Source organism: Herbaspirillum sp. C7C8, assembly GCF_022627875.1.
Lineage (GTDB): Bacteria > Pseudomonadota > Gammaproteobacteria > Burkholderiales > Burkholderiaceae_D > Herbaspirillum.
Genome location: NZ_JABXGG010000005.1, coordinates 1 through 57671 on the forward strand (window position 1 = coordinate 1; position 57671 = coordinate 57671).

Annotated in this window: 51 protein-coding genes and 2 tRNA genes (1 of these 53 running past the window's edge); 41 read left to right on the forward strand and 12 right to left on the reverse strand. The window is 59.1% G+C overall.

From position 1 onward, the window contains the following. The first annotated feature begins 176 nt into the window (after window positions 1-176). The 12 genes from HWE01_RS07905 (at window position 177) to HWE01_RS07960 (ending at window position 11410) form a co-directional block, all read left to right on the forward strand. A tRNA-Val gene (locus HWE01_RS07905) sits at window positions 177-253 on the forward strand. A gap of 318 nt (window positions 254-571) precedes the next feature. Continuing rightward, window positions 572-979: a response regulator gene (locus HWE01_RS07910; protein WP_008328027.1), complete on the forward strand. Its 408-nt coding sequence runs from the start codon at window positions 572-574 to the stop codon at window positions 977-979. Window positions 980-1444: 465 nt separating this feature from the next. Continuing rightward, a complete protein-coding gene (thrS, locus tag HWE01_RS07915) occupies window positions 1445-3352 on the forward strand; it encodes a threonine--tRNA ligase (RefSeq protein WP_241821490.1) in 1908 nt (635 codons plus the stop codon). 73 nt (window positions 3353-3425) lie between these two features. Beyond that, window positions 3426-3947, forward strand: a complete 522-nt coding sequence (infC, locus tag HWE01_RS07920; RefSeq protein WP_075258054.1) for a translation initiation factor IF-3 — start codon at window positions 3426-3428, stop codon at window positions 3945-3947. A gap of 259 nt (window positions 3948-4206) precedes the next feature. After that, entirely contained in the window at window positions 4207-4404 is a 198-nt protein-coding gene (rpmI, locus tag HWE01_RS07925; protein ID WP_006712688.1) for a 50S ribosomal protein L35, read from the forward strand. 25 nt (window positions 4405-4429) lie between these two features. Further along, window positions 4430-4792 carry a 50S ribosomal protein L20 gene (gene rplT, locus HWE01_RS07930; protein ID WP_006712690.1) on the forward strand — a complete coding sequence of 121 codons (363 nt, stop codon included), beginning with the start codon at window positions 4430-4432 and terminating at the stop codon, window positions 4790-4792. Window positions 4793-5001: 209 nt separating this feature from the next. Beyond that, complete coding sequence (gene pheS, locus HWE01_RS07935; RefSeq protein ID WP_008328031.1) at window positions 5002-6030, forward strand: phenylalanine--tRNA ligase subunit alpha; 1029 nt, start codon at window positions 5002-5004, stop codon at window positions 6028-6030. Between the two features lie 71 nt (window positions 6031-6101). Further along, on the forward strand, window positions 6102-8528 hold the full coding sequence (gene pheT, locus HWE01_RS07940; protein ID WP_241821491.1) for a phenylalanine--tRNA ligase subunit beta: 2427 nt from the start codon (window positions 6102-6104) through the stop codon (window positions 8526-8528). A gap of 64 nt (window positions 8529-8592) precedes the next feature. Further along, window positions 8593-9006, forward strand: a complete 414-nt coding sequence (locus HWE01_RS07945; protein ID WP_026051953.1) for an integration host factor subunit alpha — start codon at window positions 8593-8595, stop codon at window positions 9004-9006. 3 nt (window positions 9007-9009) lie between these two features. Further along, on the forward strand, window positions 9010-9411 hold the full coding sequence (locus tag HWE01_RS07950; RefSeq protein ID WP_241821492.1) for a MerR family transcriptional regulator: 402 nt from the start codon (window positions 9010-9012) through the stop codon (window positions 9409-9411). A gap of 171 nt (window positions 9412-9582) precedes the next feature. Then, window positions 9583-10107: a GNAT family N-acetyltransferase gene (locus HWE01_RS07955; RefSeq protein WP_241821493.1), complete on the forward strand. Its 525-nt coding sequence runs from the start codon at window positions 9583-9585 to the stop codon at window positions 10105-10107. Between the two features lie 220 nt (window positions 10108-10327). Further along, window positions 10328-11410: a choice-of-anchor A family protein gene (locus HWE01_RS07960; protein WP_008328042.1), complete on the forward strand. Its 1083-nt coding sequence runs from the start codon at window positions 10328-10330 to the stop codon at window positions 11408-11410. Between the two features lie 83 nt (window positions 11411-11493). Here HWE01_RS07960 and HWE01_RS07965 read toward each other — a convergent pair whose 3' ends face one another. Then, window positions 11494-12096, reverse strand: a complete 603-nt coding sequence (locus HWE01_RS07965) for a phosphatase PAP2 family protein (RefSeq protein ID WP_241821494.1) — start codon at window positions 12094-12096, stop codon at window positions 11494-11496. Window positions 12097-12506: 410 nt separating this feature from the next. Here HWE01_RS07965 and epsL point away from each other — a divergent pair, with 410 nt between their 5' ends. The 8 genes from epsL (at window position 12507) to HWE01_RS08005 (ending at window position 22637) form a co-directional block, all read left to right on the forward strand. Beyond that, window positions 12507-13745 carry an XrtB/PEP-CTERM-associated polysaccharide biosynthesis outer membrane protein EpsL gene (epsL, locus tag HWE01_RS07970; RefSeq protein ID WP_241821495.1) on the forward strand — a complete coding sequence of 413 codons (1239 nt, stop codon included), beginning with the start codon at window positions 12507-12509 and terminating at the stop codon, window positions 13743-13745. 10 nt (window positions 13746-13755) lie between these two features. After that, the gene (locus HWE01_RS07975; protein WP_241821496.1) at window positions 13756-15165 is read left to right on the forward strand and encodes an undecaprenyl-phosphate glucose phosphotransferase; all 1410 of its coding nucleotides are present in this window, start codon (window positions 13756-13758) and stop codon (window positions 15163-15165) included. 87 nt (window positions 15166-15252) lie between these two features. Beyond that, a complete protein-coding gene (locus HWE01_RS07980; protein WP_241821497.1) occupies window positions 15253-16200 on the forward strand; it encodes an EpsD family peptidyl-prolyl cis-trans isomerase in 948 nt (315 codons plus the stop codon). Between the two features lie 69 nt (window positions 16201-16269). Beyond that, window positions 16270-17061 (forward strand): polysaccharide export protein EpsE, encoded by a 792-nt coding sequence (gene epsE / locus HWE01_RS07985; protein ID WP_241821498.1) that lies wholly within the window; start codon window positions 16270-16272, stop codon window positions 17059-17061. A 77-nt stretch (window positions 17062-17138) separates the two neighbouring features. Then, a complete protein-coding gene (gene epsF / locus HWE01_RS07990; RefSeq protein WP_241821499.1) occupies window positions 17139-18533 on the forward strand; it encodes a chain length determinant protein EpsF in 1395 nt (464 codons plus the stop codon). 48 nt (window positions 18534-18581) lie between these two features. Next, window positions 18582-19460: a chain length determinant protein tyrosine kinase EpsG gene (epsG, locus tag HWE01_RS07995; RefSeq protein ID WP_241821500.1), complete on the forward strand. Its 879-nt coding sequence runs from the start codon at window positions 18582-18584 to the stop codon at window positions 19458-19460. A gap of 26 nt (window positions 19461-19486) precedes the next feature. Further along, window positions 19487-21136 carry an exosortase B gene (gene xrtB / locus HWE01_RS08000; RefSeq protein ID WP_241821501.1) on the forward strand — a complete coding sequence of 550 codons (1650 nt, stop codon included), beginning with the start codon at window positions 19487-19489 and terminating at the stop codon, window positions 21134-21136. Window positions 21137-21218: 82 nt separating this feature from the next. Further along, window positions 21219-22637: an O-antigen ligase family protein gene (locus HWE01_RS08005; protein WP_241821502.1), complete on the forward strand. Its 1419-nt coding sequence runs from the start codon at window positions 21219-21221 to the stop codon at window positions 22635-22637. Between the two features lie 43 nt (window positions 22638-22680). On the opposite strand, the gene HWE01_RS08010 is transcribed toward HWE01_RS08005, so the two are convergent. Then, a complete protein-coding gene (locus HWE01_RS08010; RefSeq protein WP_241821503.1) occupies window positions 22681-24201 on the reverse strand; it encodes an Atrophin-1 multi-domain protein in 1521 nt (506 codons plus the stop codon). A gap of 309 nt (window positions 24202-24510) precedes the next feature. Here HWE01_RS08010 and HWE01_RS08015 point away from each other — a divergent pair, with 309 nt between their 5' ends. The 4 genes from HWE01_RS08015 (at window position 24511) to HWE01_RS08030 (ending at window position 29558) form a co-directional block, all read left to right on the forward strand. Further along, entirely contained in the window at window positions 24511-25701 is a 1191-nt protein-coding gene (locus HWE01_RS08015; protein WP_241821588.1) for a glycosyltransferase family 2 protein, read from the forward strand. Window positions 25702-25744: 43 nt separating this feature from the next. Further along, window positions 25745-26869, forward strand: coding sequence for a WecB/TagA/CpsF family glycosyltransferase (locus HWE01_RS08020; RefSeq protein ID WP_249791637.1), 1125 nt, complete (start codon window positions 25745-25747; stop codon window positions 26867-26869). A 125-nt stretch (window positions 26870-26994) separates the two neighbouring features. Further along, window positions 26995-28116, forward strand: a complete 1122-nt coding sequence (locus HWE01_RS08025) for a nucleotidyltransferase family protein (protein WP_241821589.1) — start codon at window positions 26995-26997, stop codon at window positions 28114-28116. A gap of 14 nt (window positions 28117-28130) precedes the next feature. After that, the gene (locus HWE01_RS08030; RefSeq protein WP_241821505.1) at window positions 28131-29558 is read left to right on the forward strand and encodes a mannose-1-phosphate guanylyltransferase/mannose-6-phosphate isomerase; all 1428 of its coding nucleotides are present in this window, start codon (window positions 28131-28133) and stop codon (window positions 29556-29558) included. 74 nt (window positions 29559-29632) lie between these two features. On the opposite strand, the gene HWE01_RS08035 is transcribed toward HWE01_RS08030, so the two are convergent. The 6 genes from HWE01_RS08035 to HWE01_RS08060 form a co-directional block, all read right to left on the reverse strand. Beyond that, a complete protein-coding gene (locus HWE01_RS08035; RefSeq protein WP_241821506.1) occupies window positions 29633-31003 on the reverse strand; it encodes a capsular polysaccharide export protein, LipB/KpsS family in 1371 nt (456 codons plus the stop codon). A 25-nt stretch (window positions 31004-31028) separates the two neighbouring features. Next, a complete protein-coding gene (locus HWE01_RS08040; RefSeq protein ID WP_241821507.1) occupies window positions 31029-32459 on the reverse strand; it encodes a lipopolysaccharide biosynthesis protein in 1431 nt (476 codons plus the stop codon). Between the two features lie 109 nt (window positions 32460-32568). After that, complete coding sequence (gene kdsA, locus HWE01_RS08045; RefSeq protein WP_008328078.1) at window positions 32569-33408, reverse strand: 3-deoxy-8-phosphooctulonate synthase; 840 nt, start codon at window positions 33406-33408, stop codon at window positions 32569-32571. Window positions 33409-33498: 90 nt separating this feature from the next. After that, the gene (locus tag HWE01_RS08050) at window positions 33499-34446 is read right to left on the reverse strand and encodes a KpsF/GutQ family sugar-phosphate isomerase (RefSeq protein ID WP_241821508.1); all 948 of its coding nucleotides are present in this window, start codon (window positions 34444-34446) and stop codon (window positions 33499-33501) included. Between the two features lie 27 nt (window positions 34447-34473). Continuing rightward, window positions 34474-35754, reverse strand: a complete 1281-nt coding sequence (kdsB, locus tag HWE01_RS08055) for a 3-deoxy-manno-octulosonate cytidylyltransferase (protein WP_241821509.1) — start codon at window positions 35752-35754, stop codon at window positions 34474-34476. An 8-nt stretch (window positions 35755-35762) separates the two neighbouring features. Then, window positions 35763-35996 carry a hypothetical protein gene (locus tag HWE01_RS08060; RefSeq protein ID WP_241821510.1) on the reverse strand — a complete coding sequence of 78 codons (234 nt, stop codon included), beginning with the start codon at window positions 35994-35996 and terminating at the stop codon, window positions 35763-35765. Window positions 35997-36202: 206 nt separating this feature from the next. Here HWE01_RS08060 and HWE01_RS08065 point away from each other — a divergent pair, with 206 nt between their 5' ends. Further along, entirely contained in the window at window positions 36203-36352 is a 150-nt protein-coding gene (locus tag HWE01_RS08065) for a hypothetical protein (RefSeq protein WP_241821511.1), read from the forward strand. Between the two features lie 139 nt (window positions 36353-36491). Further along, window positions 36492-37022 (forward strand): serine O-acetyltransferase, encoded by a 531-nt coding sequence (locus HWE01_RS08070; RefSeq protein WP_241821512.1) that lies wholly within the window; start codon window positions 36492-36494, stop codon window positions 37020-37022. Between the two features lie 171 nt (window positions 37023-37193). Here the strand turns inward: HWE01_RS08070 and HWE01_RS08075 are convergent, their stop codons facing one another. Then, window positions 37194-37739 (reverse strand): FxDxF family PEP-CTERM protein, encoded by a 546-nt coding sequence (locus HWE01_RS08075; RefSeq protein WP_008328086.1) that lies wholly within the window; start codon window positions 37737-37739, stop codon window positions 37194-37196. A gap of 719 nt (window positions 37740-38458) precedes the next feature. After that, window positions 38459-39613, reverse strand: a complete 1155-nt coding sequence (locus tag HWE01_RS08080) for a glycerate kinase (protein ID WP_241821590.1) — start codon at window positions 39611-39613, stop codon at window positions 38459-38461. 1141 nt (window positions 39614-40754) lie between these two features. Between HWE01_RS08080 and HWE01_RS08085 the strand changes: the two genes are divergently transcribed. From HWE01_RS08085 to HWE01_RS08115, 7 genes are all read left to right on the forward strand, one after another. Beyond that, on the forward strand, window positions 40755-41204 hold the full coding sequence (locus tag HWE01_RS08085; RefSeq protein WP_241821513.1) for a hypothetical protein: 450 nt from the start codon (window positions 40755-40757) through the stop codon (window positions 41202-41204). A gap of 130 nt (window positions 41205-41334) precedes the next feature. Next, window positions 41335-41411: transfer RNA gene (locus HWE01_RS08090), tRNA-Pro, on the forward strand. Between the two features lie 586 nt (window positions 41412-41997). Next, entirely contained in the window at window positions 41998-43017 is a 1020-nt protein-coding gene (locus HWE01_RS08095; RefSeq protein WP_241821514.1) for an NAD-dependent epimerase/dehydratase family protein, read from the forward strand. A gap of 64 nt (window positions 43018-43081) precedes the next feature. Continuing rightward, window positions 43082-44299 (forward strand): glycosyltransferase, encoded by a 1218-nt coding sequence (locus HWE01_RS08100; protein ID WP_241821515.1) that lies wholly within the window; start codon window positions 43082-43084, stop codon window positions 44297-44299. Beyond that, window positions 44271-45959 carry an FAD-dependent oxidoreductase gene (locus tag HWE01_RS08105; RefSeq protein ID WP_241821516.1) on the forward strand — a complete coding sequence of 563 codons (1689 nt, stop codon included), beginning with the start codon at window positions 44271-44273 and terminating at the stop codon, window positions 45957-45959. Before HWE01_RS08100 ends, HWE01_RS08105 begins: the two co-directional genes overlap by 29 nt. 5 nt (window positions 45960-45964) lie before the next feature. Further along, window positions 45965-47836, forward strand: coding sequence for an acyltransferase family protein (locus HWE01_RS08110; protein ID WP_241821517.1), 1872 nt, complete (start codon window positions 45965-45967; stop codon window positions 47834-47836). Between the two features lie 158 nt (window positions 47837-47994). Next, window positions 47995-48237, forward strand: a complete 243-nt coding sequence (locus tag HWE01_RS08115) for a hypothetical protein (protein WP_034350226.1) — start codon at window positions 47995-47997, stop codon at window positions 48235-48237. An 89-nt stretch (window positions 48238-48326) separates the two neighbouring features. Here the strand turns inward: HWE01_RS08115 and dmeF are convergent, their stop codons facing one another. Continuing rightward, the gene (dmeF, locus tag HWE01_RS08120) at window positions 48327-49298 is read right to left on the reverse strand and encodes a CDF family Co(II)/Ni(II) efflux transporter DmeF (protein WP_241821518.1); all 972 of its coding nucleotides are present in this window, start codon (window positions 49296-49298) and stop codon (window positions 48327-48329) included. Window positions 49299-49314: 16 nt separating this feature from the next. Further along, window positions 49315-49590: a metal/formaldehyde-sensitive transcriptional repressor gene (locus tag HWE01_RS08125; RefSeq protein ID WP_241821519.1), complete on the reverse strand. Its 276-nt coding sequence runs from the start codon at window positions 49588-49590 to the stop codon at window positions 49315-49317. 247 nt (window positions 49591-49837) lie between these two features. Between HWE01_RS08125 and HWE01_RS08130 the strand changes: the two genes are divergently transcribed. The 8 genes from HWE01_RS08130 to flhA all read left to right on the forward strand — a co-directional run. Continuing rightward, window positions 49838-51526: a methyl-accepting chemotaxis protein gene (locus HWE01_RS08130; protein WP_241821520.1), complete on the forward strand. Its 1689-nt coding sequence runs from the start codon at window positions 49838-49840 to the stop codon at window positions 51524-51526. 193 nt (window positions 51527-51719) lie between these two features. Next, window positions 51720-52592 carry a CheR family methyltransferase gene (locus tag HWE01_RS08135; protein WP_008328105.1) on the forward strand — a complete coding sequence of 291 codons (873 nt, stop codon included), beginning with the start codon at window positions 51720-51722 and terminating at the stop codon, window positions 52590-52592. Next, window positions 52589-53194: a chemoreceptor glutamine deamidase CheD gene (gene cheD, locus HWE01_RS08140; protein ID WP_008328106.1), complete on the forward strand. Its 606-nt coding sequence runs from the start codon at window positions 52589-52591 to the stop codon at window positions 53192-53194. The genes HWE01_RS08135 and cheD overlap by 4 nt, the downstream gene beginning before the upstream one ends. A 69-nt stretch (window positions 53195-53263) precedes the next feature. Next, window positions 53264-54340 carry a protein-glutamate methylesterase/protein-glutamine glutaminase gene (locus HWE01_RS08145; protein ID WP_034350229.1) on the forward strand — a complete coding sequence of 359 codons (1077 nt, stop codon included), beginning with the start codon at window positions 53264-53266 and terminating at the stop codon, window positions 54338-54340. Window positions 54341-54515: 175 nt separating this feature from the next. Further along, entirely contained in the window at window positions 54516-54911 is a 396-nt protein-coding gene (cheY, locus tag HWE01_RS08150) for a chemotaxis response regulator CheY (protein WP_006712751.1), read from the forward strand. Next, window positions 54904-55563, forward strand: coding sequence for a protein phosphatase CheZ (cheZ, locus tag HWE01_RS08155; protein WP_008328120.1), 660 nt, complete (start codon window positions 54904-54906; stop codon window positions 55561-55563). Before cheY ends, cheZ begins: the two co-directional genes overlap by 8 nt. A 360-nt stretch (window positions 55564-55923) precedes the next feature. Beyond that, window positions 55924-57099 carry a flagellar biosynthesis protein FlhB gene (gene flhB, locus HWE01_RS08160; RefSeq protein ID WP_008328122.1) on the forward strand — a complete coding sequence of 392 codons (1176 nt, stop codon included), beginning with the start codon at window positions 55924-55926 and terminating at the stop codon, window positions 57097-57099. Window positions 57100-57101: 2 nt separating this feature from the next. Next, on the forward strand, window positions 57102-57671 hold the start of the coding sequence (flhA, locus tag HWE01_RS08165) for a flagellar biosynthesis protein FlhA (protein ID WP_008328124.1). It continues 1539 nt past the right edge of the window; the window shows 570 of its 2109 coding nt (coding positions 1-570); it begins with the start codon at window positions 57102-57104; its stop codon lies beyond the right edge, outside the window.

A 57671-nucleotide genomic window follows, 5' to 3' on the forward strand; every position in this document is an offset into this window, starting at 1 on the left:
GCGTAGCTCAGCTGGTTAGAGCACTACCTTGACATGGTAGGGGTCGTTGGTTCGAGTCCAATCGTGCCTACCAATTCTTCCGGTTCCGTTAGGGATGGTGGGGTTGGGCGAAGCAAAGAAAAGGAGGCGCGTTCTCGGCTTCCTTTTTTGTTTTATCAAGTTCTGTAATCTTCGATAGGCGCGTAGCTCAGCTGGTTAGAGCACTACCTTGACATGGTAGGGGTCGTTGGTTCGAGTCCAATCGTGCCTACCAATTCGTTTGCTTCCTCATGGAGCAAGAGGGTTGGGTGAAGCAAACCGCAGAAATTCACAAAAGGAAGCGCATTGGCGGCTTCCTTTTTGTTTTTCTGCGCCGGCTTTTTCATTGTTTCATTTCTTCCCGTTCCTTCCGTCGCTCTTGCCGCCGCCCCATGGCGTTGCTGCGGGTCAAATGCCGCCGCAAAAATGCGCCCTGACTGAAGCAATGGGGCAGATGTTTCGCGGAAGCATCTCAAAATGCTTTACACTTGCGTCGAATTTTTTCGGCAGCAACATCTCCAATCCTCATTTTTACGGTTCAGCGAATTTTCCTATGGCAGCAGATGATCAGTATTTCCTCGTGGTTGACGACTTTTCGACGATGCGTCGCATTGTCAGTGGCCTGCTGAAGGAGCTTGAGTACACCAAGATGGTGGAAGCCGATGATGGCTCTTCGGCACTGAAAATCCTGGAGGCGGGCGCCTTGCCGGTGACCTTCGTGCTGACCGACTGGAACATGCCGGGTATGGATGGCTTGACCCTGCTCAAGAAGATCCGCGCCACGCCCTCGCTGGCGCATCTGCCGGTGTTGATGATCACGGCCGAGGCCAAGAAGGAAAACATCGTCGTGGCCGCGCAGTCGGGTGCTGATGGCTATATCGTCAAGCCCTTTACGGCCGCTACCCTGAAGGAAAAGATCGAGAAGATCCTGGCACGGCGTGCCTCGATGGCAAATGCCTGAGGAGCGGGCGAGTCCGCTTGCTTGAGCTTGGCTGCGGCATGCCCGGATGCCGTTTCGGTTTTTGGCGTTGGACTTCATCTCGATGTTGCTCGAAGTGAAAAAGCTTGCTGATCATCGCTGTTTGCGCCTGGCACGTTGGCCTGACAGCGCCGCGTGGTCCGGGATGCAGGATGATGCTGTACGGGGCGCCTGCCGATGTTCGGGCAAAGTTTGCTATAATGCGGGCCTTCGGTCTGGTCTGTCCTTGCTGGCAGCGATCCCGAGACTGCATACCCCTCATCTGTAAGAGCGAGAAAGGCAAACCGGTTATGACACCGCGAACTACCACCGAGGTTTTCACGCGACGCTAGTCGGGTTCTTTTTCGTCCTTTGAAAAAGCGCGGCTGGTCCGCGTTTTTTTTCGTCCGTCTTTTCGACATTACCCTCAACAGGCAAGGCAGCAAGGCTGCCGACATGGAGTGCACAATGGTTTCAGTTCGTCTTCCCGATGGTTCGCAACGCCAGTTCGACAACCCGGTCACCGTGGCGCAGGTTGCCGCCAACATCGGCACCGGCCTGGCCAAGGCCGCACTGGCTGGCCGCGTCGATGGCAAGCTGGTCGATACTTCCTACCTGATCGACAAGGATGCTGACCTCGCCATCATCACCGACAAGGATCCGGACGGCCTGGAAGTGATTCGCCACTCCACCGCCCACTTGCTGGCCTACGCGGTCAAAGAGTTGTTCCCCGAAGCCCAGGTCACCATCGGTCCGGTCATCGACAACGGTTTTTATTACGACTTCTCGTACAAGCGCCCCTTCACCCCCGAAGACCTGCAAGCCATCGAGAAGAAGATGGCCGAGCTGGCCAAGAAGGATGAGCCGGTCACCCGCAAGGTGCTGCCGCGTGATGAGGCCGTGGCGTACTTCAAGTCCATCGGCGAAGACTACAAGGCCGAGATCATCGCCTCCATTCCGCAGAACGAGGACGTCTCGCTCTACACTGAAGGAAACTTCACCGACCTCTGCCGTGGCCCGCACGTGCCCTCGACCGGCAAGCTGAAGGTGTTCAAGCTGATGAAGCTGGCTGGCGCCTACTGGCGTGGCGATTCCAACAACGAGATGCTGCAGCGTGTCTACGGCACTGCCTGGGCCAGGAAGGAAGACCAGGAAGCCTACCTGCACATGCTGGAAGAGGCCGAAAAGCGTGACCACCGCAAGCTGGGTCGCGCCCTGGACTTGTTCCACTTCCAGGACGAGGCGCCGGGTCTGATCTTCTGGCATCCCAAGGGCTGGACCATCTGGCAGCAAGTGGAGCAGTACATGCGCCGCGTCTATCAGGACAACGGTTATCAGGAAGTGAAGGCGCCGCAGATCCTGGATCGCTCGCTGTGGGAAAAGACCGGCCACTGGGAAAACTATCGTGAAAACATGTTCACGACCGAATCGGAAAGCCGCGCCTATGCGTTGAAGCCCATGAACTGCCCCGGCCACATCCAGATCTTCAATTCCGGCCTGCACAGCTACCGCGACCTGCCGCTGCGCTACGGCGAATTCGGCCAGTGCCACCGCAACGAGCCCTCCGGTGCGCTGCACGGAATGATGCGCGTGCGCGGCTTTACCCAGGATGATGGCCACATCTTCTGTACCGAAGACCAGATCCAGGAAGAAGTCGCCGCCTTCAACCGCGTGGTGCGTGAAGTCTATGACTGCTTCGGCTTCAAGGACGTGGCCGTGAAGCTGGCCCTGCGTCCGGAAAAACGCATCGGTGCCGAGGAAGTCTGGGACAAGGCCGAGAATGCCCTGCGCGAAGCCATCCGCGCCTCCGGTTCGGAATGGGAAGAGCTGCCGGGCGAGGGCGCCTTCTATGGCCCGAAGATCGAATACCACCTGAAGGATTCCATCGGCCGTTCCTGGCAGTGCGGCACCATGCAGGTGGACTTCTCCATGCCGGCGCGCCTGGGCGCGGAATATGTCACGGAAGACAACAACCGCAAGGTGCCCGTGATGTTGCACCGGGCCATCGTCGGCTCGCTGGAGCGCTTCATCGCCATCCTGATCGAAAACCACGCCGGCGCGATGCCGCTTTGGTTGGCGCCAACGCAAGTTGTCATCCTGAATATTTCCGACGCACAGGCGGATTATGTGCAGAACGTTGCACAAACGCTGAAAAAACAAGGGTTTAGGGTCGAGACCGATTTGCGCAACGAGAAGATTACCTATAAAATACGGCAGCATTCCATTCAGAAGCCGCCCTATATCCTGGTTGTCGGCGATAAAGAACGGGATGCCAACACTGTGGCCGTGCGTGCGCGGGGCAATGTCGATCTGGGCGTCATGTCCATCGACACCTTGGTGGAACGCCTCAAGGATGAGGTGGCTGCCAAAGCCTGAGACGGGGAAGCCTAAGGCTTCCTCCCAGCGCAAGAGCACGGCTTAATTCATTGGATTTTAAAAGGAAACTGCAATAGCTACTGACAAGTCGCATCGCCTCAACCGCGAGATCACTGCGCCAGAAGTGCGCCTTTCGGGTGTTGAAAACGAGCCTCTGGGCATCGTCAGCCTGGCTGAAGCCCTTCGTCTTTCCGAAGAAGCGGAAGTGGACCTGGTCGAAATTGCGCCCACTGCGCAGCCTCCGGTTTGCCGTCTGATGGACTACGGCAAGTTCAAGTACCAGGAGCAGAAGAAGGCGCACGAGGCCAAGCTCAAGCAGAAGGTCATCCAGGTCAAGGAAGTCAAGTTCCGCCCGGGTACCGATGATGGCGATTACAACATCAAGCTGCGTAACCTGACCAAGTTCCTGGAAGAGGGTGACAAGACCAAGATCACGTTGCGTTTCCGCGGTCGTGAAATGGCTCACCAGGAAATCGGCATGCGCGTGCTGGAGCGCCTGAAGGCTGATCTGGAGCCGTATGGCCAGGTCGAGCAGTTTCCCAAGATGGAAGGTCGCCAGATGATCATGGTGCTGGCGCCCAAGAAAAAGAAATAAATCGTTTATATCTTTTTCGGTTTTCCTGGTTTCAAGCAGTTAGCCGTATCGGGACGACATCTCCTCGGTGTCGTCCATGCCGCAGTCATTGCGGCAGCGTAGGGCCGACAAAGGATTTGCCGGGTGCAGGCGACTGTGCCAGGCAAAAGCAGCGGGTTCACCCGCTGTCAAATAAGTGAGAGCAGGCATCCAAGAGCAGCGAGCGTGCTGCCACCTGCAATCATCAAAAAATGGAGCTGTCCGAAAGGACAGAGTTGCTATGCCTAAGATGAAATCGAAGAGCAGCGCGAAGAAGCGTTTTCGCGTCCGCCCGGGCGGTACCGTCAAGCGCGGTCAAGCCTTCAAGCGTCACATCCTGACCAAGAAGACCACCAAGAACAAGCGTCAACTGCGCGGTACCGAGGGCGTCCATGAGACGAACCTGAATTCCGTTCGCGCGATGCTGCCGTTCGCTTAACCTCACCATACACTAAGGAGCTACTATGCCTAGAGTCAAACGTGGGGTAACAGCACGTGCCCGCCACAAGAAAGTCCTCGCACTCGCCAAGGGTTACCGCGGCCGTCGTAAAAACGTCTACCGTATTGCCAAGCAAGCAGTCATGCGCGCTGGCCAGTACGCGTACCGTGACCGTCGTAACAAGAAGCGCGTGTTCCGCGCCCTGTGGATCGCCCGTATCAACGCCGCTGCGCGTTCGCACGGCGTGACCTACAGCGTGTTCATGAACGGCCTGAAGAAGGCTGCGATCGAACTGGATCGTAAGGTCCTGGCCGATATGGCTGTCACCGACAAGGCTGCTTTCGCTGCCATCGTCAACCAGGTGAAGGCCAACATCGCTGCCGCCTAAATCGACAGCGTGTTTGCGGTAGCCGGCCGCAACATCGGACGCAAGTCAGACGAGCAGCCGGCGCTGCAAAATCCTGCGGGGCAGAGGTGATACACCGATGCCCCGTATGTTTTTGATCCACGGTTTCGTGGATTTTTTTGGTTCACCTTCCGTGAATCCCTTCTTTTCGACTTCGTCGTCGGATTTTCGATTGGAGCGAGACTTACCGCATGAATCCCCTAGACCAACTCCTGGGCCAACTGGTCACGCAGGCGCAGGCTGATTTCGCCGCCGCGCCCGACGCCGCCGCACTGGAAAACGCCAAGGCCAAGTACCTCGGCAAGACCGGTCAGATCACCGAGCAGATGAAGGGACTGGGCAAGCTGGCGCCGGAAGAGCGCAAGGTACAAGGGGCGATCATCAACGTCGCCAAGGAACAGATCGAAACCGCGCTGACCGCCCGTCGCGATGCTTTGGCCCACGCCCAGATGCAGGCGCGCCTGAATGCGGAAGCCATCGATGTCACCTTGCCGGGCCGTGGCCGTGGCGTGGGCGGCATCCATCCCGTGATGCGCTCGTGGCAGCGCGTCGAGGAAATCTTCCGCTCCATCGGCTTTGATGTCGCCGACGGTCCCGAGATCGAGACCGACTGGACCAATTTCACTGCATTGAACAGCCCCGAGAACCACCCGGCGCGCTCCATGCAGGACACCTTCTACATCGAAGGCAACGACACCCAGGGCAAGCCCCTGCTGCTGCGTACCCACACCAGTCCGATGCAGGTGCGCTACGCCCGCATGAACAAGCCGCCCATCAAGGTCATCGCCCCGGGCCGCACCTATCGCGTCGACAGCGATGCCACCCACTCGCCGATGTTCCATCAGGTCGAAGGCCTGTGGATCGCCGAGGACATCAGCTTCGCCGACCTGAAGGGCGTGTACCTCAACTTCGTCAAGGCCTTCTTCGAGACCGACGATCTGCAGGTGCGCTTCCGTCCCTCGTATTTCCCCTTCACCGAACCTTCGGCCGAGATCGATATCGCCTTCGGTAGCGGTCCGCTCAAGGGCCGCTGGCTGGAAGTCTCCGGCGCCGGCCAGGTGCATCCGACCGTGGTGCGCAACATGGGGCTGGACCCCGAGCAGTACATCGGTTTCGCCTTCGGCTCGGGCCTGGAGCGCCTGACCATGCTGCGCTATGGCATCAATGACCTGCGCCTGTTCTACGAAGGCGACCTGCGCTTCCTGAAGCAATTCAATTAATTCGATCACGCGGGGCGCCGCGCCGTCGCGGCGCGCCTCTGGCTCATCGCCGATAGCTGAAAGTCTGAATCATGCAATTCTCTGAAAACTGGCTGCGTACCATGGTCAATCCGACCATGACCTCGGATGAACTGTCGCACCTGCTGACCATGTCCGGCCTGGAAGTCGAGGAAGTCGAACCGGTCGCGCCTCCCTTCACCAACGTGGTCGTGGGTGAGGTGCTGGAAGTGACCAAGCATCCGGATGCGGACCGCCTGAACGTCTGCCGCGTGAATGTTCATACCGGCACCATCCTCAACATCGTCTGCGGCGCGCCCAATGTGCGCGCGGGCCTGAAGGTGCCTTGCGCCATGGTCGGTGCGGTGCTGCCGCCGGGGGCCGATGGCAAGCCTTTCGAGATCAAGGTCGGCAAGCTGCGCGGTGTGGAATCGCAGGGCATGCTGTGCTCGGCACGCGAACTGAAGCTGTCGGAAGATCACGGCGGCCTGCTGGAACTGCCCGATGATGCACCGGTAGGCCAGAATTTCCGCGACTACCTGCAATTGAATGACCTGAAGTTCACCATCAAGCTCACCCCCAACAAGGCGGATTGCCTGTCGGTGCTGGGCGTGGCGCGTGAAGTCTCGGCACTGACCGGTACACCCCTGAAGGCGCCGGCCTATCAGACCGCTGTCGTCAATCTGGACGAGAAACTGCCGGTACGCATTTCCGCGCCCGAGCTGTGCGGCCGTTTTGCCGGCCGCGTCATCCGTGGCCTTAACGCCAAGGCCGCCACCCCGCAATGGATGAAGCAGCGCCTGGAGCGCAGCGGCCAGCGCTCGATCTCGGCCTTGGTGGACATCTCCAATTACGTGATGCTGGAGCTGGGCCGTCCCTCGCACGTGTTCGACCTCGACAAGATCCATGGTGGCCTCGACGTGCGCTGGGGCCGCAAGGGTGAATCGCTGAAGCTCCTCAACGGCAATACCGTGGAAGTCGATGAATGGGTCGGCGTGATCTCCGACGACAAGGAAATCGAATCGCTGGCCGGCATCATGGGCGGTGACGCGACTGCAGTCTCGCTGGAGACCACCAACATCTACCTGGAAGCCGCTTTCTGGTTCCCGCAGGCGATCCAGGGGCGTGCGCGCCGCTACAACTTCTCGACCGATGCCGCGCATCGTTTCGAACGTGGTGTGGACTTCGCCACCGTGGTCGATCACATCGAACGCATCACCGCGCTGCTGCTGGAAATCTGCGGCACGCCCGAGACCCGTGTCGGTCCCGTGGACGACCAGATCGTCAACCTGCCCAAGCGCGAACCGGTCTCGCTGCGCACAGCCCGTGCAGCCAAGGTGATTGGTGTGGAGATCACCGACGAGATGGTGTCGGACATCTTCAAGCGTCTCGGCCTGTCCTTCGACTATCAGCCTGGCCTGTTCTCGGTGACCCCTCCGTCTTATCGCTTCGACATCGAGATCGAGGAAGACCTGATCGAGGAAGTTGCGCGCGTCTACGGTTTCGAAAACATCCCGGCGCTGCCCCCGGTGGCCGCCAATGCCATGCGCATCGCGCCCGAGAACACTCGTTCGCTGTTCGCCATCCGCCGCCTGCTGGCTGATCAGGACTACCAGGAAGTGGTCAACTTCAGCTTCGTGGAGAGCGCCTGGGAAGCCGACTTCGCTGGCAATGCCGATCCCATCAAGCTGTTGAACCCCATCGCCAGCCAGATGAGCGTGATGCGCTCCTCGCTGATCGCCGGCCTGGTGGCCAATGCCCGCTACAACGTCAACCGCAAGGCGGCGCGCATTCGCGTCTTCGAGGTGGGTGCCGTGTTCAGCAAGAACGCTGCCATCGCCGATGGCCCGCTGGCCGTGGCCGGTTTCGAACAACCCAAGCGCATCGCCGCGCTGGCCTACGGCCCGGTGGCCGAAGAACAGTGGGGCCAGACCACCCGCAATGTCGATTACTTCGACGTCAAGGCCGATCTGGAAGCCCTGTTCGCCCCGCGGGCGCTGCGTTTTGTCAAGGCCGAACATCCGGCCCTGCATCCGGGACGCACTGCGCACGTACTGCTGGGCGAGAAGATCGTCGGCGTGATTGGTGAACTGCATCCCAAGTGGCAGCAGAAGTACGACCTGCCGCTGGCTCCCGTGGTCTTCGAGGTGGACGCCGAGGCATTGCAGCAGCGTGACCTGCCGTCCTACATGGAAATCTCCAAGTTCCCGGCAGTCAGCCGTGATATCGCGCTGGTGGTGAAGCAGTCGGTCGGCGCCCAGCAATTGCTGGACGTTTTCGCGGCTGAAAAGCAGGCCAATCCGGACTGCACCATCTTGCAAGCCCTTGTTTTATTTGATGAATATCAAGGCAAGGGATTGGAAGCGGACGAAAAAAGCCTTGCGTTCCGCTGCACCTTGCAAGATACTCAAAACACCCTTCAGGATGACAAGGTTGACCTTGCGGTGAATGCACTGGTGGCCGCTGCGAGCGCCAAGCTCGGCGCCAGACTGCGTGCCTGATGTGATGTCCGAGAGCGAAAATAATTACAGACCGGAATCGGTTGAGGCCCAGTCATTCATCGCCATGAACAACGTGAATTCGAACGAATTTCAATCCGTGCTGGACGCCGACCTGCATCGTGCCGTACTGGAATCCCAGGCACGTTCGCAGGCCGACAAGAACCTGCCGACGCTGACCAAGGCCGAGCTGGCCGAACTTTTGTTCGAGCAGGTCGGTCTGAACAAGCGCGAAGCCAAGGACATGGTAGAAACCTTCTTCGACGAGATTCGCAACGCGCTCGAACGTGGCGAGGCCGTCAAGCTGTCCGGCTTCGGTAACTTCCAGCTGCGCGACAAGCCGCAACGGCCTGGTCGCAATCCCAAGACTGGCGAGGAGATCCCGATCACCGCGCGGCGCGTCGTGACCTTCCATGCCAGCCAGAAATTGAAGGAAATGGTGGAACTCTCCAGCGGCAGCCCCGTTGAAATGTCCGTCTAATTTATGAACGATCGTGTCAACAAACCGGCGGCCATCGTCTTGCCGCCCATCCCGGCCAAGCGTTATTTCACCATCGGTGAGGTCAGTGAACTGTGTGGCGTGAAGCCGCATGTGCTGCGCTACTGGGAGCAGGAATTCACCCAGCTCAAACCGGTCAAGCGACGCGGTAACCGGCGCTATTACCAGCACCACGAAGTCCTGCTGATCCGCCGCATCCGCGAGCTGCTGTATGAGCAGGGTTTCACCATCAGCGGTGCCCGCAACAAGCTCGATGGCACGCATGAAGCTGAACAACCGCAGGAGCCGCAGAGTCCCCTCATCAGCCTGGATGAGGCGGCCATCGATGCACTGCGTGCGGAGTTGCAGGCGGTACTGGAAACCCTGAAGCCGGGGGCGACCGCCTGATCGACATGCACGGATAGTTGCCGGGCCGGGGTCGCTGGATCTCACCGGGCTCACCAAGGCTGCCAGTCTGGCATCGATCCCGCTGTTTCATTATCTACGCGCCACACGCTGGCCCTCATGGGTCGCCGTGTGGCGTTTTCATTTCAGAGTCCCATCGGCAAGGAGAACTCCATGAGTCATTACCAATGGCGCCCCATGCGCGCGACTGATCTGCCTCGCGTGATGGCGATTGCCGCCGATGTTCACGTCGGCTACTTCGAAGCAGAAGAAGTTTTTGCGGAACGGCTGGCCCTGTTTGCGCCCGGCTGTCTGATTGCCGTGCGTAGCGCCCTGGCGGGCGAGGGCGAGGAAGTCATCGGCTATGCCTTCATGCACCCTGGCCGTCATGGCGTTCCTCCCGCGCTCAACACCCTGTTGCAAGCCCTGGATCCGGCCGCTGATTGTCTGCATCTGCACGACGTTGCGCTGCTGCCCTCTGCGCGCGGCTCGGGCTTGGGGCGTGCGCTGGTGGAACAATTGCAGCAACTGTGCAGACGGGCAGGATTGCCCAGGGCTACCCTGGTCGCGGTGCATGCCTCCAGCACCTATTGGCAGTCGGCCGGATTTGTCGAGGACACTCAGGCGCTGCTGCACGGGCAGGACAGCCTGGCGAGCTATGGCGGGGATGCACGCTACATGTCCAGGCGACTGCCGTGATCGCAACGCGCGTGGGCAGAAGCTTGATTATTATCAATGTGGCAAAAAAATGACGTTCGTGAATTGACGAGATTTTTACTTGATCAATCGACAACTGTTAGCATAAAATTAATAAAAACTTTACAACAATTTGTGTCGATTTGCGTCTGTTGGCGCCATCAATTCACTGCTGCCCCCTGACCCGACGTACAGGCGGCATCCGTTATAGGGGTAACTTTCCATGTCACGTCTTTCGAAGTCGGTCCTGGCTGGTTTTGCGGTCCTGCCTTTCCTGTCGCTCGGTGTCAGCGCTGCCGCTCAGGCGGCGACGGTGTCGCTCACCGGTGCCGAGGCGCTGCAGCAGTTCAATCTGGTGGTGCTGGGCGACGCCAGCTCCAACTCCCACGTGGATGGTCGGGCCTGGATCGGAGGATCGCTCACGGGCGGGGATTACGTGCAGCATGTCGGCAGTACGCCGGCCTCGAGCTATGCCGGCCTGACCGTGATGGGCAGTGCGAGCAACGTGCATGTGAACGGACTGGGTTCCTATATCGGTGGCTCCTTCACCAATTCGACCGTCAACAGCGGATCGAGCTATATCGTCGGTGCGGTGAGCAACAGCAATCTCAATGGATCGGCCTATGTGACGGGCAGCACCAGCGGGACCAACTTCAACGGTGGCCGCCCCTCCACGCCCAGCACGCTGATGCAGACCAACGCGGATGCCGCGACGTCGACCAATTTCGGCAGCACGCTCGGTACCTTGTCCAATACGCTCAAGAGTGCCGTCGCCAACAGCACGGTGTCGATCACCGGCAACAAGGCCACCTTCACGGCTGTGGCCAACAGCAGCGGGGTAGCGGTATTCAATCTGGATAACACCACCAGCGCCTCGGTGTTTTCGGCGGGCGAGTTTTCTTTTGCCGCCAACGGTGCCAGCACCATCATCATCAATTCCAGCGTCAGTTCTGCGGTCATCGGTGCCAACTTCCTGGGCGGACAGGCACAGTCGCTGGGCAGCTCCATCCTCTGGAACTTCTACAACGCGACCAGCCTGACCATCAACAACCAGTTTGGCGGCTCCATTCTCGCGACCCACGCCAGCCTGACCAACAACCAGAACATCGAAGGCGGCGTCTTCGTCAACAGCCTCACCCAGAATGGCGAACTGCACCTGCAGTCCTTCACCGGCAACCTCTCTGCCGTGGCTCCCGTGCCCGAGCCAGAAGAGTATCTATTGATGGTGGCCGGCCTGATCGTGGTGGTGGGAGTAGCCGCGTTGCGCCGTCGTCGCCTTGCTGCGCCGGCCATGCTGGCCGCTTGAGCCAGGGAGCGCTCGCGCGGGCGTGACCGAGAATGCCGTTCAGCGCCGCTGAACGGCATTTTTCATGGAAGCGGGAAAGGGAATCAGAGCGCCTCATGGCGCATGTAGACCTCGGCGCGGCCGGAGAGCTGCTTGGCCAGTTCCTGCAGGAAGCTCTGGGTCGGCGCCGGCTTGTTGAAGCCGGTCATCATCAGGGCCGCCGCCAGGCCCAAGGGCAACAGCAGATGACGCAAGGGTGGCGCCGACTGCCGTAGTGACAGGCCAAAGGCCCAGGCTGCGCCGGCGCCGACCAGCAGGCCAAGCAGGACTTCGGATTCGGAGTGGACCTTGATCATCAGACGTGACAGTCCCACCGAGGTGACCAGGAGCGCGGTCAGTGTCAGTACCAGGGCGCGACGCAGGCCAGTGGTGTCCTGGGTGAGCAGCAGGGCAATCGACAGATAAAGAGCGCTGGAAGAGGCGGTATGGCCGCTCAAGCCGGTGAAGTTGAGCATCGGCAAGCTGATATCCCAGCCCATGAAAAGCAGCTTGCTGATGACCACGATCATCATCGCGGTGCCGAAAGCGAGCAGCCAGGCGAACATCTGACGCCACATGCGGTTGACCCCCAGCCAGAGTGTCAGGATGCAGGCACCCGGAATGGTCATGGTGCTGTCGCCGAGGAAGGTGAGGGTGTGCCAGTTCATTGAATCAGATGAAAGAGGAGAGAGGGGCGCAAGAGATCCCGGCAGGCCATATTAGCGGCTCGGGAGGCGGGGAGAAAGCGCTGTGACTCTTGTCGCAAGATAAACGTTCAGTTTTTGTTGCAACGCGATATAAATAGTATATGTGATTTTGCGATTTTGTTGCCAAATTACAAATTTGCCGTTTGTCCTACAAGGCCATGCTCGCTTGTCTGATTGCCGCGAATTCAGGGGCGCGTATCCTTGTCGCATTCTTTTCTGGGTGGCAATGTTGTACATATTTTTTTGCCTAAATTTCAAAAATGCTGCATGATTACTAGTAAATTTTCGTGTGTTGCGGTGCAGCAATACAGACGCCAAACATTGCCATTGTTTCAAAAGTAAAACTAAAAAAGAAAGGGCTCTGATTCGTGATGCCACGGCAGTTTCGCAATAGCAGCAAGCGCAAGGCCCGGGTGCGAATGTGCGCTCTGATGGTGTCGGCAGCTTGCCCTCTTGCATACGCGGCAGACCCCGGTCAGGTGGTTGTTCCGTATGTGCAGTATTCGTATTTGCATGACGATAATTTGTTGCGGCTGAGTAGTCCGGAAGCTGCGCAGGCGACGTTGGGTACATCGCGTTTGTCCGATAACGTGCAAAGCAAGGTGGGTGGCGTTCGTATTGATCGCATGATCAGTCGTCAACGCATCACGCTTGATGCCAGTGTGACCAAGAATACGTTTGATTTTTTCAAACAGTTCGACAACGATGCGCGAGATTTGAAGACTGACTGGGCTTGGGTGGCAGGAGAGCGCTTCTCCGGCAACGTGGGCTATGTCTATTCGCGATCGTTGACGCCGTTTCAAAACCTCCGAGTATTTGAGCCCAACATCCGAATCATGGATACAAAGTATGCGAGTGCTGCGTGGCAACTGCATCCAGATTGGACCGTCAGAGGCATCCTGTCGAAGTTTGGGTTGTCGTATGGGCTCCCTGCTCAGCAAGTCAACAACTTTACTCAAAACGTCGCTGAGCTCGGTGTGGATTACACGGCACGCACCGGAAGCATCGCTGGGGTGCAGGTGCGCAGAACGACTGGGCATTACCCTTTCGATACGCTGATCGGTTCCACGTCTTTGAACAATTCCTTCACTCAGGAAGATTACAAGGCAAAGATTGTCTGGCTCTACAGTGAAAAAACCAAGCTGCAATTCCTGGGTGGACTCACCCAGCGCGAACGGAATTCTGCCGCAAGCGGCAGCGGCTATCGCGGTTTTAATGCGCGCCTGATTGCGGACTGGGCCCCGACGGCGAAGACCGGTTTCAAGGCCAACTTGTGGCGGGAGATCGGCGGCGTCAGTGATATTGATGCGAACTTTTCGCTGACTACTGGCGCCAGTTTGGCGGCCGTCTATTTGCCCAGCGCCAAGCTGCGCGTGGATGGCTTGGTGGATTATGAGCGCCGCAACTACAACGGGGCCTCTATCGTTACAGGCGTTACGCCCTCGAACCGTCGCGACAATTATGAGAAAGCCAGCGTAAGTCTGACCTACTCCCCCACGAATTCGCTGTCGCTGGTGCTCGCGGTATACCGCGAAAATCTACAGTCCAATATCACTAGCTTCAGTTACCTTTCCAACGGCATCTCCCTGACTTCGCGCTATGAGTTCTGAGGCCCCAAAAATGAGTGACCTGCATGATGGCCTGCCGTTGGTCAACGTCAAGCCCCATACCATGACGATGGTGTTCAAGCGCTTCGTCGAGCCGGCGTTGATTGTCGCCTATCTATGGGTGTTGGTGCGGGTGAACGGACATCCCTTCAATGGTGATTACTGGGTACTCGCCATCATGGCGTTTTTCCTTTCGTCCTATTTCTTTACGGAACTGCACCAGCGGCGTCTGCGCCGCAATCCCAAAGGTCCTTCGGTATTTGCACCAGTCATGGATTGGGTGGCAGTAGCTGCCGTCTTGGTGCTGGTGGCCTACATCTGCGAGTTCTATCAGCATCTGGCGTTGCGTGCCATCTTCTTCTGGGTCGTCACGACGCCGCTAGGCCTGATGATTTCGCAGCACCTGCAATCACGGGTAATGCGTGACCTGCATACCAAGGGTGAAGTGCGCAAGGCCATCATCATCGGTGTCAACCCGGCCGCATTGAAACTGGCCGATCGCATGGAGAAGTATCCCTCCCTGATGATCAAGCTGATGGGGTTCTTCGATGACCGCGAGCTCAATCGTCAACCGCCTGGCACCTACACGCCCTTGCACGGCAAGATGTCGGAAGTGGCGGCCTACGTGCGTGAGAACAACATCAACATGGTCTACATCAGCATGCCGATCTCCGCGCAGCCTCGCGTGCTGCAGATGATCGACGAGTTGCAGGACACCACTGCCTCGATCTACTTCATCCCGGACATCTACATCTTCAATCTGATCCAGGCTCGCTTTGATTACGTTGGCGGCATGGCCGTGATGGCCATCTGCGAGACGCCCTTTACCGGGACCAACAATGTCGTCAAGCGCGTCAGTGACCTGATTCTGGCGTCCTGCATCCTCCTGATGTTGCTGCCGGTGATGATGGTCATTGCCATCTGCGTCAAGCTGACCTCTCCTGGTCCGATCATCTTCAAGCAGCGCCGCTACGGTCTGGATGGCGAAGAGATCGTGGTCTACAAATTTCGCTCGATGACTGTCATGGAAGACGGTGGCAAGGTCACTCAGGCTACCAAGGGCGATATGCGGCTGACCAAGATCGGTGGTTTCCTGCGATCCAGTTCCCTGGATGAATTGCCACAGTTCTTCAATGTGCTGCAGGGACGCATGAGCATCGTCGGCCCGCGTCCGCACGCGGTGGCTCACAACGAGCTCTATCGCAAGCAGATCAAGGGTTACATGCTGCGCCACAAGGTCAAGCCGGGCATTACTGGTTGGGCGCAGGTCAATGGTCTGCGTGGCGAGACCGAGACCCTCGACAAGATGAAAGCCCGTATCGAATTCGACCTGGAATATCTGCGCCGCTGGTCGCTGGTCTTTGATCTGTGGATCATCTTCCAGACCGTGCGCATGGTGATCAAGCGCGACAACGCTTACTGACGGTTCTGCCCTGCTCCAGGGTAAAGACCACGCGAACCAGCCATTGCCGCTGGCAACAAGGGACACAGAAAAAGAAAGCTTGCACAAATGAAAATCGGGAAGGAAGCAGTTCGGCGGCATCATCCAATGGCAACAAAGGCGCTCGTATCGGCCATGCTGCTGCTGACGCTGGTGGCGTGTGGCGAGAAGAAGTCGGCCTCCTCCAGCCAGGTGGTGGCCAATGTGGACGGGCAGGAAATTACCATTCACCAGGTCAACAACGAACTGGCGAAGACAGGTGGCAGCCAAGTCACCAAGCAGTTGCTCGAGGGCCTGGTGGCACGACAATTGCTGGTCAATGCTGCCAAAAAGGACAAGCTGGATACCGATCCGGCAGTGCTGGCCGATATGGAGCGAGCACGTAACCTGGTACTGGCGCAGAGCTATGTGGCGAGCAAGGTGAAGGCGCCCACTCGGCCGCTGGATCAGGATGTGGAGGATCTGTATCGCAAGAATCCGGACTGGTTTGCCCAGCGCAAGCAATACGAGTTTGCGCAGTTGATCATTGCTGGTTCCAACCTGACGCCCGAGTTGAACCGTTTGATGGATCAGCCTGGCAAGCGGCTTGAGGACATCGCGTCCTGGCTGGATTCACACCATATTCAGTATGCAAGGCAGCAAGTCGTCAAAACGTCGGCTGATCTGCCGCCACAGATGAATGCCAGCCTCAAGACCATGGAGCGAGGCACCTTGTTTGTAGTGATCGAGGGGCAGACCGCGATTCTTACCTCGCTGCAGGACGTCAAGAGTGCGCCGCTCTCGCTGGCGGTGGCAACACCGCAGATTCAGCAATATCTGGTCGCGCAGAGACAAAACCAGGCTTCGGAGCAACTGGTCGAGCGACTCAGAAAGGACGCCAAGGTCGAGTATTCGGAACAGGCCAAATCGTTCAAGGATCTGAGCGTGGTGCCTGCTGCAGCCACCGGTACCGCCACTACAGATAAGGATGGCGTGAAGAATGATGCGATTTCCCGCGGGGTAGCGGGTTTCAAGTAAGGAAATTTTGATCAACATCCGGGCGCGTATGCCTGAATCAAGAACCTGATGTACTGCGGAGTAATGACAATGACGAGAAAAGTGGTGTTCCTGTTGGTCGGCCTCATGCTTGCGAGCTGGAGCCTGTTTGCCCAGGCTGACGATATTCTTCTGGGTGCTGGTGACGTGATCCGCGTCAAGGTCTATGGCAGCGAAGACCTGACACTGGAAACCCGCATCAGTGAAGCAGGCGTGATCAGTTATCCGCTGGTCGGCGAGGTCAAGATCGGCGGATTATCAACGGCGCAGGCTGAAAGCAAGATTGCTGGTTTGCTCAAGAAGGGGGGCTACCTGGTCAATCCTCAGGTCAATATTCTCGTGACCGTGCCGCAAAGCCAGATGGTGTCGGTACTGGGGCAGGTCAACAAGCCAGGTCGCTATTCGCTGGACGGCAAGCGCAACGTGGCCGATGTCATTGCGCTGGCGGGGGGAGTCACGCCTGACGGTGGTGACACGCTGACGATCGTGCATAACGACGGCAACAAGGTGACCAAGCAGTTGGTCGACATCTACACGATCACTCACAACGGTGACACCACTGCATTGCCGGAGGTCAGGGCCAATGATGTCGTCTACGTCGAACGTGCTTTACGCTTTTATATCTATGGCGAAGTGCAGCGTCCTGGCATGTACAAGCTGGAGCGCGGGACTACCGTCCTGCAAGCACTGTCTGTGGGCGGTGGTCTGACGCAGCGTGGCACGGAGCGAGGCCTCATGGTCAAGCGGCGCGATCCGGACGGTAACTTGCAAGAGATTCCTGTCAAGAAGGATGACCTGCTGCAGGCTGACGACATTGTGTACGTCAAGGAAAGCTGGTTCTGAGATCGTTGCTCAGACCGTACCGCACCACGTGTTTATCCGTTTAGCAATTGATGACGCCAACCAGGAGGCGTAGTCCCATGAACCTATCTCAATTTATTCTGATTCTTCAGGCACATCGCAAGGTGATCCTGCTCATTCTTTCGATCACGGTCGTGGTGGCGCTGGCAGTAAGCCTTGTGCTTCCCAAGCAGTACAAGGCTACCTCCTCGGTAGTGCTCAATTACAAGGCATCAGATCCTGTGACAGGCTTGGTGGTGGCGCCACAAGCCCTGCCTGGTTTCATGCCGACCCAGGTGGCTATCATCAACAGTCCCTCCGTTGCGCTGGGCGTGGTGGATAGTCTGAAGCTGGTTGATCAGCAGGAAGTCAAGGATGCTTATGCCGAGGACGACCATGGGGATCTGGATATACGCAACTGGCTGGCCGGTCTGCTTCTAAAGAAAATGGATGCTGTGGCCTCCAAAGAAAGCAGTGTGATCGACATCACTTTCAAGGCGACCGACCCCCAATTTGCTGCCTTGGTCGCCAATGCGTTCGCTACCTCATATCAGCGCGTGAGCATGCAGCTCAAGCTGGATCCGACACGCAAGGCATCCTCCTATTTCAATGACCAGGTCAAAGTTTTGCGTGATGCCTACGAGCAGGCACAAGTAAAGCTGTCGAAGTATCAGGAAGAGCACGGCATCACCAATATCGACAATCGCACCGATGTCGAGACCAATCGTCTCAATGACCTTTCTACGCAATTGGTGATGGCTCAGGCGGCAATGTCGGAGGCCCAGTCGCGCCGCCGCCAGGCCACCATCGGCGGCGGCACGGAGTCGCCAGATGTCAACGCGAATCCGCTCGTACAAACCCTGAAAACAAATCTGGCGGCATCGGAGGCTCGCTTCGAACAGGTGTCCAAGCGCCTCGGTGTGAACCATCCGGATTACTTGGCTGCGAAGGCCGAGCGAGACGGTCTGCGCGCCCAACTGAGCGCAGCAACGGCCTCGATTTCTTCTTCGGTCGGCACCAATGCGACCATTCTGGCCAAGCGAGAAGCTGAGATTCGTGCCGAGTTTGAAGCCCAGAAGCGCAAGGTACTTGAGATGAACCGTACCCGGGATGAACTGGCAGTGCTCAGCCGCGAACTGGATAGTGCGCAGCGTGCGTATGAGTTGACGTCGCAGCGTTTTGCTCAGACCAACCTGGAAGGTCAGTCCAACCAGTCTGATATTTCGCTGTTGTCGGCTGCGGTACCACCTGCCCAGCCGTCGAGCCCTCGTATCGTTGTCAATCTCATTCTTGCAATTTTTGTTGGCGGGATCTTGGGCGTGATGGCTGCCGTCGGCCTTGAAATGGTCAATCGCCGCGTCCGATCCGAGCATGACCTGGTTGATGAACTGGGCTTGCCGGTGTTGGGGGTCATCACTCGTCCGCTCGCCGGTCAGCGCCGCCGCTTCTGGTTCAGCCGCACCAAGCCGGTCTGATTCCTTGTCTATCACCTTGCCAATAAAAATACGATTTCCGGGAATATCATGACTACAGCAACCTTGACTCTCACTGAAGGTACGGCGCTGCCGAATCGATCAATCGGTGCCATTCTCGTTGACAGCGGCAAGCTCTCTCCCGAGAACGCAGAGCGTATCGTCCGTTTGCAACGCGAGCGTGGGCTGCGCTTCGGTGATGCTGCGATCCAGTTGGGATTGTTGACCCAGTCCGATATCGAGCAGGCCCTGTCGCGGCAGTTCGACTATCCGTATTTGCTCAAGGGAGAGAGCAAAGTCAGCGAGAAAGTCGTCGCTGCTTACAATCCCTTCAGCAAGCAGGTTGAAGCCTTGCGAGCGTTGCGCAGTCAGTTGATGGTGCGCTGGTTCGATGTCGATGGAAAACACAAGTCCTTGTCCATTGTCAGCCCGGAGAGTGGGGAAGGGCGTAGCTTCATCGCTTCCAATCTTGCGGTCGTATTTTCTCAGTTGGGGGAACGCACTCTGCTGATCGATGCCGACATGCGCAACCCCCGTCAGCATGAGCTGTTCGGACTGGATAATCGAAATGGTCTTTCTGGCGTAATCGCTGCTCGCTGCTCGGCAGCAGATGCGCTGCAACGCGTTCCTGATCTGCTGGATCTGTCGGTTCTACCAGCTGGCCCGACGCCGCCCAACCCGCAGGAACTGCTTGGTCGCCCCAATTTCACGCAGTTGTTGGCCGATCTGGCACAAGAGTACGACATTATTCTGGTGGATACGCCTTCAGGCAGCCAATACGCCGATGGCAACATGATCTCGGCGCGTACCGGCGCCAGTCTGGTGGTCGTTCGTACCAACGTGACTCATATCTCGGCAGTGCGTACGCTGACTGAAAAGCTAACCAGTGCTCATGTGGCCGTGGTGGGCAGTGTAATCAACGAATTCTGATGGTCACCGGTTTCTGAAAGTTGAGCATGACTGCTGAAACGATACGGCCGACGATGCCTGAGCGGCGTTTTTCCGGCTTGCCCTGGCTGGTCGTGGCCGCAGGCCTGGCAGCGATGTACATTCCCAGCTTCATTGATCTGTTTCATGGGGTGTGGGGCACCGAGCGCAATGCACACGGTCCCATCGTCCTGGTGGTTGCCTGCTGCTACATGTTCGTGCGCGTCAGACAATTACGCGAGGATGGTCTCATCGAACGCAAGCCATCGCCCATTTTAGGTAGCTTGTTCCTGTTGATGGGGTTGCTGTGCTTTGTGCTGGGCCGATCGCAGACGGTCCTGTTCATGGAAGCGGGATCGCTCATCCCGATCTTGGTGGGCATCGTGCTGCTTCAATTCGGACGCCGTACCTGTCGTCGACTTTGGTTCGCCTTCTTCTTCATGCTCTTTATGGTGCCACTACCGGCTTCGGTAGTAGACCTCTTGACCCAGCCCTTGAAGATAGGCGTGTCCTATGCGTCCGAACTGATTTTGCGGCATCTTGGCTATCCGATCGCACGCAGTGGCGTGATCCTCTACATCGGACCGTATCAGTTACTGGTAGCTGATGCCTGTGCCGGCCTGAATTCCCTGTTCACGCTGGAAGCATTGGGTTTGCTCTATATGAATCTGGTACGTCACCAGTCGCTGTTTCGCAATCTGATACTGGCAGTGCTGATCGTTCCGATTTCGTTCACCGCCAATACCGTGAGAGTGATGGCGCTCGCACTCATCACCTTCTATCTGGGCGATGCTGCCGGGCAGGGCTTCCTGCATGGTTTTGCGGGCATGCTGCTGTTCATGGTCGCACTCGCGCTGATCATTGCGCTCGACGGGCTGTTGCGCTGGATGGCAGTTCGCTATGCCAAATGGCGCGGCGTAGCTGTGCCCGAAGCTTTGCCTCGGCAGCGCTTGGCCTCATCTTCCGTACAAGATGGCACCAACTTCAGCATGAAGCTGCCCTTGGCAGCATTCATCGCGCTGCTGATGGTAGTTTCAGTGGGCTTGGTACAGCTGCTTGTTCCGCATGAAGTTAATGTGGTCAAGAGCGGGAAGTTCAGCGAAATCATTCCGACCCGGTTCGGAGATTGGCATGAGGTACCTTCACCTTTCCTTCAGGTCAACGTCAATGTTGAGGATGGCACCGACCGTAGTTCTGATCAGCCCTATGACGACGTGCTCGGTCGAACCTACGTAAATAGCCAGGGCCAGATGGTAATGCTTGCGCTGGCTTATGCCAGCGAACAGACACAAGACGTAAAGATTCACTTGCCGGAGGTCTGCTACGTTGCTCAAGGTTTTAATCTCAAGGATCAGAAGCGCATCGAACTGCAGATGCCCGAGGTCAAGTACGCAGTCAATGGTTCACAGTTCGTCGCCAGCCATCAGAGTCGGCGGGAAGCGGTCACCTATTGGGTTCGCATAGGCGATGGATTCCCCAGCGGTGGGTTGGCCGCTCGCCTGAAAATATTCGAGGACGGCATGGCAGGACGAGTATCGGATGGCATCCTGGTACGTGCTTCCAGTTTGTTACGGGAAAATGAAAAGCAGTCAGATGCTTTCTCCTTGCAACATCGTTTCCTCGAAGATCTGCAGACAGCGGTACGGGTGAAGAGCCCCGGTTTGCTGGTGCCAGCATGAAGGGTTGCGAAGCGACGGCGTATTGCGCGGCGGGTAAGTGCTTGCACGCATCAAGGTTAGGTGGCATGCCGAGGACAACGATATGAGAAAAATTAATCTGGATTCATCGCAAATGCTGGTCCTCGGTGCGGCAGTGCTGGTAGCGCTACTGGTCGGCATGATCTTGCCCGTCGTGGCTGGACTGCTTGGCGACAGCTATGCTCGTCTGGCCGCTTTACCCGTGTTGTTCCTGCTGGGTGGAATTTTCATTTTCAACAAGCGTTTGCTGCTTTTGATGGTGTTGCTCCTGCGCGCCTCTGGCGACATCGTTTTGGAGGCTACTCGGGTAGGCGCCACTGGCGCTTCGACCGGCCTGGGCGGGGCGATCAATGCGTTGGTCATCTTGATCGCGCTGTTGTTTTTCATCGAAAGACCAAGCCTGTTGCCGCGCAAGGCCGCCTTGGTCTGGCTGCTTCTCATTGCAGTTGAGGCGGCCGGCGTCGTAGTGACGCCTGTTCCTGGTTTCGGGCTGAAGATGGCGCTTGCCTTCTGCTCCTATTTCGCGGTTTTCGTGTGTGCGTTCTACACGGTGCGAACCCAGGACGATTTCAAATTTCTGGTCCGCATCATCATCGGCTCGTCAGTCATTCCCGTAATCTACGGCCTGATCAGTGTCGCGCTCAAAGGCGCCGGCGGCATCAGCACCTTCCGAGTGCAAAGCACTTTTACTCACCCGAACATCTTCGCCTTCTACCTGACCCTGGTGATTTCGCTGGCGCTGTACGTTCTCAAGAGCGCAACCTTCAGACTGAGCACACTGCAGCGCATCAGCTTTACAGGTTACCTTGGCTTGTTGTTCCTGATGCTGCTGTTGACCCAGACTCGAAGTGCATGGCTGGCCTGCTTCCTGTTGTTCGTCCTCTATGGCGCGATGTTTCAGCGGCGCTATCTTGTCTATATCCTGGTGTTATGTTGCCTGGCCATGTTGGTGCCCAGCGTTCAGCAACGCATCCTGGATCTGGACGCGGGCAACAGCATGGCCAATTATGCCAAGTTGAACTCATTTGCCTGGCGCGTCCTCTTGTGGGATTCCGCCCTGAAATGGATGTCAGTCAGTCGATACCTTACGGGTTATGGTGTGGAGGCATTCGGCTTCTATGCGCCGCTTTTCTTCCCCATGGCCGGTAACGTGGAATGGAGTGCTCATAACGTTTATGTGCAGTTGTTCTTCGATGTCGGTCTGGTGGGGGTGCTGGTGTATTTGGCCGTTTTCTACCAATGCTTGCGCGCTCTTTTGAAATACTACAAGCGCGACCGGCTTGCGGGAGGCATCCTCATCTGCGCCCTGGTGCAGTATCTGGTGGTTTCAGCGTCGGACAACATGTTGGGCTATCTGGCGTTTAACTGGTATTTCTGGACCGTCATGGGAATGGGTTGGTCTTTGTATGCGAATCTGGAGCGCGACGAAAAAGCACAGAACCGCCAACCGTCGCTGTCCGATGTGTCGCCCTTGCAAGCTTGATGGAGTCTCCTCCTGCAGCGTGGAGGAGGAGACTTGAGCATGATCAGTCGGCCTTGATCAACTCGCCCCCTGCTGAAGAGTTTGCGCCGCCACTTTGTGCATAGAGAGCCAGTTTTGGCGTATTGGCAGTCCAGGTAAATGTCACGCTTTGACCATTTCCAAGATAGCCAGTGTCGGTGACCACCTTGCCTACCAGTTGGTCATACACCGTAAAGCGGAGCTTGGCGCCCCCGGTGGTGTGCGCGGTCAACTTGTAGTTGCTGCCCAGTGCCGGCTTGGCCCAACTGACGGTTTGCATTCCCCGGTTGGAGTAATTGACTGCGACCGTATTGGCGCTACTGTCGGTAAACACCATGGCCTGGTCCCATGAACTGAATCTGGCTTGGCCAGTTCCGGTCTGAATGGTCCAAGTGCCACGCATGGACAAAAGGTTGAGATTCTGGTTCGGTGTGAAAGGCTTGCCGTTGCCGTCTATCCAGCCGCTCGCTCCCGTGACCCGGCGCAGACCTGCGCGGATCATCTGCAGTTCGTTGGCGGCAGTGGAGTTCCATCCCTTGGGTGCCGGATTGGCTGAAGAACCGATTTCGGCATAAATGACGAACGGTGTGCCGTAGTTGGCATCCGTGACATAACCACCATAACGTTTGAGTGTTTCGGCGATGCGACGGACCTCTTCGTTGGATATCTTGCTGGTGTCAAACGAGGGAGGAAGCATCATCAAGGATCCCTCAGGGATGCTGCCCTTGTTGAGCTTTGGCGCATTCGCATCGGCCGAAGTGGCCGGGAAGACATAGGCGGGATTGGCGCTCAAGCTGTTGAAGGTGAGCGACATCGTCAACGCATGAGAGTAATACTGGGGCTTGGCAGCAGCTTCATGGATGCGGATCAGTCCAGCAGAAGCTGGGATGCCGGTGGCGCGAGCACCTTGGTAATAATGCGCCGGGTCGGCCCAGCCGCGGCCATCGAGGCGCGTCCAGGCATAGAGCATGGCGGTCCACTTGCCATCCTGTTGCTTGAGGCCCCAGAAAGAATGAATGATGTTGGTAGTCGGATCGACGATGTCTGCGTGGCCATCGTTACCGGTGGCAGGCTTGGTTGCAGCAGGCCAGTGCGGGATGGTGATGTCGTGGAACGTCTCTTCGTCGGCAATTTTCAAGCTACCGCTTCCGGTCGGACCGGTGACCGTCACGGGCGGGTCATTTGGACTGGCAAGAAAAATGCCGGTAGAAAAATTGCTGTCGTTGACCATGGGATAGTAGTCCGAAGTCAGGATTACATCGTCTGCGAAGGTCGGGTTGACCGGCCTGCTGTTCCAAAGTGAGTCAGCAGCGAATGGAGTGAGGTAGGTTCCCCATTGCTGAGCCCAGCAGGGCGAGGTGGATAGCAGGGCGGTTGCCGCGAGAGTGAGACGGAGATGCTTTAGCATTTTGGGCGGCCTGGACATAATGTGGCTCCTGTGAAGTGGGAATAGCGATGATTGATGCAGCGCGATAAAGTTCGATTCATCTACAAATGCGAATCCAAGCACGCGTAGTGGAAAAGTATAGCCAGCATTGTCGATCATTTACGTACCGATAGGTTTTTCGCCTTCGCGTTTTCCCTATCCGTTGTTGAGGGGAGGGTTAGCCGTAGTTGCTTTCCAGTTTTTGGTGCAATGCGGTAAAACTTGATTCAGGTATCGCATAATGGAGCCAGTTTGCTATTGCGCGCGACGTATTATCGTTTTGCGAATATTTGGAGTGGGCGCTTTACGCGTGGCATGGATTGATGCTCTACGATCCAGGCGATCGATCTAAACGAGCAAACTACCTGAAATACGAGTGAGGCGTTTGCATCTGACTGTCTTGTTCGAAAGAAAATGGAAATGGCGATGATGCTTGTTCTTCTATTACAAACGATACAGTGGTTGTTCTTGACGTTACTGGCGGTACCGGTACTGGTCTTGTTGGTCCAAGTGGTGGCTGCATGCTGGGCCGCAGCTCGTGTCGTTGTGTTGAGTGAACAGCGGCCGCGGATTGCGATACTGGTGCCCGCCCACAACGAGGCCGGCGGTATCGGTGAAGTGGTGGCAGGGATTCGCGCGCAACTGGAGACGGGGGACCGTGTTCTGGTGGTCGCTGATAACTGTTCTGACGAGACTGCACGCATCGCCCGTGAAGCGGGCGCTGAAGTCACCGAACGCCGCCACGAGACCTTGCGCGGCAAGGGTTACGCCCTCGATCACGGAATTGGCCAGCTCGCGGCGGATCCGCCCGAGGTGGTGATCATTGTGGACGCGGATTGCTATCTGGGGCCGCAGGCGTTGGCGACAGTAGCCCGTGCCTGCATGCAGAACAATCGTCCGGTGCAGGCGTTGTACCTAATGCACGCACCGGAGGGCACTGGTCCGATGCGCAAAATCGCTGAATTCGCCTGGCTGGTCAAGAATCTGGTGCGTCCATTGGGCTTTCAGAAACTGGGCCAACCCTGCCAGTTGATGGGGACGGGAATGGCCTTCACTTGGCAGCAGATCAGTCAGGCCAATCTGGCTACCGGTCATATCGTGGAAGACATGAAATTGGGCGTTGATCTTGCAGAGGCCGGCCAACCACCGTTGTTTTGCCCGGAGGCCATGGTCTACAGTTTCTTTCCTTCCAGCGATAGCGGTGTCAGCACGCAGCGCACCCGTTGGGAGCATGGTCACCTGAGTGTGATCCAGTCCTATGTCCCGCGCCTGATGGTGGGGGCGATACGGCGCGGCAACGCTGCGCTGGCTGCGCTGGCTCTGGATCTGAGTGTTCCGCCCTTGGCTTTACTGGTGATGCTGGCGACAGTGAGCTGCATGATCAGCGTTGTCGCGTGGTTGGCGCTGGACCTGATGTGGCCTGCGCTCGCATCCATTGTGCTGGTGATGTGTATTGGCGTCGCGATTTTGTTGGCCTGGTCCGCATTTGGCCGCAAGGTCATCAGCTTGGGCGAATTGCTCAGTGCATTCGCTTACGTGGCACGCAAGATTCCGTTGTATTTCAAGTTCCTCTTCAATCGTCAGGTAGCATGGGTAAGGTCCAAACGTGACACAGAATAATGAATTTCAGATCGCTCCCGAAGAACTGGCACCGGCCACCACGATGTCGGCAGCAATTCCTGATTTCAATCGGGATGTCTTCTGCATTCTTGGTTTGCCGTTCGATCGCGTCAGCCTGGCGGACGCCGAGCGTATTGCGCGGGCGGCCGTGGATAGTCGGCAGCGCTGCTTCCTGTCCACGCCCAATCTCAATTTTGCGATTGCCTGCCTGGAAGATCCGCAGTTCAGGCTCTCCGTGATCCAAAGTGATCTGTCCATCGCCGATGGCATGCCCTTGATCTGGATCGCTCGCGCTACAGGTTTGCCGATAACGGAACGCGTGGCGGGCTCGTCGTTGTTTCAGTCTCTGCGCGAGGCGGCATTGCCTGCAGGAACGCTTCCCATGCGAGTGTATTTCTTCGGTGGGCCGCCAGGCGTTGCACAGGCTGCCTGTGAAAAGCTCAACGCAGCTTCTTCTTCCATGATCGGCGTGGGCTACGACAGTCCCGGCTTTGGTTCGATCGAGGACATGAGCGACGCAGCCAGCATTGCGCGGATCAATGCCAGTGATGCCGATTTTCTGGTGGTCGCGCTGGGCGCCAAAAAAGGGCAGGCGTGGATCCAGCATAACCTTGCCCAACTGAAGGCCCCGCTGATCAGCCACCTCGGGGCGGTAGTCAATTTCGTAGCCGGTACCGTCTCGCGTGCACCGACTTGGGCTCAGAAGACCGGGCTCGAATGGCTCTGGAGGATCAAGGAAGAGCCCCAGCTGTGGAGGCGCTATTGGAATGATGGGTTGGGATTGCTGACCTTGCTGGCTGATCGGGTCATTCCGCTGGCTCTGGCACGGCGCAGGCAGATGCCTTCCCGCGCTCTGTTTGACACGGCAGTGGTGGCCGTCGAAGAGCAAGAAGACGATTGCATTCTGACTCTGTCCGGCGCGATCGGACAAGCCAACATTGCACGTTTGCGTGCCGCGCTGCAAACTGCCGCGCGTTCGCACAAGCCTCTGGTACTGGACTGCGCCGGGCTTGATCATGTCGACAGTGCAGCACTGGCTTTGCTCATGTTGTTGTACGGCGCCTGTCACCAGGCAAAGCGACCGTGGGCCTTGCTTGCTGTAAAGCCGGCAGTACGCCGGCAGTTCGAACTGTATTGCGCACAATACTTGCTAGAGCCGTTGGCTTGACCAGAGCACTTTTGTTTCTGGTAATGAGGTGAGGTCGATGTGCGCGCTGAGCGGACATGATGGCCAACTTCCAGCCGGCTGGTTCGATACACATTTCGTCAATAGAAGAGGCATTCATGAAAGCAATGATTCTGGCAGCGGGCAAGGGGACCCGCGTACGGCCCCTGACTTATGCGCTGCCCAAGCCGATGATTCCCATCCTGGGCAAGCCGGTGATGGAGTACCTGATCGAACACCTGGTCAAGTTCGGCATTCAGGACATCATGGTCAACGTCAGCTATCTGCACGATCGCATCGAGAATTACTTCGGCGAAGGTCAGCGCTTCGGCGCGCGCATCGGTTATTCCTTCGAAGGCTACGTGGATGATGATGGACAGGTCTTCCCCGACCCGATCGGCTCGGCCGGCGGCATGAAGAAGATCCAGGAATTCGGCGGCTTCTTCGATGAGACCACGCTGGTCATCTGCGGTGATGCCCTGATTGATCTGGACATTCATTCGGCCTTGTTCGAACATCGTCGCAAGGGCGCGCTGGTGAGCGTGATCACCAAGGAAGTGCCGATGGAGCAAATCTCCAGCTACGGCATCGTGGTCGCCGAGAAGGATGGCAAGGTCAAGTCCTTCCAGGAAAAACCCAAGCAGGAAGAAGCACTCTCCAACCTCGCCAGTACCGGCATCTACATCATGGAGCCGGCGGCACTGGAGCTGATTCCCAAGGACAAATTCTTCGACATCGGTGCCGACCTGTTCCCGTTGCTGGTGGAAAAACAATTGCCGTTCTATGCCCAGAAGCGCTTCTTCAACTGGATCGACATCGGCAATGTCACCGATTTCTGGTCGGTCCTGCAAAGCGTGCTCAAGGGCGAAGTGGCACAGATGTACGTGCCGGGCACCCAGATCCAGGAGGGCGTATGGGTGGGCCTGAATACCCGCATCGAATGGGAAGGTACCACCATCGAAGGTCCGGTCTATATCGGCGCCGGCTCCCACGTGGCAGCAGGCTCCACCATCGTTGGCCCGGCCTGGATTGGCCATGGCAGCCATATCTGCAGCGGTGCAAAGGTGATTCGCAGCGTACTATTCGAATATACTCGCGTGGCCGGTGGGACGACCTTTGAAAACAGTGTTGTCTATGGCGCCTACAGCGTCACCCATGAGGGTGAAATGAAACATACGTCCGATCAGCCGGACGAGCAATGGAACGATGCACGGGATCGCCGTCTCAAACCGCGCAGTGCGATTCAGTAAACCAGGAGTGCTTAATGTCTAGTCCCAAAATCTATCCCGTCATCCTCTCCGGTGGTTCGGGCACCCGCTTGTGGCCGCTTTCGCGTGCGGCCTATCCGAAGCAGTTTCTTCCGTTGGTCAGCGAGCAGACCATGCTGCAGGAAACCGTTGCGCGGGTGAGCACTTGGCCGGAAGTGCAGGCACCGCTGGTGGTGTGCGGCAATGAGCACCGCTTCATGATCGCCGAGCAGATGCGCGAGATCGGTGTGCGCCCGCTGGGCATCATGCTCGAACCCCAAGGGCGCAATACCGCGCCCGCCGTGGCCGCTGCTGCCTTGCACCTGCAACGACTGGATCCGGAAGCGGTGATGCTGGTGTTGCCTGCCGATCACGTCATCACCGATGTGTTGTCTTTCCATGCAGCGGTGCGTCGTGCGCTGGCCTCTGTGGAAAAAGGTGCGCTGGCCACTTTCGGTATCGAGCCGAACCAGCCCGAGACCGGCTACGGCTATATCCTGCGCGGTGCTGCCGATAGCGCCGGAAGCGGCAACTTCCTGGTCGAGCGATTCGTCGAGAAGCCGGACCTGGCCACGGCCACGGGCTTCCTGCAGCAGGGCGGTTACTACTGGAACAGCGGCATGTTCCTCTTCAAGGCGCGTGACTACCTGGACGAGCTGGAGACACACCGTCCGCTGATCGGTGCGGCGGTCAAGGAAGCCGTGGCCAAGGCCTACAACGATCTCGATTTCTGCCGTCTGGACGAGACCGCCTTTGCAGCCTCGCCGTCGGAGTCGATCGACTATGCCGTCATGGAAAACACGACCCGCGCCGTCGTCGTGCCAGCCAGCATCGGCTGGAGCGATGTGGGCTCATGGAGCGCGCTGCATGAAGTGCTGCCGTCCGATGCCGATGGCAACGTGGTACGCGGCGACGTGCACCTGAACCAGGTGAAGAACACCATGGTGCGTGCGGAGAGTCGTCTGGTCGCGGTGCTGGGTGTGGAAGATCTGGTGGTGGTGGAAACGGATGATGCCGTGCTGGTGGCTCATCGCGACAAGGTCCAGGACGTCAAGGTCTTCGTCGACAAGTTGAAGCAAGCCAAGCGAACCGAACACGTTCATCACAAACGCGTCTTCCGTCCTTGGGGCAGCTACGAGAGTGTCGACGCGGGCGAGCGCTTCCAGGTCAAGCGCATCATCGTCAAGCCGGGCGAGAAGCTGTCGCTGCAGATGCACTACCATCGGGCAGAGCACTGGGTGGTGGTCAGCGGCTCGGCCCTGGTCACGCGTGGCGAGGAGGTGACCTTGTTGAGCGAGAACGAATCGATCTATCTGCCCATCGGGGTCACCCATCGCCTGGAGAATCCGGGCAAGTTGCCGCTGCATCTGATCGAGGTACAGTCGGGCAGCTATCTCGGCGAGGATGACATCGTGCGCTTTGACGACGTCTACAAGCGCGCCTGAGACTGCGAAGTCTCCATGAAAAAAGGAAGGAGAGCTTGCAGGCTCTCCTTTTTTTTATTGCCGGGGCCGCTGTCTCAGACGTTGCCAATGCGCTGATGCGACGTTGCGTGCGCCGTGATGGCTGCCTTGCTGCTGCGGGCGTGCAATGCCAGCAGTCTTTCTGCCAGCGCCGGTCCGGCCTGGAGGCAGGCGGGATGCTTCCAGGTGCCTTTGACGAAAAGAGTCCGGTCCAGGGCATCAAGGAAATCGTCGATACGTGCGGACATCTGCTCATCCACACCTGCTGCCGCGCGCTGCACGGTTGCATCGAGCTGGTCCAGGCGCTTGACCACGAAGGCGATCTCCGGTTTGGAGTAGAACGATTCACCCAGTACCACCGTCGGCTTCTTGCGGCGAATCGCTTGCAGGCCCACCGATGAATTGATGACGAAGACCATGGTGGCGCGATCCAGCAGGAGTTCGACGTCGAACTTGCGCAGCCACAGGACATCCGGATATTTCTGGCGCAACTGGCTGTAGTCGTAGCGGCCCAGGTCTTCAGGGTGCTCCTTGACGATGATGGGGTAGTCCGGTCCGCAGGTGCGGCGGATCGCGGCATGGACGGTTTCGAAGAACTCTTCCACCGAGTGCACCAGCTTCGAATTGAGCAGCACCTGGGTATCGTCGTGCACCTGGAGCGGGATGAAGGCAAACTGCGTCGGCAGCGTAGCCTCATCGTTGGCGATGGCGGCGCGCTGGCGCTTGATCTTCCAGGTCTTGATCCGGCTGAAGCCCCGTTGCTCGGGATATTGCGCGTAGTAGGACAGGTTGGCGCGGTGCGCCAGCGCGATCGCAGCCAGTTGCGTACGGGTCAGGGGACGCAGGTGCAAGGAGGGCGCCGCCTTCTCTGCCGCCACGGCAGCTGTTTGCGATCGCGCCTGTGCCAGCACCGCGTCGAAGTCCATGGAGGCCAGTGTGGCCGAAGCGTTGACCCCGCCCAGGTCGGCCTGCAAGGTGTTGGCGAAGTAGCCGTTCTCGAGATAGACCACGGTAATGCCACGGCGACGGCACAAGACGGTGATGATCTGTCCGATATGGTCCTGCCCGTTCCAGACCACGAACAGCTCGGGCTGTTGCTCTTCAAGGAAACGATGTACATAGCGCGCCACCGTATTGACGCGACCATGCCATTCATTGAGGCTCCCGCCGTGCTTGGTCTGCATGAAGCCGACCATTTCCTTCACTTCGTCCGGGGAGAACAGGGTGCTGGCCTCCTCTTTGCTGCCATCGAGCGTTTCCAGATTGCGCGGGTAGAGCTGGTCGGTATTGCTGGCCAGCAGCTTGTGATCGTGGGGCAGGAAGTTCAGGTAGCGTACCTGATGACCATGGTGCTGCTCCAGGCAATTGCCGGTGCTGAGCATGAGCGGCACGAACATGTCGGCCAGGACGAAGATGGCGATTTTCATGATGGGCAGCCGTTCTCAATGTGTTTCATTTTTTGATGCGTTTGAAGGCCAGTCGGAAGAATTCCTTGGCCTCAGCGCGCTGGAAGAGAGCCACCGTCACCAGCCAGAATAGAAAACCGGCACCAGTCAGCATCCCAAAAAGCAGCGTACCGGTGGCCGCAATCCGGCTACGGCAGAGCATGATGAAAAGCATCATTGCCACGCCTGAAAGCAAAGACGGAAGCAGTGCTGACAGGAATTGCTTCAGTCCCACGCCGATCAGGCGGCAAGCGAAATGGAAGGTGGGAAGCGCCATGACCATCGATACTGCCAAATACCCGATGGCCAGCCCCTGCACACCGCCCTGACGTGCGCCCAGTACGTAAGCCAATACGTAAAGCGGGCTGCCCACCAGTGAAAGCCTCAGCATCCAGCCGGTCTTTCCCAGTGCCATGAAAACGGGAGCCGCAACGCTGGTGATAACCTGGAGATAGCCCACCAATCCGAGGAACAGGAGGATGTCTCCCACCAGTGACCATTTCGGTCCGAGGAAGACCGCTACGAACAGATCAGACAGACTGGCTACACCGAACATCATCGGTGCCGCAATAAAGGAAATCAGACCGAGCGAGCGCAGTGTGAGGCTGGAGAGGTAGGGCTGATCGTCCTGGCGTCGACTCATCACCGGGAACAGGGAACGTACCGCTACCCAGGAAATATTCTGTACCGGAAACAGCATCAACTTGTAGGCCAGTGAATAATTACCCAAGATGGCAGCCCCTAACATCTTGCCGACGACAAAGCTGTCCGCGTTACGAAACACGTAGGCAGCCAACTGATTCCCGGCCATCGCACCACTGAAGGAAAAAACGCTACGAACAGATGCTCTGTCAAAGATCATCTTTGGCCTCCACGGCGAATGGCGCCATAGCAGCAACGTCGTGCAGACGGCAGTCATGACTGCCTGTGCCGTCAAGCTCCATACGCCTGCGCCACGGAAAGCCATGACGAGAGCGACAGCCAGTGACAGCAGGGACGCGGCCGATTCGATGCCGGCAATCAGACGGAAGCGTGAGACTCGCTCGAGCAAGGCCTGGTGCACCATGGAACTGGCGGCGACGGGGAAGGTGATCGCCAAGACCCACAATACCTGCGTCAGTCGCGGCTCTTGGAAGGTGGCTGCCATGAACGGTGCTGCCAGCCAGAGCATCAGCATCAGTATCAGACCGCCGATCATATTGAGCCAAAAGACCGAGGAACTATCGTTCTCATGCAGTTCGGCTTTTTGAATAATGGCTGCGGCAGTACCCATGTCCCGTAGAATGAAGGCCAGGTTTGTGGCGATGCCGGCCATGGCCATCAGGCCGTATTCCGATGGAGGAATCAGGCGGGTCAACACGAACATGTTGATCAGCTGGGATCCGATCTTGACGAACTGGGTGACCGCAATCCAGCGGACATTGGATGCAGCGCTCATGCCATCTCTTGATCAATGTTCTGGGCGGAGCTGATGCACGCTTGCCGCGCATGCGCCCATTGGACGATGCGCGGCAGAGGCCGGGCAGCCTCGTTGTACAGTGCCATGCTCAATGCGTATCCAGCTCAGGCAGGCTCTTGACCAGGTCATCGACGGCCTTGACCTGTTCCAGGAACGCCTTGAGCTGCGACAGCCGCAATGCACTCGGACCATCGCACAAGGCCTTGGTCGGATCCGGGTGCGCCTCCAGGAACAGACCGGCCAGACCCAGTGCCATGCCGGCACGGGCCAGTTCGGTCACCTGGCCGCGACGGCCACCCGATGCGGCGGCACCGGATTCGCGCTGTTGCAGCGCGTGCGTCACATCAAAGATCACCGGCTTGTTGCCGCTGACCTGCTTCATCACGCCAAAGCCCAGCATGTCCACCACCAGGTTGTCATAGCCGAACTGCGCGCCACGGTCACACAGCATCACATTGGTGTTGCCGCCTTCTTCGAATTTCTCGACGATGTTCTTCATCTGCGGCGGGCTGACGAATTGCGGCTTCTTGATGTTGATGACCTTGCCGGTCTTGGCCAGTGCGATCACCAGGTCGGTCTGGCGCGCCAGGAAGGCGGGCAGCTGCAGCACGTCGCAGACGCTGGCCACTTCGGCGGCCTGGTAGGGCTCGTGCACGTCGGTCAGCACCGGCACGCCGTGGGCTTTCTTGACGGCTTCAAAGATCTTCAGGCCGGCTTCCAGACCGGGACCCCGGTAGCTCTTGATGGAAGAACGGTTGGCCTTGTCGAAGGACGCCTTGAAGACATAGGGAATGCCCAGTTCCTTGGTGATGCGCACGTATTCACCGCAGACATCCACGGCGAATTGTTCGGATTCCAGGACGTTGATGCCGCCGAAAAGGACGAAGGGCAGTTCGTTGCCAACCTGAATCTCATTGATCTTGATCATGTTCCGTTTCCTCATGCAGGAGGTTATTTTCAAATTCCGGCGCCTGTGCATCGGCGCCCGGAGGGGAGAATACGTGGTTTTGCGCCGCAATCACAGCCGCTTGGCATCCAGCAGCTTGAGTACGCCCACCACATGCTGCTGTTCGTTCAGCGCGACCAGGGCGGTGATGTTCAATTCCAGCATCTTGGCTTCGGCATCGACGAACATCTCGTTTTCCGACACGGTCTTGGGCGAGCTGTTCATCAGGTCGGCAGCCGTGATGTGATAGATATCCTTGCGCGCGGCCAGGGCACGGCGCAAATCGCCGTCGGTGATCACGCCGCACAGCGTCTGGCGGTTGCCGTCGGCGCTCACCAGCGCCATGCCCAGGCCGCCTTCGGTCATCTGGCTGATCACGTCGACGATGGCGGTATCGCGCATGACCCACGGCAACTGGGTGTGCATCACATCCTTGACGCGGGTGAGCAGGCGCTTGCCCAGGCTGCCACCGGGATGGAAACGGGCGAAGTCGTTGGGCTTGAAATCGCGCTTTTCGATCAGCGCCACGGCCAGGGCATCGCCCATCACCAGCGTGGCGGTGGTGGAAGTGGTGGGCGCCAGGTTGTTGGGGCAGGCTTCGCGCGGCACCGAGACATCCAGCACCACGTCGGCGTTCTTGCCCAGCGTGGAAGCGCGCTTGCCGACGATGGCGATGATGCGCAGTCCGAAATGCTTCAGGGAGGGGATCAGGCGGATGACCTCTTCGGTCTCGCCGCTGTAGGAGATCAGGATGGCCGTATCGGCCTCGGTGAACATGCCCAGGTCGCCGTGATAGGCCTCGCCCGGATGCACGAAGAAGGAGGACGTCCCCGTGGAGGCGAGGGTGGCCGCGATCTTGCTGCCGATGATGCCGGACTTGCCCATGCCGGAGACGATCACGCGCCCCCGGGTGTGGTACATCAAGTCGACGGCCTGCTCGAATTCATTGGCCAGGCGTTCGGCGATCATGTTCAAGGCTTGCGCCTGTTCGTGGAAGACCCGGATTCCGGTTGTTCTCATGCTGTGCTCACTTTGTTGTAGGGCTGTTCACTGCGTCATGCGGCTCATGGCCTGGGCATAACCAGCGACGCTGTCATAGATGGCAGAACGGTTCTGCGCGTTCAATACGCTGTCGGAAAATTCACGGAAGGCACCGTGGCCGCCGGCCTTGGCCAGCACCACGCGAGCGTGACGTTTGACGTAATCCGGTGCGTCACCCACGGCCACCGGCCAGCCGCAGGCGGCAAAGCCGGGCAGGTCGATGCTGTCGTCGCCGATCATGGCGGTGGCGTGCGGGCCGACCTGATAGTGCTCCATGATGGCCCGGCAAGCTGCTGCCTTGTCCTTGGCACCCAGGTGGAACACGGTAATGCCCAGGTCCGCCAGACGGCGGCGCAGGGTCGCCGAGTCGCGCCCGGAAATGACGGCGACGTTGACACCGGCTTCCTGCAGCATCTTGATGCCCATGCCATCGCGCACATGGAAACGCTTCAGGCACTCGCCGCTGTCGTCGTACCAGATGCCGCCATCGGTAAGCACGCCATCGATATCGGTGATGACCAGCCTGACATCGGCCAGGCTGCCGGCCTCGAGCGCCGGATCGGGCTGCCCGGACATGAGCGCGCGCACCCGCTCCAGGCAAGCCGGGGTATCGACGCCGGGAGCAGCGTGATCGACTTCGATCACCCGGATCTGCCAGCCGGCATCCATGATGCGCAGCTGTTCCAGCATCTCGGCACCTTCCAGTTCGCTCGGCGGCAGGCCGGCGAAGGCGGCCAGCAGTTCGGCGCGATAGGCGTAGACGCCAATGTGCTTGAAATAGCGCGTCCTGCCGGTGGACTCGCGTTCGAACGGGATACGGGCACGGCTGAAATACAGGGCGTCGCCGGCGCGATTGCGCACCACCTTGACGGTATTGGGGTTCTCGGCCTCGCTTGCACTGATCGGGTGGCACAGCGTGCCAGCTTGTACCTGTGGTGCTGTCAGCATGGCCTGGAGCAGGCTGCGCAGGTGGGCCGGATTGACCAGCGGCTCGTCGCCCTGGACGTTCAGATAAAGGTCTGCCGGATGATGCTGCATGACCTCGCGCAGACGGTCGGTGCCCGAAGGGTGATCGGGCGAGGTCAGCAGGGCCTTGCCACCAAAGGAGCTCACGGCCGCCACAATACGCTCATCATCGGTGGCCACCACCACATCGGCCAGTTCATCGATGCTTTTGACGCGCTCGTAGACGTGCTGGATCATGGGTTTGCCCAGGATGTCGGCCAGCGGTTTGCCCGGCAGGCGGCTGGAACCGAATCGGGCGGGAATGACGGCGATACAGCGCATGGCGGGGCTCACGCGCAGATACCGCAATGCGCAGAGGCAATGCGGCCTGCCTGGGCAGCATCAAGCGCGCGACAAGGGGCAAGAAGACCAAGAGGAAGAAGAGGGCGAACCAGCGCGGCGATGAAGGCAATGCAGGTGATGCTCAGGAAGAGGGATGTCTCGGGCCAGTTCGATACCGTGGTCATGGAAGCGCTTTCAGATGAGAGGGAATGCTTTGCAGAAGCACCGGTCGCCGTCTTCATCGGGATTGCCGATGATGCCGCCCGGCCACCCGGATTCGATTGTTCAGGTCTCAGCCGCCTTCGCAACGACGCTCAAAGAACCCATGGGCCAAGCTCCCTGCATCGTTCTTCTGGTCCGGCGTGACGGCATTTGCTCTTATCATGAATCGAAGTCGGAGCCGCTTCCTCAGCGTGCCATCCCTGGGGTGCCACAGTGAGGAATTGTGATGCTTCGTGAAGCCAGCTGCACGGATCAGAAGCTGAACGAAAAGTTCCGTGACGATTTTCCGATCGGAAATTTTTCGCCGCAATTACTCGCAGTTGCTGGCTTGTTCGGCAAATTTATCATATTGTTGCGCTGCACAGTCGTCTTTTGACGCAAAAAACCGTTGTGAAGCGCTGCGAAGTTTTTGTTGTCTGTATGTGAAGTTTTTGACCTTCATGATGACAAGACGACAAGATCGCGACTGATGCAGATAAAAGCTTGATCAATGACCGATTTTGAAAGGAACATGGATGTCGCAGGATCCTGACTGGAGGGCTGATCTGGAGCGCTACAACCTGCGCCGCCCGTTCTTGAAAGAACAATCGATCTGGGCCATCTGGGTCTATCGCTGGGGGCGGCGCATCGAGGCCCGACCGGCCGGATGGGTGCGCAAGTTGCACAATGCGTTCTATTGGCCGGTATTTCGCCTCACTGAAACCGCATTCGGCATCAGCCTGCCGCGGGGGGCCAGGATTGGCCCCGGACTGCGGATCTGGCACTTCGGCAATATCTTCGTCAATGAACAGGCGGTCATCGGTGCACGTTGCACGCTGCGGCAGGGGGTGACCATCGGCAATCGCCATGCGGACGGGCCGTCGCCGGTCATTGGCGATGATGTCGAACTGGGGGCCTATGCCCAGGTGCTCGGGGGGATTCATCTCGGAGATGGTTGCAAGATCGGGGCAATGTCGGTGGTATTGCACGACGTTCCCGCCGGAGCCACGGCAGTGGGGGCACCCGCCAGGATCGTGGCAATGCCGTCGGCGGATTCGCCGGCATAAGCGGTTTTTGGAATAAAGCTTCACCTGTCCGCAAGGGGGGGCAATTGTGCAGGGGCAGTGGCTGCACATCCGTTAGCGCTACGCTGCCGGTCCCGCCTCGATATCGCAGACGTAAAAAAGCCCGAGCACTTTGTGCCCGGGCTTTTTTATTCATATCGGCCGAATGGCGGCTCAGGCGGCAGTCATGCCCATGGGCATCGACAGCTTCTGTTCGCCACGGCGACGACGCCACGCCATCATGCCCACGAAGACCAGGCCGCCCAGCATCATGGCGGTGGTGGAGACTTCGGGGACCGACGAGGTCAGGGTCAGGTTGCCGCCGTAGGTGCCCTTGCCGGTGATGTTGAGCGAGTAGTTGCCGGCGCTCAGGCGCGAGGCGTCCACGCTGAAGGTGATGATGGTGTTCTTGCCCGCCGTGGAGCTCGACGACACGCCCGTGGCGATGGTCGCGTTGGTGGTGGTATTGACCAGGTTATAGCTGGTCAGGCCGCCGCCATTGGTGGAAACGAAGGTCGCCGTCACCGCCGACGAGATGTCGGTCAGGCTGGAGATGGTGAAGGTGTAGCTATCGGTAAAAGACTGGTTGGCCAGGTACTTGGGCGAGCTGATGGACGCGGTGCCACCGGTGGTGTCCAGTACGAAGGAGGTAGCGTGGGCCGCAGTGCCGGCCATCGACAGTGCCAGGGCAACTGCGGAAGTGGCGAGAAGTTTTTTCATGGGATCAATCCTTAAGTTTGTAACTATGTGTAATGAGGATTGCGCGTGGCGCTCTCCATTCAAAAGCAGATCAACTCACTTTGCTGCCGGATTGCCCTCGGACACTTGCGTCGTGGCCAATCTTTTTGTTGTCTGAAATCAACCGATTCCCGACAAATTCTGACGGATGTTACAAAAAATGTGCTGATGTCGGAACTATAACATTCTGACCCCAGCTGAGCAATGAAATTTGGGCTGAAAATTCACTTTTCCTGATTTTTTTCATCGGCCGGAAACCCGCTCCAGTAAAGGATTTCAATAATTTCTGCCGGGCACTAGTGCAGAATTGTGCACTGCGGAAACTAAGAAATCCGTGTGGCAATTATTTTGTTCTATTGACAACGATTTTAGCAGATTTAGTTAATTAAATAACATCTAAAATTGCATTTTAAATAATGTCTAAATGAAAACTAAATAGAGACGATCTTTACCAGTGTCGGGATTGCCAGAATGACATTCAAATTGCATTGAGAGAGGCGGGGTGTTGTTTTATTGATAAAGCATCCGTACGTCGATTTCTCCGCTGGCATTCAGCGCAGAAGAGCGGGCTTGGATCGTCGGGCCGGAAGATGCGAACGCATTCCCGATGGAGGCAGGGAGCGTTGAGGTGAGGAGGGGGAGGTGGGCGGTACCAGGGCAGACTGGTCGGTCTGCCCTGGTACCGCCAGAGCGGCTCAAGCTTATTGGTCGGCGCTGGCGTACCACAGGCGCGCCAGTTGTTCGCCGCTGTCCTTGAGCAGGTCAGGCGCCTGTGCAATGGCCTCTTGCAGGCTCATGGGACCGAAGGCAATCGAAAAGCAGCCGGAGAAGCTGGTCTGCAGTTTTTCCAGTGACTTGCGGTCGATCCCGCCGGAGAGCAGAGTCGTTGGAACTCCGGCGCGGCGCGCCCGCTGGCTGGCAATGAAGGGGGCCTTGCCGTGCAGGGTTTGGGCGTCGCTGCGGCCTTCGCCGGTAATGAGCCAGTCTGCACCGGCCAGGGCCTGATCCAGTCCGATGTGGTCGGCCACGGTCTCTGCCCCTGAGCGGAATTGCGCGCCCAGCATCAGCAAGGCGTAGCCCAGGCCGCCTGCAGCCCCGGCACCCGGCCGGGTGGCCGCCTGGTGGCCCAGTGCAGCCTCCAGCACGCGGGCGAAATGGGCGAGGGCGCGGTCGATCACGGGCACCTGTTCCGGCTGTACGCCTTTTTGCGGACCAAACACGGCGGTCGCACCTTCTTCACCGCAGAGGGGATTGTCGACATCCGACATGGCCACGAATTGCGCCTGCTTCACCCGCGGATCCAGCAAGGAAGCATCTACCCGGGCAATGCGCTGCAGCTGTGCCGGAACCGGAGGCACAGGCTCGCCGGCAGCATCCAGGAATTTCACGCCGAGCGCTGCCAGCAAGCCGGCGCCACCATCATTGGTGCTGCTCCCGCCCAGGGCCACCAGGAAATGACGGGCACCGCGATCGAGCAGGCTGAGGATGGCATCCCCCACCCCCAGGGTGGTGCGCTCATCGACGGGCAGCGCGGTGCCGGCCGCATCGGTCAAGCCGACGATGGCCGCCGATTCCACGACTGCACTGCCATTGTTGAGGATGCCTACTGGTGCCGTGAAGGGTTCTCCCGCCGCGTTGCGGCAGGCTACGGTCAGGCGCTCGCCGCCGGCGTGCATGAGTGCATCCAGCGTGCCTTCGCCGCCATCGGCAATCGGGCATAGCCGGACCTCGGCATCAGGGATGGCGCGCTTGATGCCCGCGCCGATGGCGGCGGCCACCTCTTGAGCCGAGAGTGAACCTTTGAACGAATCGGGAGCGATGACAACAACGGGGGCGCGGTGGGAGGAGGCTGGCATGGTCATGTTGAGCGGCTTGTTCTGAAGCGCGGCACCGTGCAGGGCAAGGCGCGCGGAGGTCTCGTTTTATGATGGCGCCGCACTGGCGTGCGGCATGGCTTGTTGCTGCGCCATTATATAAGTTGCGTGATCCTGCATTATGGTTGCGCGGGTATAGGCAGTAAAAACACCTGGTGAAGATCCATTTGCCTGCCGACATGTTCATATACCGACAGGTAGAGCGCGTAACAAAGGGTAAGCGTGATGGCTGCGCCGGGGCCGCTGGGCGATAGTGTCACGTTGGCGCTGCAGCGCCTGAGGAGCCATTCATATGAAGCATCTTGCGCGTCTTGCGCTCTTGTCGTGTGCATTGCCGACGGTTCTGCTGCTCGGTGGTTGCGTGGCAGTCCCTGCAAGCCCGTACAGCGGTGCGGCGGTTTATCCGGCGCAGCCGGTCTATTCTCCTTATTACGGCTATCCCACTTATCCTGCCAACCCGGCTTACAGTTATCCCTCTTCGTCCTTCTATTTTGGTTACAGCAGTGGTTGGGGTGGTCACCGACGCTGGCGTTAGGGAGGGCGAGGTGCTTGTTCACAATGTTGTCCGGTTCCCATGACAAAACCGGCTAAAATGGCGCCTTTGCCGATGGGCATGCAGGACAGGGCAATAGCGGGACGAGGCGCATGGGGCGCTCGTATCCGAGCTCTGCGGCACTGATTGTAGGCCGTTGCGCCGCAGCCGTCTTCACACCGTATGAGTTTTTCCGTTTCGTCGACCCGAACAGAGGTGATTTCCCGATCGCGGCGCCGCACTGCGCTGGGCATTGCCTCGTCGGTGCTGGTCCACGCAGCACTGTTCATGTTCGTGCGCGCCAAGCTGAATGAAGCGCCCCCGAGATTTGATGCGCCCGGCCGACCGGATGCGCCATTGCAGGTCACGTTCGTCAGGCCTGCGGCTCCGGTGGTCCAGCCTGAGCCTCCCAAGCCTGTGCCGGAGCCGAAAAAGCCCGAGCCGGTCCACAAGAAGCCGGTTTCCAGGGCGGCTCCGCGCCACAGCGCGCCAGCGGTGCGCCATTCTGTGCCGCAGCGTACGCCGCTGCCGGTGACGCAGGCGCCCAGCAGTCAAGCCGCGGCGGCGCCTGCAGCGCCGGCGGAAGACTTCATGACGTCGATCAACCGCAATCGTCAGAAGCGCGAGGAGGCCGAGCAGGCCGCTGCCCAGGAAAATGCAGCCGCGCGGGCGGCGGAAAACCCGTCTGCCAACGATATTGCACGTGCCAACATCGCCTTCCAGGATCGGCGTGGTCGCGGCACCAATGGCGTTTTCCAGATCATCAGCATGGGCCCGCGCGTGGCGCAATACAGCTTCCGTGGCTGGACGACCGACCAGCGGCGCAGCCAGAACCAGTTGATCGAGGTGGACGCCGGTTTTGGCGGCAACGTGCAGCTGGCGGTGGTCAACAGCATGATCGCGTTGATCCGTCGGTACTATCAGGGTGATTTCAATTTCGATTCACAGAAGCTGGGGCGGGTGGTGACCTTGTCGGCCAGACTGGAAGATACCAAGGGATTGCAGAATTTCCTGCTCAATGAATTCTTTGGCGAGCGGTGAGTATTTGAGTCTTGTGGAAGGGGAGAGCGTGCGGACAGATGCGCGCGAGTCCTCCCGATAAATGATTAAAAATGTTTTCCAGAAACAGTTGATTTAATAACACAGGCGCTCTATAATCTTTGTCTTCAGTCGGGGCGTAGCGCAGCCTGGTAGCGTACTTGCATGGGGTGCAAGGGGTCGTGTGTTCGAATCACACCGTCCCGACCAACAGAATCAAGCACTTGCAGCGAAAGCTGTACAGATAGACAGCACTGAATATTAGGGTTCTCTAATATTCAGTGCTGTTTTGCTTTGTGGCCCAGGGAAGCGGGAGGTCGATCTCCGCGGTCGGGGCAATCACTTCCTTGATATAGATTTGGATATCTGCGGCGACGTGTGCGTCAGCTGGATCCGGGTCTGTCCCATCGGCAGCTTCTTTCGAGCTGCATCAGTAGCGCCAAGTGCGCGCAAATCCCTTCCCAGGTTTCCTTTTGTGAACGATGCCGGACGTGCCGAGCGCTTCTTGTTCTGTATTGCTCGCGGATTGTCGCCCGTGTAATATTGTCAACTCTAAATGATGCAATGCAAAAACCGCCGTCTACGGACTTTGTCGCGGTTTGCCGGTGATTTATCTGGTCGCTATGTTGCAATAAGAGTTGACCCACCATGCGCACGGCACCAAACCAAGTTGTCTGCTAATTGACGGACATGAAAATATGCTTCGACATTGGATGTAGCTCCGCGCCAAGGATAGTGGACCTTTATCTGCCAGCACTCTATTCATTCGACTTTTAACAGGACTGCGGGAGCCCATTTGAAAGTACTTGTCCTAGGAGCAACCGGATTCATCGGACAGCGGCTGGTATCGCATCTACGTGATGTCGGGTGGGCTACACCGCTCCTGGCGGGCCGTCGTCCGCCGGCTACTCTCACTGGTGGGCTCGAATTCCGTCAGGTCGATACGCTTGATGTGGGTAGTCTGCGACGCGCACTGGCGGACGTGGACGCAGTGGTCAACTGTGTGGCAGGTGAGGGTGATGCGATTGGCCTTGGCGCCAAGTTGCTGGTGGAAGCTGCGATGCACACCTCTCATCCTCGTATCGTCCATATGAGCTCCATGGCTGTCTACGGACGCCAAGAGGGGTATTTGGCCGAGGATAGCCCGCTTGACCCGGGGGGCAGCTGGTATTCCCAGGCCAAATGCGAGGCCGAGCGCCATATGACCGCCTACGCAGCAGCCGGGCAGCGGCTGGTCATGCTGCGTCCGGGCTGTGTGCACGGTCCTGGCAGCGACATGTGGGTTGCGCAGATTGCTCGTCTTCTGGCCGCCGGCAGGCTGGGCGATCTGGGGCCATTGGGTGCTGGCTGGTCCAATCTGGTCCATGTCGACGATGTCTGTGCCGCAGTCCTGCTGGCCTTGCATCATGAGCCGGAGACCGGGGGGCAGACCGGTGCCATCGCCCCGGCGATCTTCAACCTGGCCGGCCAAGACAGTCCTCGCTGGAACCGTTACTTCGTGGATCTGGCGCAGGCCATCGGTGCCGGGCCAGCACAAACAATTTCTTCCGCCCGCCTGCAACTCGATGCCAGGCTGGGTACGCTGATGATCCGCGTATTGCAACGCATCTCTGGTAAGTCCGGATGGTTCGGCAAGGAGTTGCCGGTGGCGATGTCGCCCTCCTTCCTGCGCTTGTGGCAACAGGATTTGCGTCTGGATGGGCAACGCGCGCACAGCGTCCTGAAGTTCGTCGCTCGCCCCTATGAACAAGGCCTGGCGGAGTCTGCGCAATGGGCCCTGACGCAAGGTATTGGAACTGCAGCGGCGGTTCGATGATCCATCCATGCAATCCTCCACTGTGCCTCCTGAAGCCCCTCAACTCTGCCTGTCAAAAACCAAAATGAGAATTGCCTATCTGACCAGCGTCTACGCGCGAGCCAGCGATACCTTCATCCGCAATGAAGTTCTGGAGTTGCGCCGCCGTGGTCATGAGGTGCAGACCTTTTCGATACGCCGTGAGGCCGGTGATGCTGCCGTCAGCGCCGACGTCAAGAGCGAACAGGCCAGTACGGATTACATCCTGGAAAATGGCCTGCCCCGTCTGCTGGGCGTGACACTGCTTACCATCCTGCGCTCACCCGGGCGCGTGCTGGAAGTGCTCAAGCTGGCTCACCGCACACGCGCGGGCGGACTGCGCCCGGCGTTGCTGCATGTGCTATATCTGATCGAGGCCTGCTACCTGGCGCGCCGTCTGACCGAGCAGAAGATACAGATCCTGCATAACCACATCGCTGAGAATTCGGCCACCGTGGCCATGTATGCTTCCATGCTCAGCGGGATTCCATACAGCATGACTGTCCATGGCCCTGGCATCTTTTTCCATCCCGTAGCCTGGGCTCTGGGCGAGAAGGTGCAGCGTTCGGCTTTTACCGCCACCATCACCCACTTCTGCAAGAGCCAGTGCATGTTGTTTTCCGACGTCCAGGCATGGTCGCGCCTGAATGTGGTGCGTTGTGGCGTTGGTCCTGCCTTCGAGGATGCCCCGGCCTTACCCATTCCTGCAGTGCCGCGCCTGGTGTTTGTCGGACGGCTGTGTGCAGAAAAGGGCGTCCCCCTCCTGATCGAGGCGGTCGCCCGTCATGTCAGCGCCGGCAAGCCCTGCGAGCTAGTTCTTGTAGGTGATGGCCCGCTGAGACCCTTCATCGAGAAAGCCATGGTCAGTGGTCCGCTGGCCAAGGTGATCCGCATCCTTGGCTGGAAGAGCAGCGCTGAAGTGCGCGCGGAGATCGAGTGTAGCCGGGCATTGGTACTGCCCAGTTTCGCCGAAGGTTTGCCGGTGGTGGTGATGGAAGCGCTGGCCTTGTCGCGCCCGGTCATCAGCACGCGTATTGCGGGCATTGCTGAACTGGTCGAGCACGACGTGAACGGTTGGGTGGTCTCGCCGGGCTCGGTCGATGAACTGGTTGCGGCCATCGATCAGGCGACGTCGGCCAGCGTCGAGCGCTTGCAGGAGATGGGGCTGCATGGTGCAAAGGCGGTCCGTCAGAAACACCATCTGGGTACTGAAGTCAGCAAGCTGGAACAGCTGTTTGCTGCGCACGGCCTGCGGCAAAGTTGAACAGGGGAGATTCAGCTTGATTCGATATCTCTCCGATTGCGAGGCTGCGAGCCTCCAGGACTATCCCGTCTGCGTGGTGGGTAGCGGCCCCGGCGGCCTTAGCCTGGCCGTCGCACTGGCACGGCAGGGCCAGCGCGTCCTGCTGGTCGATGGTGGCGACTGGCGCGACGACCAGATCGACGACGACGCCTATCAAGGTGCCGCGTCGGCGCCGCATCCTGGGACGACAGAATATCGTCGGCAGCGCTTTGGCGGTACCACGCATCTGTGGGGTGGTCGCTGCGTACCGCTTGATCCGGCCGATTTTGCCGCCCGCAGTCATGTGCCGTTGAGTGGCTGGCCGATCTCCTACGAGGAATATGCGCGCTACTTGCCCGAAGCCATGCAGTATTGTGATGCAGGCAATGCAGACTTTACCCCGGCCAGTCTGGCCGGCGGCAACGCACCGATGTTCTCGGAATTGCCGCAATTGAGCCAGGCACTGACCGAGTACATCGAACGCTACAGCCTGCCTACCGATTTTGCGGCGAAGTTCTCCGAGGAGCTGAAAGCCTCGGGCCTCGTGAATGTTGTTCTGCGCGCTCGTTGTACGCGTCTGCTGGCCAATACCGATGGCTCGCGCATCGATGCTGTCGTGCTGCATGATGGTCAGCAGGAGGTGCAGGTGCGAGCCAGCCAGATTGTACTGGCCGGAGGTGCGATCGAGGCTACGCGCCTGCTGCTGTGTACGCGCGAGCAGGTTCCGGCATGGCAGCGTTTTGATGGCAGTCTGGGGCGGTATTACGCTTGCCACTTTGACTTGATCTTCGGGGAGATGCGGCTCAAGGGCGAGAAGCCTCGTTTCCGTTTCCAGAAGACGCAGGATGGCGTCTATGCGCGCCGCAAGCTCCAGTTCACGCCGCAATGGCAAAACCAGCTGGGTCTGCTCAATTCGACCTTGCGACTGCATTTTCCGTCTTACGCCGATCCGGGGCATGGCAGTGGCGTGCTGTCGGCAATCTACCTTGCCAAGTCCATCCTGCCTTCCGAGCATCAGGACATCCTCAATCATGGCAACCAGAATGCGGTTGCCCATCCCCGTCGTCTTGCCCATGTGCGCAACGTGATGCTCGATGCCGGATCCGTGTTCGGGTTCGCTTACGACATGGTGTTCAAGCGCAAGCTGGCCAAACGCAAGCTGCCCTATACGCTCATCCCCAACCGCAACGGTACGTATCCTCTGGAGTTCAACAGCGAGCAGGTGAGTGATGCTGCCAATCGCATCAGTTTGCTCGATACCACTGACCGCTATGGCATGCGTCGGGTGGACGTGCAATGGCGCCTGACATCACAAGATATCGACTCGGGTGTTCAGTCATTCATGAGCATGCAGTCGTTGCTGGCCGGGACCCGGCATTGTCGACTGGATTTCGATCCGGGTGAGCTTAAGGAGCAGGTTACGCGTGCCCTGCCGGTGGGTGGACATCATATCGGCAGTACGCGCATGGGGCGCTTTGTGGAGGACAGCGTTGTTGATACCGATTGCCGCGTGCATGGCGTGAGTAACCTGCTGGTGTTGAGCTCCTCAGTTTTCCCGACCAACGGTCATGCAAATCCGACGTTGAGCATCGTCGCTTTGGCGTTGCGGATGGCTGACCATCTACAAACAGTATTAAGGTGATTTCCATGCAGAGTCCGAAAGTCGCTGCAGGTACAGCCGACTCCCGCAAGATCCTTGCAGTTCAAGGTCTGCGTGGCATCGCGGTACTCGCGGTGCTGTTGTTTCACGTCAAGTTCACGACTCTTGCCGGGGGCTATCAAGGGCCGGATATTTTCTTCGTCATATCCGGATTCGTGATTACGCTTTTGCTGCGCAGACGAATCGAGGCTGGCACTTTCTCTTTTCTCGAATTTTACATGCGGCGCGCTTGGCGCTTGCTTCCTGCCCTGATCGTCACCCTGGTATTGACGGCCGTCGTGTTTTCCATCTTGACGCCCATCTCGATCAACAACACCTTGCTTCCCTCGCTGGTGGCCTCGGCAGCAGGTGTCGCCAACCTTTATTACGCGGGGACCATCGATTACTTCGCCAGTGGAACCTCCAATCCGGTTCTTCATACCTGGTCGCTTGGCGTTGAAGAACAGTTCTATCTGGTATTCCCCCTGCTGGCAGTAATACTGGCTCGGCATACCCGGAAACCGGTCCTGTTGCTATTGGGCTTATGTCTCGCCAGTTTTGCTGCCGCAGTCGTGGCCACAGGGCATGATGCAACGGCGGCGTTTTATCTGCCTTGGTACCGGGGTTGGGAATTTCTGGCTGGCGCCGTCGTGGCTTATATCGACCAGGACAAACTCAAGCCCCGTTTCTCCAATTTCTTGTCGGTGGCGGGTTTTTTGCTGATGATGGGTTGGGTCTGCTTTTACAAGGAAAGTTACATTTTTCCGGGCATCGGCGCTTTGGGTGCGGTATTGGGGACCGCTATGGCGTTGCTGGGATCGCGGCAAGAAAACTGGGTCAACAAGCTGCTTTCTGTGACGCCATTGGCGAGGCTGGGCGACATGTCGTACTCGGTATATCTGGTGCATTGGCCAGTGGTGTGCTTGATCGGCATGTTCTTCCCGTTGGAGCGCCCGTCTCATCAACTGGTGGCGCTGCTCCTCAGCCTTGTGCTTGGCTATCTATGCTGGCGTTTGATCGAACAACCTGTCTTGAAGCGCTATCGTCCTGCCAGATCGGCCTCGGGTTGGTTGGTCGTACCGGCGGTATTCGCTTTGACTGCGGCCATCATCGCATCCATCTCTTACGGTGCTGAAGGACTCTGGCAGCGCAACCCGATGGCGATGCGCTACCTGGAGCCAACGCCGAATGAACGGGCGATGTTTCGTGAAGGGCAGTGCTTTTTATCCTACCGCTTCGGCTTTGAGACGTACGACAAGAGGGTTTGCCTCCAGGGCGACATGAGCAAGCCTGGTCTCTTGGTGATGGGGGATAGCCTTGCGGCGAACATTGCATTGGCGCTCCAGGAAAAAATGCCTGAATACAACATACTGCAGGCCACGGCGGTCGAATACCGTCTCTCCAATCCATCTGGTTGGCCCGATTTTGCACAGCGTCTGGATCAACTGGTATGGGGAATGGACGGACTTGGTGGGCGTCGCGATATCAAGATGGTTGTGCTGTTTGCGCGATGGGGTGACGATGATCTCGACGGCCTGCCCAAGGTCATCGACCGGCTCAAGGCACATGGCGTGAAGGTGGTGGTATTGGGTCCTTCACCGGAGTTCTATATCAGCCTGCCGCTGATTCTGGCCTACAGCAAGGTCACCGGGCTGGATCTTACTGCCATCATGAACAAGCCGGAACGTTCCGCCTTGAATACCCGCTTCACCAACGCACTCGCCAGCAAGGTCGAATACATCTCGATGATGGATGTCATCTGTCCGAAGGGGCGTTGCGACGTAACCGAGGGCAAAGAAAGGATTTCGCTGTTCCTGGACAAGATTCACTTCAGCCGGCCAGGCGCGGAGCTGTTTGCATCCCGGGTCCCATTGCATTAGCGTGCAGACCGGCAGCTTCACTGCAAGCGCTTACACAAAAATACAATTTCAAGTCCGCCCAGCCCCTGTCCGGCTCGTTACCTGATCACCACCCCCCAAGTGGTTCCGGCGCCTTCGGGCGCCGGCCCTTTCCGCCAAACAAAATCAGGAGCAAGCCCATGAAATCCCTCGTATTGATACCGGCGTTGGCCGCGGCCTTCGGCCTGAGCGGCTGCGTCGTGGCCCCGCCCACGGTGCGGCCGGCCTATGTGGCCGAGCCGGCTTACGTGGCACCGCCCGGCGTAGTGTACGTGCAGCCCACCTATGCCTCGCCCGGTCCCGGCTGGGTCTGGGAATATCACGCCCACTATGGCTGGGGCTGGCATCATCCGCGCTACGGCTGGCATCGCGGCTGGCGCTGAACCTGAGCCCAACGGATGGGCCAGACGCAACAACAGCGGCCTCGGCCGCTGTTTTTTCTTGATCCCTCCCGGCACCCGGTGCCACCGGTTTATCGGGCTTGATGCAGTTCCAGTGTCAGGTGGCGCAGCTCGGTCACGGTCGCCAGTTTCTGGCGCAGTTGCGCCTCCGTCATGACCTGCCTGGCCGATACGCTGACAATGGCCGCCCGCGCCGCAGGACCGATGCGCCAGACATGCAGGTCCTCGATCTGCACCGGTGCATCAGCCAGCGCCCGCTCGATCCGCGTCGCCACCTGTGCATCGGTCACGTCCAGCAGCACTGCCGCACTGGAGCGCAACAGGCTCCACGACCAACGTGCAATCACCACCGCGCCCACCACCCCCATCAACGGATCCAGCCAGGTCCAGCCCAGATAGAGCCCCGCCAGCAGAGCGGCAATGGCCAGCACCGAAGTGAGGGCGTCGGCCACCACGTGCAGATAGGCCGAACGCAGGTTGTTGTCATGCCCTTCGTGATGATGGCCGTGATGATCGTGCCCATGCCCGTGGTGATCCTCGTGAGCGGGATGTGCATGCGCCGCTTCATGGGCATGCGCATGATCGTGCCCATGCCCCTCCATCAGCAACAGGGCACTGACGATGTTGACGATCAGGCCGACGACCGCAATCGGAATCGCCTCGCCAAAATCCACCACGCTGGGAGTGGCCAGTCGCCACAGCGATTCGCCGCCGATACCGATGGCGATGACCGCCAGTACCAGCGCCGAAGCAAATCCCGCCAGGTCGCCGACCTTGCCGGTGCCAAAGCTGAATCGCTCGTCGTGCGCATGCCGACGGGCAAACACGTAGGCGCCGGCGGCAATGGCCAGCGCCCCCGTGTGGGTGGCCATGTGGAAGCCATCGGCCAGCAGGGCCATGGAGCCGGTCAGGTAGCCGACTGCGATTTCGGCCACCATCATCACCGCCGTCAGGGCGACCACCCACAGTGTGCGGCGGGTGTTGCGGTCATGGTTGGCGCCCAGATAGTTGTGGTCGTGGCGGTAAGTGGCGTGGCTGTTCATGCTGTCTCCTTTGATCTCATTTGGCATAGCGGCGGATCGCTTCCAGGAGCTCTTGCAGCCCCTGTTGGCGTTCTTCGTCGCTCAGACCCGATCGGGCCACGTGTTCGCGGGCATGCGATTCGATCAGTTCATCCATCAGGCCGTGCACGGCACCGCGAATGGCCGCCGCCAGGTGCAAGGTCCTGGCGCAGTCGGCTTGACCTTCCAGCGCGCGCTCCAGCGCCTGCAACTGACCACCGATGCGACGCACACGATTGAGCAGGGCATCCGTGTGCTGTGTCAGATGAGCCATATACCATACCCCCCTATCCTATAAAGTGAGGCGATTATAGTCGCCCCGGAGAAAAAAGTGTTGGGTGCCTGGTGCGGGAGGTATCGGGCCTGTTGTGATGTGGCAATATGGGGATATGAAGATTTGTTCGTTCAGTTAGGCGTAAGCTGGCCGCTATAGCCTCTGGAAACTGCGGTGTATTTGGTCCGCACCCAAACCTGTGTGGGAACAGGTGAAGAAAAGCGGAAAAATCCGCGAGGAGACAAGAATGGGGAAGATCACGGAGACCGGTGCATCCGCCCGGACATGGAGCGGCGCATTACCCTGGATGGCGGGCCTGGTGCTGGGCGGCGCAACGGCGCTGGCGCTGCATGCTGCCGGTGCGGCGCAGTGGCTGAGCGCGCCAGGCTGCAGCGGCGTAGCTGTCCTGCTGGGCCTGTTGGCGTTTTCGCTGGCGCAGCGGCGCGGGCAGACCGGGGATGGGCAACTGGTGGACAAGATCGGTGGGGAGATCGATCACATCATGATCGGGGCGGCCGAGACGTCCTTCTTTGTCGATACCATCAAGAGCAAGATCAGCAAGGACGTGGTCGCCGCCGATCGCATCACGGTCAGTGCCGAGCAGAACGCGACCACCACCGAACAGATTGCGGCCAATGCCGAGCGCGCCTCGGCCATTGCGGCAGAAGTCCGTACCGAAAGCGTCAGCGGCCGTTCCGAGGTCGACCGAGGGCTGGAGCAGATCGGGCAGGCGCGTACGGATGCCTTGTCGGCGTCGTCGATGATGGCGCAGTTGCAGGAAAAGTCGCGACGCATCCATGGCATCACCGAAGTGATCAGCGAGATTGCCGCCCGCACCAACCTGCTGGCCTTGAACGCGGCCATCGAAGCGGCCCGCGCCGGCGAGCAGGGGCGCGGGTTTGCCGTGGTGGCCGGGGAGGTGCGCCAGCTGGCCCAGCGCACCAAGGAAGCCACCGACGACATCGGCGTGATGGTGCGCGCCATCACCGAAGAAGCCGAGCGTGCCGCCACGGGCATGAATTCGCTCAGCAGCCGCGTGCTGGAGGCGGCGCAGAACGTGGAAAAGGTGCATGGGCTGCTCAACAGCATCGAACGTTCCGCCAGCCAGTCGCAGGAACAGATCGAGGAAATCGCGGTAGCCTCGCGCGAACACGTGCAGACTACCCAGGAGATCGCCGAGGCCATCACCGACATTCGCAACGGCATGCTGCAGACTGATCACGAACTGCCGCGCGTGGCGGCGTCGGCCATGCTGCTCTCGGAGCGGGCCGAGGCCGTGTTCGAGGCCATCATCGATGGCGGCGCGCGCAGCGGACACGACGCCATTCGTGTGGCAGCAAGCGGTGCCGCGCAGGCGGTGGGCAAGCTCTTCGAGGCCTCGATCCGGTCCGGTCAGATCAGCGAAGCAGCCCTGTTCGACCGCAGCTACAAGCCCATTCCCAACACCTCGCCACAAAAGCATTCCAGCCAGTTCGACGGTTTCACCGACCGCGTCCTGCCGGCGATCCAGGAAGCACTGCTGGCCAGCATGCCGCAACTGGCCTATGCGGGTGCCGTCGACAATAACGGTTACTTTCCAACCCACAACAAGAAGTTCTCTCAGCCCCTGACCGGCGACTACGACACCGACCTGGTCAACAACCGCACCAAGCGCATCTTCAGCGACCGCACCGGCAAGCGCTGCGGGGCCAACACCAGACCCTTCCTGTTGCAGACCTATAGACGCGATACCGGCGAGGTGATGCACGACCTGTCGGTGCCGATCTACGTCAACGGCAAGCACTGGGGCGGGTTCCGGGTAGGGTATCGGTCCAGCCATACTCCGGCGCAGTCTTCCGCATCGGCCCCAGAAGCTGCGGCTCCGGTCAGCAAGGCCGCAGCACGCTCGTCGGGGAGTGGGCGTCCCGCGCGGCCGGTGAGGATTTCCAAGGTTTGAGAAGCCTATGCACGTCGGCCCCTGATTGACTTGCCGCAATAGGGGGGTAAAACCGTTTCATTTCCACGGCTGATTCGCTTGACCCCGCCAGACGGCTGATAGATTATGCGCCAAGGGGGTGTCCGTCCAGATAGGGCGGGCGATAGACAGCAAGCAGCGTCTCAAGGGGCGCTGCGCCAGGGAAGGAAAGACAGTGAAGCCGACGGTACCAGGCAAGGGCGAATCATCCGGCAAGGAGTTCGATTTCAACAGCCGTGATTTCGAGCGTGTGCGTGGCCTCATCTACCAGCGGGCCGGCATCGCGCTGGCCGACAGCAAGCAGGAAATGGTTTACAGCCGCCTGGCGCGGCGCCTGCGGGCCACCGGCATCACCTCCTTCCAGCAATACCTGGACATGCTGGAGCGCACCCACGACTCCGACGAGTGGGAAGCCTTCACCAATGCGCTGACCACCAATCTGACCTCGTTCTTCCGCGAGGCGCATCACTTCCCGATCCTGGCCGATTTCCTCAAGACCCTCAAGGAACCCGCGACCATCTGGTGTTCGGCGGCCTCCACCGGAGAAGAGCCCTATACCATCGCCATGACCGCCTGCGAAGCCTATGGCTCGATGACGCCACCGGTACAGATCGTGGCCACCGACATCGATACCAATGTGCTGGCCACCGGCGCCAATGGCGTCTACCCCATGGAGCGCATCGAGAAGATGTCGCCCGAGCGGGTCAAGAAATTCTTCCTGCGCGGCAAGGGTAGCCATGAGGGCTACGTACGCGTGCGTCCTGAACTGCGCAAGCTGATTACCTTCAAGCAGCTCAATCTGCTGGGCGACGGCTGGCCCCTGAGCGGTCAGTTCGACGTGATCTTCTGCCGCAACGTGATGATCTATTTCGATAAACCGACCCAGAGCAAGATCCTGTCCCGATTCGTCCCCTTGATGAAGCCTCATGCCCTGCTGTTCGCCGGCCATTCGGAGAACTTCCTGTATGTCTCCGATGCCCTCAAGCTCAAGGGCAAGACGGTCTATGAACTCAATGCCACGCAGCGCGTCGCAAGGACCAAGCCATGAGCCAGGCCTCGGAGCAGATTGCCACCAATCTCTATTACGATCGCACCTTCGATTGCGATGCGGCCAAGATCTTGCCGGGCGAGTACTACTTCACCACCAAGGACATGATGATCGTCACCGTGCTGGGCTCCTGCGTGTCGGCCTGCATCCGTGATCGCGTCTCCGGCATCGGCGGCATGAACCACTTCATGCTGCCCGACGGCGGCGGCGACGACGGCAGCCCGGTCTCGGCCTCGGCACGTTACGGTACCTATGCCATGGAAGTGCTGATCAACGACGTGCTCAAGTCCGGCGCGCGACGCGAGAACCTGGAAGCCAAGGTATTTGGTGGCGGCAATGTGCTGCGGGGCTTCTCGGCCATCAATGTGGGCGAGCGCAATGCCGAATTCGTGCGGCGCTACCTGAAAGCGGAAAACATCCGCGTGGTCGCGGAAGATCTCAACGACATCTATCCGCGCAAGGTCTATTTTTTCCCGCGGACCGGCAAGGTGCTGGTCAAGAAACTGAAACAGATGCACAACGACACGCTGGTCAATCGCGAAAAAGCCTACGCCAGCAAGCTGGTCACCAAGCCGGTCGGTGGCGAGGTGGATCTGTTCTGACGGGGTGGGGCGGGCACTGCCCGGCCGTAACCGGGGCAACCTGCAATATTGAGTTTGAGTGACTGAGTGATGAAAATTAAAGTTCTTATCGTCGACGATTCTGCACTGATCCGCAGTGTCATGCGCGAAATCATCGGCAGCCAGCCGGACATGGAAGTGGTCGGCGTGGCGCCGGACCCGATCATTGCGCGCGAGCTGATCAAGCAGACCAATCCGGACGTGCTCACGCTGGACGTGGAAATGCCGCGCATGGATGGCCTGGATTTCCTGGAAAAGCTCATGCGTCTGCGCCCCATGCCGGTGGTGATGGTGTCTTCGCTGACCGAGCGCGGCTCCGAAATCACCCTGCGCGCGCTGGAGCTGGGGGCGATCGATTTCGTGACCAAGCCCAAGATCTCGATCCAGAGCGGCATGCAGGAGTATGCCGACATGATCGCCGAGAAGATCCGCGCCGCCGCCAAGGCGCGCGTACGCGCCCGTCCGTCGCGCGCGGCCGAGCAGGCCGCCACGCCCGGCGAGGCCTTGCCGCAGATTCGCAATCCGCTCACCAGTAGCGAAAAGTTGATCATCATTGGCGCCTCCACCGGCGGCACCGAAGCCATCAAGGAATTCCTGATCCGCATGCCCTCCGACTGCCCGGGTATCCTCATCACCCAGCATATGCCGGAGGGTTTTACGCGTTCCTTCGCCCAGCGTCTGAACAACCTGTGCAAGATCTCGGTGGTGGAGTCGGCCGGCAATGAACGCGTGCTGCCCGGCCATGCCTATATCGCACCGGGCCACTCGCACCTCAAGCTGGTGCGCAGCGGCGCCAACTACATGACCCAGCTCGATCAGGGACCGCCGGTGAACCGTCATCGCCCCTCGGTGGACGTGCTGTTCCAGTCGGCCGCCACCTGTGCCGGCAAGAATGCGGTGGGCGTGATCCTGACCGGCATGGGCAAGGATGGCGCCCAGGGCATGCTGGAGATGCGCAATGCCGGTGCCTACAACTTTGCCCAGGATGAAGCGTCCTGTGTGGTCTTCGGCATGCCGCGCGAAGCCATCGCCATCGGTGCCGCGCACGAAGTCCTGTCGCTGCAGGCCATGCCGGGCAGGGTGCTGGCGTGGCTGGCGGAACACGGAAGTCGCGCACTGCGCGTCTGAAGCGGGTTTCGGCGCGGATTGTTCTGCCGATTTTGTTTTGCTGCACTACAATGCGAGGCAGATGAGGGGCAGCACGGGCGCTCAGCCCGTGCTGAGGTGAAAAGAGGTATCGGTTCAAGTTGGCTCATGCACTTGCCGATAACCAAGAATTCAATTGTTCAGATGGAGTCTTAGCATGTCGGGTCCCAATACCAAGTTCTTAGTCGTCGACGATTTTTCGACCATGCGCCGCATCGTGCGCAACCTGCTCAAGGAATTGGGCTATACCAACGTGGATGAGGCCGAAGATGGCGTGCAGGCGTTGCAGAAGCTGCGCAGCGACCAGTTCGACTTCGTCGTCTCCGACTGGAACATGCCCAACATGGACGGCCTGACCATGCTGCAGGAAATCCGCAAGGATCCGGCCCTCTCCAAGCTGCCCGTGCTGATGGTGACCGCCGAAGCCAAGAAGGAGAACATCGTCGCCGCCGCCCAGGCCGGTGCCAACGGCTACGTGGTCAAGCCTTTCACCGCCGCCACGCTGGATGAAAAGCTGGGCAAGATCTTCGAAAAGATGGCCGCAGGTGGCTGAGGTGGACAACGCTGCCAATCCTGCCCGTACCGCTTCCGGCGAGGGTGCCGGGGTCAACGACGAGGTGCTGGTCCGCATCGGCCACATGACGCGCAACCTGCACGACAGCTTGCGCGGTCTGGGTTTTGACCGGCTTCTGGAGAAGGCCGCCAGCGACATGCCCGACGCGCGTGACCGCCTGGAATACGTGGCCCGCATGACCGAGCAGGCGGCCCAGCGCGTGCTCAATGCCACCGAACTGGCCAGTCCGCTGCAGGAGCGCATCAATGAGGGTGCCAGCGAACTCAAGGCGCAATGGGATGCAGCGGCCACCGGCAGCTTTGCCGAAGCCGATGTCCGCGCCCTGGCGGCAAAGACTTCGGCCTTCCTGGCCCAGACCAGCGAGGACAGCAGCCTCACCAAGCAGCAACTGCTGGACATCATGATGGCCCAGGACTTCCAGGACCTGACCGGCCAGGTCATCAAGCGCGTCACCAAGCTGGCGCATGACTTGGAGTCGCAACTGGTGCAACTGCTGGTGGACTATGCCCCGTCCGAGACCAAGCGCGAAGATACCGGCCTGCTCAACGGTCCGCAGATCGATCCGGCCGGCAAGGATGTCATCGCCAACCAGGGCCAGGTGGACGACCTGTTGGAGAGTCTGGGCTTCTGAAGTCGTTCTCTTCCTGCCGTTTTACCCGCAAACGCTCCGTGACTTGCCATTAAGGCAACTTCGGAGCGTTTTGTCTTGATGTGGCCTGTACGCCACGCGGGACCTGCCTTCCGGGCCGGGCAGGTGGCCGCGAGGGCCCGTCCGGCTTGACTTTCTTCATCTATTGTTGAACCGATACGCAGCGTTTTGTCGCAGGCAGACCCTTGGGTTTTTGCCTAGTCCGAAATGGGGCAGCTTTTCGCCCTTATTCCCCTGATGCTCGGGGCGCTTGCTCGCCAATAATCCTAGCCTATTGTTCTAGAAATCCGTCCAGCGCGTGCAGTGCTGGAGGAAAAGCGGTTTAGCAGGGGGATACGGCGGATGGCCGAAGACAGCGACATGGAGCGGACCGAACCCGCCACGGGCAAACGCATTGAGCGTGCCCGTGAGCAGGGGGATGTCCCGCGTTCGCGCGAATTGGCCACGACCTTGATGCTGCTGGTTGGTGGCAGCTGTGTCTGGCTCTTCAGTGGTTCGGTGGTCACCAGCCTGGATCGCGTGCTGGTGGCGACCATGAGTTTTGAGCGGGCGGCCGCTTTCGATCCGGTGGTGATGTTCGACATGCTCGCCGCGCACCTGCTGGATGTGGCCATCGCGCTCATTCCCATCGCCTTCATGATGGTGCTGGCGACCATCGCGGCCCCGCTGATGCTGGGGGGCTGGCTGTTCAATGTCGAGTCGCTGGCGCCCAAATTCAGCAAGCTCAACCCCATCAGCGGCCTGTCCAACATGTTTTCGGTCAATTCGCTGGTGGAACTGGGCAAGGCCGTGCTCAAGACTCTCTTGGTGGGAATCGTGGCCTGGATGGCCATTCGCAGCCAGCTCGATGCCGTGCTGGGGCTGGGGGTGGAGTCGCTCAAGACCGCCGGCGCGCATTCGGCGCAGTTGCTGTGGTTCAGCTTCATCACCATGGTCTCGGCGCTGATCCTCATCGCCGTGCTGGATGTGCCTTACCAGATCTGGAATTACGGTCGCAAGCTGCGCATGACGCGCGAAGAGGTCAAGCAGGAGCACAAGGAATCCGAAGGCGACCCGCACATCAAGGGCAAGATCCGCGCGATGCAGCGCGCCATGGCCCGTCGCCGCATGATGGCTGAAGTGCCCACTGCCGACGTGGTGGTCACCAACCCGACCCATTATGCGGTGGCGCTGAAGTACGCCGAAGGCAAGATGGGCGCGCCCAAGGTCGTGGCCAAAGGTGCCGATGACATCGCCGCCAAGATCCGCGAGCTGGCCCGCGAGCACAAGGTTCCGCTGCTGGAAGCGCCGCCCCTGGCGCGTGCGCTGCACACCCATACCGAGATCGGCGACGAGATCCCCGAGGCGCTCTACACCGCCGTGGCAGAAGTGCTGGCCTATGTGTTCCAGCTGCGTACCTATGGGCAGTTCGGCGGCAATCGTCCGGTCGAACCGACCGATCTGGCCGTGCCCAGAGAGCTCGATCCGGCGACCGCGCCCAAGAAACCGCGCGGACCCAAGAATAGAAACAGACGGTAACAATGGCAACCAAACTCAACACCATGAAAATCCCGGCCTGGGTCCCGATCAAGAATGGTCGGGCGCTGGCGGCGCCCATCCTCATCATCATGATGCTGGCGATGATGGTGCTGCCCTTGCCGGCCTTCATGCTGGATCTGCTGTTCAGCTTCAACATCTCGCTGTCGGTGATCGTGCTGATGACTGCGCTCTACACCGTCAAGCCACTGGACTTCATCGCCTTCCCGGCGGTGCTGCTGGTGTCGACCATGCTGCGCCTTTCGCTCAACGTGGCCTCCACCCGTATCGTGCTCACCGAAGGACATACCGGCCCGGATGCGGCCGGCAAGGTGATCGAGGCCTTCGGTCACTTCCTCATCGGTGGCAATTACACCGTCGGTATCGTGGTGTTCGTGATCCTGACCATCATCAACTTCATGGTGGTGACCAAGGGTGCCGGTCGTATCGCCGAAGTGGGCGCACGCTTCACCCTGGACGCCATGCCCGGCAAGCAGATGGCCATCGACGCCGACCTCAACGCCGGCCTCATCGGTGAGCCCGAGGCGCGCGCCCGCCGCAAGGAAGTGGCGCAG

What these genes read in the sequence shown, in the direction of transcription:
- HWE01_RS08010 (WP_241821503.1), bottom strand. Translation starts at nt 24,201, where the DNA reads ATGATCGACAATGCTGGCTATACTTTTCCACTACGCGTGCTTGGATTC.
- HWE01_RS08030 (WP_241821505.1), top strand. Translation starts at nt 28,131, where the DNA reads ATGTCTAGTCCCAAAATCTATCCCGTCATCCTCTCCGGTGGTTCGGGC.
- pheT (WP_241821491.1), top strand. Translation starts at nt 6,102, where the DNA reads ATGCAATTCTCTGAAAACTGGCTGCGTACCATGGTCAATCCGACCATG.
- dmeF (WP_241821518.1), bottom strand. Translation starts at nt 49,298, where the DNA reads ATGAACAGCCACGCCACTTACCGCCACGACCACAACTATCTGGGCGCC.
- HWE01_RS08015 (WP_241821588.1), top strand. Translation starts at nt 24,511, where the DNA reads ATGCTTGTTCTTCTATTACAAACGATACAGTGGTTGTTCTTGACGTTA.
- HWE01_RS08080 (WP_241821590.1), bottom strand. Translation starts at nt 39,613, where the DNA reads ATGCCAGCCTCCTCCCACCGCGCCCCCGTTGTTGTCATCGCTCCCGAT.
- HWE01_RS07910 (WP_008328027.1), top strand. Translation starts at nt 572, where the DNA reads ATGGCAGCAGATGATCAGTATTTCCTCGTGGTTGACGACTTTTCGACG.
- HWE01_RS08100 (WP_241821515.1), top strand. Translation starts at nt 43,082, where the DNA reads ATGAGAATTGCCTATCTGACCAGCGTCTACGCGCGAGCCAGCGATACC.
- epsF (WP_241821499.1), top strand. Translation starts at nt 17,139, where the DNA reads ATGAACCTATCTCAATTTATTCTGATTCTTCAGGCACATCGCAAGGTG.
- HWE01_RS07980 (WP_241821497.1), top strand. Translation starts at nt 15,253, where the DNA reads ATGAAAATCGGGAAGGAAGCAGTTCGGCGGCATCATCCAATGGCAACA.
- HWE01_RS08005 (WP_241821502.1), top strand. Translation starts at nt 21,219, where the DNA reads ATGAGAAAAATTAATCTGGATTCATCGCAAATGCTGGTCCTCGGTGCG.
- epsL (WP_241821495.1), top strand. Translation starts at nt 12,507, where the DNA reads ATGCCACGGCAGTTTCGCAATAGCAGCAAGCGCAAGGCCCGGGTGCGA.
- epsG (WP_241821500.1), top strand. Translation starts at nt 18,582, where the DNA reads ATGACTACAGCAACCTTGACTCTCACTGAAGGTACGGCGCTGCCGAAT.
- rplT (WP_006712690.1), top strand. Translation starts at nt 4,430, where the DNA reads ATGCCTAGAGTCAAACGTGGGGTAACAGCACGTGCCCGCCACAAGAAA.
- pheS (WP_008328031.1), top strand. Translation starts at nt 5,002, where the DNA reads ATGAATCCCCTAGACCAACTCCTGGGCCAACTGGTCACGCAGGCGCAG.
- HWE01_RS07945 (WP_026051953.1), top strand. Translation starts at nt 8,593, where the DNA reads ATGAACAACGTGAATTCGAACGAATTTCAATCCGTGCTGGACGCCGAC.
- HWE01_RS07965 (WP_241821494.1), bottom strand. Translation starts at nt 12,096, where the DNA reads ATGAACTGGCACACCCTCACCTTCCTCGGCGACAGCACCATGACCATT.
- HWE01_RS08125 (WP_241821519.1), bottom strand. Translation starts at nt 49,590, where the DNA reads ATGGCTCATCTGACACAGCACACGGATGCCCTGCTCAATCGTGTGCGT.
- epsE (WP_241821498.1), top strand. Translation starts at nt 16,270, where the DNA reads ATGACGAGAAAAGTGGTGTTCCTGTTGGTCGGCCTCATGCTTGCGAGC.
- HWE01_RS08130 (WP_241821520.1), top strand. Translation starts at nt 49,838, where the DNA reads ATGGGGAAGATCACGGAGACCGGTGCATCCGCCCGGACATGGAGCGGC.
- HWE01_RS08025 (WP_241821589.1), top strand. Translation starts at nt 26,995, where the DNA reads ATGATTCTGGCAGCGGGCAAGGGGACCCGCGTACGGCCCCTGACTTAT.
- cheY (WP_006712751.1), top strand. Translation starts at nt 54,516, where the DNA reads ATGTCGGGTCCCAATACCAAGTTCTTAGTCGTCGACGATTTTTCGACC.
- HWE01_RS07955 (WP_241821493.1), top strand. Translation starts at nt 9,583, where the DNA reads ATGAGTCATTACCAATGGCGCCCCATGCGCGCGACTGATCTGCCTCGC.
- kdsA (WP_008328078.1), bottom strand. Translation starts at nt 33,408, where the DNA reads ATGATCAAGATCAATGAGATTCAGGTTGGCAACGAACTGCCCTTCGTC.
- thrS (WP_241821490.1), top strand. Translation starts at nt 1,445, where the DNA reads ATGGTTTCAGTTCGTCTTCCCGATGGTTCGCAACGCCAGTTCGACAAC.
- xrtB (WP_241821501.1), top strand. Translation starts at nt 19,487, where the DNA reads ATGACTGCTGAAACGATACGGCCGACGATGCCTGAGCGGCGTTTTTCC.
- HWE01_RS08070 (WP_241821512.1), top strand. Translation starts at nt 36,492, where the DNA reads ATGTCGCAGGATCCTGACTGGAGGGCTGATCTGGAGCGCTACAACCTG.
- HWE01_RS08145 (WP_034350229.1), top strand. Translation starts at nt 53,264, where the DNA reads ATGAAAATTAAAGTTCTTATCGTCGACGATTCTGCACTGATCCGCAGT.
- HWE01_RS08065 (WP_241821511.1), top strand. Translation starts at nt 36,203, where the DNA reads ATGCTTCGTGAAGCCAGCTGCACGGATCAGAAGCTGAACGAAAAGTTC.
- HWE01_RS07975 (WP_241821496.1), top strand. Translation starts at nt 13,756, where the DNA reads ATGAGTGACCTGCATGATGGCCTGCCGTTGGTCAACGTCAAGCCCCAT.
- HWE01_RS08110 (WP_241821517.1), top strand. Translation starts at nt 45,965, where the DNA reads ATGCAGAGTCCGAAAGTCGCTGCAGGTACAGCCGACTCCCGCAAGATC.
- HWE01_RS08060 (WP_241821510.1), bottom strand. Translation starts at nt 35,996, where the DNA reads ATGAAGACGGCGACCGGTGCTTCTGCAAAGCATTCCCTCTCATCTGAA.
- HWE01_RS08020 (WP_249791637.1), top strand. Translation starts at nt 25,745, where the DNA reads ATGTCGGCAGCAATTCCTGATTTCAATCGGGATGTCTTCTGCATTCTT.
- HWE01_RS08115 (WP_034350226.1), top strand. Translation starts at nt 47,995, where the DNA reads ATGAAATCCCTCGTATTGATACCGGCGTTGGCCGCGGCCTTCGGCCTG.
- flhB (WP_008328122.1), top strand. Translation starts at nt 55,924, where the DNA reads ATGGCCGAAGACAGCGACATGGAGCGGACCGAACCCGCCACGGGCAAA.
- HWE01_RS07950 (WP_241821492.1), top strand. Translation starts at nt 9,010, where the DNA reads ATGAACGATCGTGTCAACAAACCGGCGGCCATCGTCTTGCCGCCCATC.
- cheD (WP_008328106.1), top strand. Translation starts at nt 52,589, where the DNA reads ATGAGCCAGGCCTCGGAGCAGATTGCCACCAATCTCTATTACGATCGC.
- HWE01_RS08035 (WP_241821506.1), bottom strand. Translation starts at nt 31,003, where the DNA reads ATGAAAATCGCCATCTTCGTCCTGGCCGACATGTTCGTGCCGCTCATG.
- HWE01_RS08040 (WP_241821507.1), bottom strand. Translation starts at nt 32,459, where the DNA reads ATGAGCGCTGCATCCAATGTCCGCTGGATTGCGGTCACCCAGTTCGTC.
- HWE01_RS07960 (WP_008328042.1), top strand. Translation starts at nt 10,328, where the DNA reads ATGTCACGTCTTTCGAAGTCGGTCCTGGCTGGTTTTGCGGTCCTGCCT.
- HWE01_RS08085 (WP_241821513.1), top strand. Translation starts at nt 40,755, where the DNA reads ATGACGTCGATCAACCGCAATCGTCAGAAGCGCGAGGAGGCCGAGCAG.
- HWE01_RS08050 (WP_241821508.1), bottom strand. Translation starts at nt 34,446, where the DNA reads ATGAGAACAACCGGAATCCGGGTCTTCCACGAACAGGCGCAAGCCTTG.
- HWE01_RS08075 (WP_008328086.1), bottom strand. Translation starts at nt 37,739, where the DNA reads ATGAAAAAACTTCTCGCCACTTCCGCAGTTGCCCTGGCACTGTCGATG.
- rpmI (WP_006712688.1), top strand. Translation starts at nt 4,207, where the DNA reads ATGCCTAAGATGAAATCGAAGAGCAGCGCGAAGAAGCGTTTTCGCGTC.
- kdsB (WP_241821509.1), bottom strand. Translation starts at nt 35,754, where the DNA reads ATGCGCTGTATCGCCGTCATTCCCGCCCGATTCGGTTCCAGCCGCCTG.